This is a genomic window from Pseudomonas floridensis (genome assembly GCF_002087235.1).
GTDB classification, from domain to species: Bacteria; Pseudomonadota; Gammaproteobacteria; order Pseudomonadales; family Pseudomonadaceae; genus Aquipseudomonas; species Aquipseudomonas floridensis.
In genome coordinates, this window is sequence record NZ_MUIO01000021.1 from 111122 (window position 1) to 168792 (window position 57671).

The 57671-nt window shown below is 54.1% G+C and carries 54 protein-coding genes (1 of these 54 cut by a window edge); 42 read left to right on the top strand and 12 right to left on the bottom strand.

Annotated features, from left to right (window positions below):
* The 19 genes from BZK31_RS07800 to BZK31_RS07890 form a co-directional block, all read left to right on the top strand.
* Positions 1 to 7, top strand: partial view of a YqaJ viral recombinase family protein gene (locus BZK31_RS07800; RefSeq protein ID WP_244182648.1) — the final stretch only. Its footprint begins 1037 nt before the window's first position; the window shows 7 of its 1044 coding nt (coding positions 1038-1044); the start codon falls outside the window, past its left edge; it ends in the stop codon at positions 5 to 7.
* 100 nt (positions 8 to 107) lie between these two features.
* The gene (mobH, locus tag BZK31_RS07805) at positions 108 to 2657 is read left to right on the top strand and encodes a MobH family relaxase (RefSeq protein ID WP_083182165.1); all 2550 of its coding nucleotides are present in this window, start codon (positions 108 to 110) and stop codon (positions 2655 to 2657) included.
* Positions 2654 to 4483, top strand: coding sequence for a conjugative transfer system coupling protein TraD (gene traD / locus BZK31_RS07810; protein WP_083182166.1), 1830 nt, complete (start codon positions 2654 to 2656; stop codon positions 4481 to 4483). The genes mobH and traD overlap by 4 nt, the downstream gene beginning before the upstream one ends.
* Before the next feature lie 14 nt (positions 4484 to 4497).
* Positions 4498 to 4854, top strand: coding sequence for a hypothetical protein (locus tag BZK31_RS07815; protein ID WP_083182167.1), 357 nt, complete (start codon positions 4498 to 4500; stop codon positions 4852 to 4854).
* Positions 4847 to 5494, top strand: coding sequence for a DUF4400 domain-containing protein (locus BZK31_RS07820; protein WP_083182168.1), 648 nt, complete (start codon positions 4847 to 4849; stop codon positions 5492 to 5494). Before BZK31_RS07815 ends, BZK31_RS07820 begins: the two co-directional genes overlap by 8 nt.
* Positions 5495 to 5581: 87 nt before the next feature.
* Complete coding sequence (locus BZK31_RS07825) at positions 5582 to 6367, top strand: DsbA family protein (protein ID WP_083182169.1); 786 nt, start codon at positions 5582 to 5584, stop codon at positions 6365 to 6367.
* Positions 6364 to 6651, top strand: coding sequence for a type IV conjugative transfer system protein TraL (gene traL / locus BZK31_RS07830; RefSeq protein WP_083182170.1), 288 nt, complete (start codon positions 6364 to 6366; stop codon positions 6649 to 6651). The genes BZK31_RS07825 and traL overlap by 4 nt, the downstream gene beginning before the upstream one ends.
* Positions 6651 to 7289: a TraE/TraK family type IV conjugative transfer system protein gene (locus BZK31_RS07835; protein ID WP_083182171.1), complete on the top strand. Its 639-nt coding sequence runs from the start codon at positions 6651 to 6653 to the stop codon at positions 7287 to 7289. Before traL ends, BZK31_RS07835 begins: the two co-directional genes overlap by 1 nt.
* Before the next feature lie 183 nt (positions 7290 to 7472).
* Entirely contained in the window at positions 7473 to 8513 is a 1041-nt protein-coding gene (locus BZK31_RS07840; protein WP_083182172.1) for a type-F conjugative transfer system secretin TraK, read from the top strand.
* Positions 8514 to 8525: 12 nt separating this feature from the next.
* Positions 8526 to 9842, top strand: a complete 1317-nt coding sequence (locus BZK31_RS07845; protein WP_083182173.1) for a TraB/VirB10 family protein — start codon at positions 8526 to 8528, stop codon at positions 9840 to 9842.
* Positions 9843 to 9852: 10 nt separating this feature from the next.
* The gene (traV, locus tag BZK31_RS07850) at positions 9853 to 10350 is read left to right on the top strand and encodes a type IV conjugative transfer system lipoprotein TraV (protein WP_083182174.1); all 498 of its coding nucleotides are present in this window, start codon (positions 9853 to 9855) and stop codon (positions 10348 to 10350) included.
* 100 nt (positions 10351 to 10450) lie between these two features.
* Positions 10451 to 17782: an Ig-like domain-containing protein gene (locus BZK31_RS07855; RefSeq protein WP_208617185.1), complete on the top strand. Its 7332-nt coding sequence runs from the start codon at positions 10451 to 10453 to the stop codon at positions 17780 to 17782.
* Positions 17783 to 17921: 139 nt separating this feature from the next.
* Complete coding sequence (gene traA, locus BZK31_RS07860; RefSeq protein ID WP_083182175.1) at positions 17922 to 18266, top strand: TraA family conjugative transfer protein; 345 nt, start codon at positions 17922 to 17924, stop codon at positions 18264 to 18266.
* Between the two features lie 118 nt (positions 18267 to 18384).
* A complete protein-coding gene (locus BZK31_RS07865; protein ID WP_083182176.1) occupies positions 18385 to 19098 on the top strand; it encodes a DsbC family protein in 714 nt (237 codons plus the stop codon).
* 11 nt (positions 19099 to 19109) lie between these two features.
* Positions 19110 to 21575, top strand: coding sequence for a type IV secretion system protein TraC (gene traC, locus BZK31_RS07870; protein WP_083182177.1), 2466 nt, complete (start codon positions 19110 to 19112; stop codon positions 21573 to 21575).
* Complete coding sequence (locus tag BZK31_RS07875) at positions 21575 to 22147, top strand: S26 family signal peptidase (protein WP_083182178.1); 573 nt, start codon at positions 21575 to 21577, stop codon at positions 22145 to 22147. The genes traC and BZK31_RS07875 overlap by 1 nt, the downstream gene beginning before the upstream one ends.
* On the top strand, positions 22141 to 23382 hold the full coding sequence (locus BZK31_RS07880) for a TrbC family F-type conjugative pilus assembly protein (protein WP_083182179.1): 1242 nt from the start codon (positions 22141 to 22143) through the stop codon (positions 23380 to 23382). Before BZK31_RS07875 ends, BZK31_RS07880 begins: the two co-directional genes overlap by 7 nt.
* On the top strand, positions 23369 to 24421 hold the full coding sequence (locus tag BZK31_RS07885; RefSeq protein WP_083182180.1) for a TraU family protein: 1053 nt from the start codon (positions 23369 to 23371) through the stop codon (positions 24419 to 24421). The genes BZK31_RS07880 and BZK31_RS07885 overlap by 14 nt, the downstream gene beginning before the upstream one ends.
* 49 nt (positions 24422 to 24470) lie before the next feature.
* Positions 24471 to 25163, top strand: coding sequence for a nuclease-related domain-containing protein (locus BZK31_RS07890; protein WP_244182649.1), 693 nt, complete (start codon positions 24471 to 24473; stop codon positions 25161 to 25163).
* Positions 25164 to 25422: 259 nt separating this feature from the next.
* Here the strand turns inward: BZK31_RS07890 and BZK31_RS07900 are convergent, their stop codons facing one another.
* Positions 25423 to 26109, bottom strand: coding sequence for a DUF1845 domain-containing protein (locus tag BZK31_RS07900; protein ID WP_083182182.1), 687 nt, complete (start codon positions 26107 to 26109; stop codon positions 25423 to 25425).
* Between the two features lie 408 nt (positions 26110 to 26517).
* On the opposite strand from BZK31_RS07900, the gene BZK31_RS07905 reads away from it, so the two are divergent.
* From BZK31_RS07905 to BZK31_RS07930, 6 genes are all read left to right on the top strand, one after another.
* Entirely contained in the window at positions 26518 to 26826 is a 309-nt protein-coding gene (locus tag BZK31_RS07905; RefSeq protein ID WP_011078001.1) for a hypothetical protein, read from the top strand.
* On the top strand, positions 26823 to 27446 hold the full coding sequence (locus BZK31_RS07910) for a DNA primase (protein WP_083182183.1): 624 nt from the start codon (positions 26823 to 26825) through the stop codon (positions 27444 to 27446). Before BZK31_RS07905 ends, BZK31_RS07910 begins: the two co-directional genes overlap by 4 nt.
* Before the next feature lie 48 nt (positions 27447 to 27494).
* Positions 27495 to 28610, top strand: a complete 1116-nt coding sequence (locus tag BZK31_RS07915; protein WP_083182184.1) for a DUF7146 domain-containing protein — start codon at positions 27495 to 27497, stop codon at positions 28608 to 28610.
* Positions 28611 to 28730: 120 nt separating this feature from the next.
* Positions 28731 to 29756: a conjugal transfer protein TraF gene (gene traF, locus BZK31_RS07920; RefSeq protein ID WP_083182185.1), complete on the top strand. Its 1026-nt coding sequence runs from the start codon at positions 28731 to 28733 to the stop codon at positions 29754 to 29756.
* Complete coding sequence (locus BZK31_RS07925) at positions 29753 to 31153, top strand: conjugal transfer protein TraH (RefSeq protein WP_083182186.1); 1401 nt, start codon at positions 29753 to 29755, stop codon at positions 31151 to 31153. The genes traF and BZK31_RS07925 overlap by 4 nt, the downstream gene beginning before the upstream one ends.
* 11 nt (positions 31154 to 31164) lie before the next feature.
* Positions 31165 to 34380 carry a conjugal transfer protein TraG N-terminal domain-containing protein gene (locus BZK31_RS07930; protein WP_083182187.1) on the top strand — a complete coding sequence of 1072 codons (3216 nt, stop codon included), beginning with the start codon at positions 31165 to 31167 and terminating at the stop codon, positions 34378 to 34380.
* 64 nt (positions 34381 to 34444) lie between these two features.
* Here the strand turns inward: BZK31_RS07930 and BZK31_RS07935 are convergent, their stop codons facing one another.
* The 4 genes from BZK31_RS07935 to BZK31_RS07955 all read right to left on the bottom strand — a co-directional run bounded on the left by BZK31_RS07935 (position 34445) and on the right by BZK31_RS07955 (position 37819).
* Entirely contained in the window at positions 34445 to 34807 is a 363-nt protein-coding gene (locus BZK31_RS07935) for a hypothetical protein (RefSeq protein ID WP_208617186.1), read from the bottom strand.
* A gap of 115 nt (positions 34808 to 34922) precedes the next feature.
* A complete protein-coding gene (locus BZK31_RS07940) occupies positions 34923 to 35957 on the bottom strand; it encodes a hypothetical protein (RefSeq protein WP_083182189.1) in 1035 nt (344 codons plus the stop codon).
* 10 nt (positions 35958 to 35967) lie between these two features.
* Positions 35968 to 36537 carry a transglycosylase SLT domain-containing protein gene (locus BZK31_RS07945; RefSeq protein WP_083182190.1) on the bottom strand — a complete coding sequence of 190 codons (570 nt, stop codon included), beginning with the start codon at positions 36535 to 36537 and terminating at the stop codon, positions 35968 to 35970.
* Positions 36538 to 36838: 301 nt separating this feature from the next.
* Positions 36839 to 37819 carry a ParM/StbA family protein gene (locus tag BZK31_RS07955; protein ID WP_083182192.1) on the bottom strand — a complete coding sequence of 327 codons (981 nt, stop codon included), beginning with the start codon at positions 37817 to 37819 and terminating at the stop codon, positions 36839 to 36841.
* A 260-nt stretch (positions 37820 to 38079) separates the two neighbouring features.
* Between BZK31_RS07955 and mobI the strand changes: the two genes are divergently transcribed.
* The 15 genes from mobI to BZK31_RS08035 all read left to right on the top strand — a co-directional run bounded on the left by mobI (position 38080) and on the right by BZK31_RS08035 (position 49265).
* On the top strand, positions 38080 to 38574 hold the full coding sequence (mobI, locus tag BZK31_RS07960; protein ID WP_083182193.1) for a conjugative transfer protein MobI(A/C): 495 nt from the start codon (positions 38080 to 38082) through the stop codon (positions 38572 to 38574).
* Positions 38575 to 39157: 583 nt separating this feature from the next.
* Positions 39158 to 39436 (top strand): hypothetical protein, encoded by a 279-nt coding sequence (locus BZK31_RS29415; protein WP_157900715.1) that lies wholly within the window; start codon positions 39158 to 39160, stop codon positions 39434 to 39436.
* Positions 39437 to 39463: 27 nt separating this feature from the next.
* Positions 39464 to 39832, top strand: coding sequence for a hypothetical protein (locus tag BZK31_RS07970; protein WP_083182194.1), 369 nt, complete (start codon positions 39464 to 39466; stop codon positions 39830 to 39832).
* A 200-nt stretch (positions 39833 to 40032) separates the two neighbouring features.
* Positions 40033 to 40554, top strand: a complete 522-nt coding sequence (locus BZK31_RS07975; protein WP_208617187.1) for a hypothetical protein — start codon at positions 40033 to 40035, stop codon at positions 40552 to 40554.
* A gap of 29 nt (positions 40555 to 40583) precedes the next feature.
* Complete coding sequence (locus tag BZK31_RS07980; RefSeq protein WP_083182195.1) at positions 40584 to 41285, top strand: DUF2786 domain-containing protein; 702 nt, start codon at positions 40584 to 40586, stop codon at positions 41283 to 41285.
* A gap of 320 nt (positions 41286 to 41605) precedes the next feature.
* Positions 41606 to 42235 (top strand): hypothetical protein, encoded by a 630-nt coding sequence (locus BZK31_RS07985; RefSeq protein WP_083182196.1) that lies wholly within the window; start codon positions 41606 to 41608, stop codon positions 42233 to 42235.
* 73 nt (positions 42236 to 42308) lie between these two features.
* On the top strand, positions 42309 to 42521 hold the full coding sequence (locus BZK31_RS07990; RefSeq protein WP_083182197.1) for an exodeoxyribonuclease VII small subunit: 213 nt from the start codon (positions 42309 to 42311) through the stop codon (positions 42519 to 42521).
* Positions 42508 to 43902, top strand: coding sequence for an exodeoxyribonuclease VII large subunit (xseA, locus tag BZK31_RS07995; protein WP_083182198.1), 1395 nt, complete (start codon positions 42508 to 42510; stop codon positions 43900 to 43902). Before BZK31_RS07990 ends, xseA begins: the two co-directional genes overlap by 14 nt.
* Positions 43903 to 43998: 96 nt before the next feature.
* A complete protein-coding gene (locus BZK31_RS08000; protein ID WP_083182199.1) occupies positions 43999 to 44196 on the top strand; it encodes a hypothetical protein in 198 nt (65 codons plus the stop codon).
* Between the two features lie 20 nt (positions 44197 to 44216).
* A complete protein-coding gene (locus BZK31_RS08005; protein ID WP_083182200.1) occupies positions 44217 to 44627 on the top strand; it encodes a hypothetical protein in 411 nt (136 codons plus the stop codon).
* Between the two features lie 19 nt (positions 44628 to 44646).
* Positions 44647 to 44994, top strand: a complete 348-nt coding sequence (locus BZK31_RS08010; RefSeq protein ID WP_244182650.1) for a hypothetical protein — start codon at positions 44647 to 44649, stop codon at positions 44992 to 44994.
* A 13-nt stretch (positions 44995 to 45007) separates the two neighbouring features.
* On the top strand, positions 45008 to 45757 hold the full coding sequence (locus tag BZK31_RS08015) for a hypothetical protein (RefSeq protein ID WP_083182202.1): 750 nt from the start codon (positions 45008 to 45010) through the stop codon (positions 45755 to 45757).
* Between the two features lie 88 nt (positions 45758 to 45845).
* Positions 45846 to 46328 (top strand): ParB/RepB/Spo0J family partition protein, encoded by a 483-nt coding sequence (locus tag BZK31_RS08020; RefSeq protein WP_083182203.1) that lies wholly within the window; start codon positions 45846 to 45848, stop codon positions 46326 to 46328.
* Between the two features lie 25 nt (positions 46329 to 46353).
* A complete protein-coding gene (locus tag BZK31_RS08025) occupies positions 46354 to 46920 on the top strand; it encodes a hypothetical protein (protein ID WP_083182204.1) in 567 nt (188 codons plus the stop codon).
* Positions 46921 to 47324: 404 nt separating this feature from the next.
* Complete coding sequence (locus BZK31_RS08035; protein ID WP_083182206.1) at positions 47325 to 49265, top strand: DEAD/DEAH box helicase family protein; 1941 nt, start codon at positions 47325 to 47327, stop codon at positions 49263 to 49265.
* A gap of 97 nt (positions 49266 to 49362) precedes the next feature.
* On the opposite strand, the gene umuC is transcribed toward BZK31_RS08035, so the two are convergent.
* Both umuC and BZK31_RS08045 read right to left on the bottom strand, forming a co-directional pair.
* Positions 49363 to 50637, bottom strand: coding sequence for a translesion error-prone DNA polymerase V subunit UmuC (gene umuC / locus BZK31_RS08040; RefSeq protein ID WP_083182207.1), 1275 nt, complete (start codon positions 50635 to 50637; stop codon positions 49363 to 49365).
* Entirely contained in the window at positions 50630 to 51055 is a 426-nt protein-coding gene (locus BZK31_RS08045) for a LexA family protein (protein ID WP_083182247.1), read from the bottom strand. The genes umuC and BZK31_RS08045 overlap by 8 nt, the downstream gene beginning before the upstream one ends.
* A 122-nt stretch (positions 51056 to 51177) precedes the next feature.
* On the opposite strand from BZK31_RS08045, the gene BZK31_RS08050 reads away from it, so the two are divergent.
* Together BZK31_RS08050 and BZK31_RS30360 are read left to right on the top strand one after the other, a co-directional pair.
* Positions 51178 to 51822, top strand: coding sequence for an SOS response-associated peptidase (locus BZK31_RS08050; RefSeq protein ID WP_083182208.1), 645 nt, complete (start codon positions 51178 to 51180; stop codon positions 51820 to 51822).
* Positions 51823 to 51930: 108 nt separating this feature from the next.
* A complete protein-coding gene (locus BZK31_RS30360; protein WP_083182209.1) occupies positions 51931 to 52209 on the top strand; it encodes an Arc family DNA-binding protein in 279 nt (92 codons plus the stop codon).
* Between the two features lie 22 nt (positions 52210 to 52231).
* On the opposite strand, the gene BZK31_RS08060 is transcribed toward BZK31_RS30360, so the two are convergent.
* From BZK31_RS08060 to BZK31_RS08085, 5 genes are all read right to left on the bottom strand, one after another.
* Entirely contained in the window at positions 52232 to 54016 is a 1785-nt protein-coding gene (locus BZK31_RS08060; protein WP_083182210.1) for a phosphoadenosine phosphosulfate reductase domain-containing protein, read from the bottom strand.
* 124 nt (positions 54017 to 54140) lie between these two features.
* A complete protein-coding gene (locus BZK31_RS08065) occupies positions 54141 to 55259 on the bottom strand; it encodes a phosphoadenosine phosphosulfate reductase domain-containing protein (protein ID WP_083182211.1) in 1119 nt (372 codons plus the stop codon).
* A gap of 228 nt (positions 55260 to 55487) precedes the next feature.
* On the bottom strand, positions 55488 to 56021 hold the full coding sequence (locus BZK31_RS29025) for a hypothetical protein (protein WP_087881648.1): 534 nt from the start codon (positions 56019 to 56021) through the stop codon (positions 55488 to 55490).
* Positions 56022 to 56489: 468 nt separating this feature from the next.
* Positions 56490 to 57179: a hypothetical protein gene (locus BZK31_RS08080; RefSeq protein ID WP_083182213.1), complete on the bottom strand. Its 690-nt coding sequence runs from the start codon at positions 57177 to 57179 to the stop codon at positions 56490 to 56492.
* 82 nt (positions 57180 to 57261) lie between these two features.
* Positions 57262 to 57591: a hypothetical protein gene (locus BZK31_RS08085; protein WP_157900716.1), complete on the bottom strand. Its 330-nt coding sequence runs from the start codon at positions 57589 to 57591 to the stop codon at positions 57262 to 57264.
* Between the last annotated feature and the right edge of the window lie 80 nt (positions 57592 to 57671).

A 57671-nucleotide genomic window follows, 5' to 3' on the forward strand; every position in this document is an offset into this window, starting at 1 on the left:
GTTCTAACCCCTCAGCCCGGCACTTGCCGGGCTTTTTTTCGACCATAAAACCGCCTGAAAACGAAACTCAAGGCGGTATCCCTCACGCATCATTCTCAGCACACAATATGGCCGAGAAGCGTATGCCTGCATTTTCATTTCTGAAACGCCTGTGGCCTCGAAGCGAGCGTGCCCTTACGGACAGCTTCGCGCACCCGGCCGAACAGATGATTACTCCTGAGATCAAGCGTTACTTGGAGAACCATAACTGGCGAAACCTTCGGTACCCACCCTACCAAGAGGGCTATCCAGGCGGGGTTCCCGGCCAGTGGTTCATGCGTAACTATCAGCACGAACTGTACGACCGAATTATTCATTCAGTCGGTATGCCTGCCAGTGACCTCCAGCTCTACGTTGAGCCGATTCTGGTGAATTTCGCCGAGTTGGCGCACATGTTGCCGGCCTCGGAGAACCACCATCACTCAGGGCCAGGGGGGCTGCTCCGGCATAGCCTTGAGGTCGCCTCACTTACCCTGGATGGGTGCCTTACGACTGCTTTTGACACAAACGAGACGCCTGCACGGCGAAGTATGCGCCTGCGTCGGTGGTATGTAGCGGGCATCGCATCAGGACTGCTACACGATGCAGGGAAGCCTCTCACGGATATTCGCGCCACTGACTTTGAAGGCAACAACCAGTGGATCTATGCGCAAGAGACGCTTCATGAATGGTCTGTTCGAAACAAGCTGAACCGCTATTTCCTGCATTGGAATTCCAATAGGCATGGGAATCACGTTCAGGTCTCTGTAGCGCAAGCCACTCGAATCATCCCGCCAGCTGTACAGGCGTGGCTGATTGAAGGTGGCCACGACATCTACGAAGCGCTCCTCGATGCAATTTCCGGGGCCGGCAGCTCGCCTCTAACCGATTTGGTCAAGTGGGCCGACTCTGCATCCACCAAGCGCGATCTCAATCGAGGCTCGAATAATGGCGGCGGCAATGCAACAGGCGTCCCGGTACCGCGATTGGTGTCGGATGCGATGCTGCGTTTGCTGAGTGACGGAACCTGGAAAATAAACACTCCTGCCGGGCGCGTATGGGTTGCAACTGATGGTGTCTACATCGTTTGGAACCAGGGTGCGGAAGAGATTGTGAAGATGCTGGTTGGTGACGGGGTTGTGGCCATCCCGAGGTCACCTGACACGTTAATTGGTACCTTGGTAGAGCACGGAATAGCAGAGAGAGCGCCAAACGGAGAGCTGTACTGGCTGGTTACACCGCACCTTCTGCGTAAGAACGGAAAAGGTCCGGCGCTGCGCTGCATGAAGCTGGTTAATCCGGACATCCTTTTCCCAACGACACCGATCCCGCCGCCCGTATCCATCAGCCTTGGGAAGGAGGGAAAGCAGAAGGATGTCATTGCCCCTAACGATACGGCCGGCGCAGCCGCGAACGCGCTCAGTGAGCATCAGGAAGACCTGTTTGGGGCTGATCTGACCGGTGACTCGAACGGTGATACTGACGCCGATTCAGGGCAGGCATCTCACAAAGAATCCACGGCTTCGAAGCCAGCAAGAAAGAAAAAGGCTGCTCCAAGGCAAGCAGCGCCGGTACCAACGACTGCTTCTTCAGGGGTAACGCTCAATCAAGCGCGGATCACCGTCGAAGGCGATCCTGTTGCTGCGAAGTCAGAGCCGGAGGCTGACAACACCGTTGTAACCGTTCCCTCCCAACCAGAGGAAGTTATGGAGCCCGAGCCGGAGGAAGCAACTCAGGAGCCTCCTGCCAGTCTTGAGGAGATGCTGCTCTTTTTGAGCCCCCATTCGCCTGTGGCTGAGCCCCCTCAGGAAGAGGCTATCCCGGCCGCTGAGGCTGAAACGAGCACCGAGTCCTCTGACGCTGATACCCAAGCTGGATCAGGGCAAGGGGCACAGGAGCTGTTGCCTCGCCAGGAAAAGATCTCCCTCAACACCATCATGGGGCAAGGCAAACGCACGCGTAAGGCTACGCCGCCGATGGAAACGAAGAAACAAGAAGTCGGAGAGGCTGGCCCTGTGGCGGGTGAGACTTCAGCCGCTTCCAGCATCTTGCCCGCCGATGTTGCATCTAAGCTCACAGCGCACGAATGCTACCTACTGGAGCGACAACCCGATCTTACCCAAAAGCTCATTACGGCGACTCAAGACCCCGAGAATGCTGCATTAGCAAGAAATAAGGTATTCGTTCGGCTGGGAAAATCCTCGTTCCTTGCTGAGGACATCCACCCGCTCGTCCATGCGGGATGGTTGTGGCAGGACATTACTGTCGAAGGGCCGGCCCTGACCCGCACCCTACAGTCTCGTGAAGGCTTCATGCTCACCGCCGACTACAGCGTCATCTACTGCAAGTTAGCGGAGCTGGACTGGGCTATTCCTCACATATCTCGGCTTCGCGAGGCCGACATCCCAAGCCTCGAGCAAGCTGTGAAGACGCTTATCGAGAAGGCCGTACTTGAGGAAATAGGCGGCTCGCCTGTGCTCAGTCTCACAACTTTCATGCTCACGAATGTCGCTGAGCAGTTCGGTATCACATCAACATCTCTAGAGAACGCAGTGTTCTGCTTCCGCGATGCCGTCAAGGTCGCCAAGCGCAGAAAAATCTTCGTTCGCCCCCTTTACGAGGAGCTTCCCAAAAAATGAGTGAATGGGATTACACCAGTTACTGGCGGAAAAACTACGAGGCGCGGGAAGCTGCTGCGTGGGGTTCTTCAATGCTCGCCGGCACCGCCGTTCAATTGATGACGCAGATGCCGGTAACCCCATATCTGATCACGCTTGGAGTGCAGGCTGGATTCGCGTTAGCTGCTATCCCACGGGCGTTACGCGTTTACCAAGCAAAAGCTTGCCTGCTAGGAAAAGAGTTGTCGTTTATCACCTTGGAGGAGGTGATGGAGCTGGTAAAGCGTCATCCTCACGAATTCTATTTCGGCGAGGCGTTTTCTTGGAGGCAAATGCACGGGCAATACGCCTTTGAGCTTCAGGCAATGGATGTAGAGGCCATTCTAGGAAAGAGAGGTAGGCGCCAGGCCAATGTGAAGGGCACGCGGTGGATACACGGTATTGGTATGGCAGAAGAAGAGCCATGCTTTCGGCCACACGATCAACGTTCTATTCATCATTTGATAACTGGTACTACCGGTGCCGGAAAAAGTCGATGGTTTGATATCGCTATTGCTCAGTGCGTTGCCCGCGGAGAGGCGGTTATCGTAATTGACCCAAAAGGGGATAAAGGTCTTGCTGCTACATGTAAGCGCGCCTGTGCTGCGGTCGGTAAACCGAGCTTGTTCAAATATTTCCATCCGGCGCATCCAGACAAATCCGTTCGTTTATCTCTGACGAAAAACTTCGGCCGAGCTACTGAAATTGCGTCTAGGGTCGCGGTGTTAATGCAGAGCAAGGCAGGTGATCCGTTCCAGGCCTTTGCCCAAATGTCGTTGAACAGCGTTATTCAGGCCATGCTGATATGCAACATTCTTCCAACACTCGTTGGAATCAGGCGGACACTCGAAGGTGACGTTCCTGGGCTAACAATCAAAGTTGTGATGGCCTATGGAGCGAAAGTGTTTGGGGAGGCTGAATTTACACGCATGGCGGACTCAGCAGTTTTGTCCGCAAAAGTAAAAGACATTGAGCAAAAAGCTAAGGTATTGCGCCGCGTTTACTACAACGACATTGCGAAGGTCAAAGCGAATACTGACCTTGAAGGTTTGCTGACAATGCTCGAACACGAGCGGGCACACTTCAGCAAAATGATCGCCGGTCTATTGCCTATTCTCACAATGCTCACATCGGGCGAGATGGGCCCATTGCTATCTCCGCACACCGACGACGAAGATCCTCGACTAATAAGCGACCTCAACTCGGTAATCAACGCTGACCAAGTTCTGTACCTCGGCCTCGATTCACTTGCGGACCCAATGGTTGGTTCGACTATCGGTTCGCTTGCTCTGGCCGACTTGGCCTCTACAGCTGGTGAGATTTACAACCATAGGTTGCCTAAACCAGTAAACATATTTGTTGATGAGGCTGCTGAAGTTATCAACGACCAGCTCATTCAACTGCTTAACAAGGGGCGTGGCGCGGGAATCAATCTTTACATTGCGACGCAGACAATTGCCGATTTCGTAGCCCGTATGGGCGACGAGGCCAAGGCAATGCAGGTACTTGGTAACTGCAACAACATCATTTGTTTCCGCGTCTTGGACTCCGATACCCAAGAGTTTGTATCGAAGAAAATGACACCGACGCGGTTCAAATACGTGATGCGAACTCAGGGCAACTCAGCAGGTGAGGGTGGAGTGTTGCAGGGAGGTAATGTCGGCGAGCGTCTTATGCAGGAGGAGGGTGAGCGCTTCCCTGCCGCTCTTCTCGGAGAACTACCCGACTTGGAATTCCTTGCGATCTTCGCCGGCGGCGATATCCGCAAGGGGCGACTCCCTATTCTCACCGGCCCGACTGCCAACTGATTCCGGAGTAAAAAATGACTGTCTCGATTCCACTAGAAATTCAGCGGCTCACTGGCCTGGATGAGGCCTCAACAACTCGCCTGCGCACGTTTGATCTGGAATGGCGTTGTGGCACGCAATTCATCTTCAAGATGCTTGAGGCGGGTCATAAACCCGAGGTGATTGGCGCTGCCCTGATCGACGTGCTGGTGGCTTACCAGCGTATGTGTCGCGAAGGCATCAGCGACTTCATCCGGCTTCGGGTAGTGCTTGGCCACATCCTCCAGATCCTCACGAGCTACGGCAACGCCCCTGCACAGGATGATGTCGTCCGCTGGTGCGAGACAACCAATGTCCCGCAACCTATCCGGGAGTACCTGATCAATGGCTGACGTAATTGAAGAGAAGTGGCCAAAGGGTGTTATGGCCTCTATAGCGTTCTTCTTCGTACTGATCCTGATGCTAGCCACAGTTGCTCCGAACAAACTTGTGGATACGGTGATGCTGAAAGAGCGGAAGTGGGGCGTCGAGTTGCTTGGCAATTCGGACATGGACAAGGTGCTTGATAAGACCAATCGCTACTACTCGGCACTGGTCATCGACTCCGGGGCAAAAAAGATTGTCTCCGATATGCTGATGCCTCGAGGCGGTACAGTGGATGCCTTCGAAAAGAACGTGGATTGGTGGTTTCGGTATCTTGAATCCCGAGGCGAGGCGGTCCAGAAAATCATCTACCAGATGGTGTACCGGATCGTTTTGACGCTCTACTGGTTGCCACTGCTGATCGCTGTTCTGGTACCAGCTATTTATGCCGGCTGGATGCGTTGGAATGCCAAGCGACATGGATTCGACTACTCATCGCCCTTCCTGAATAACAACGCGGCGATCGTCCTGTCATGGGGCGGAATGCTCATCGTGCTCAGCGTCTTGATGCCTCTACCGTTACCGCCGCTCGTTATCTCAACCTTCATCGTCATCATGCTGCCTGTCGTGCTGTCTGTGCTGATTAGCAATCTGCCAAAGCGCATTTGAATTCTGACCACAAAACCGCCTGAAAACGAAACTTTCAGGCGGCTTTTATCCGCAGAATGCCCCTAACACAACGACAGGCTGACCCTTATGGCAACGAAAACGACATCCTCGAAAACGATCCCGTTTGCTATCGCTATCACAGCTCTAGCCACCGCTCTGGTAGTGGGCTCGTACTACCACGTCACCACCATGAGCGAGCTGCAAGGCCAGGTCAAAAGTCTCGAGGGTGAACTGGCTATAGCGAAAGCACAGGCAATTGACCCCTCCGCGATTCAGGAGATCGTTGACAACCTCAAACAGCACCCAGAAGAGGATATCCCCGCAGCTCCGGACAACTGGATCTATGGCGCTGCATCTGCTCGATACACGCTCATCGAGATGACGGACACGGAGTGCCCCTATTGCCGCGACCATTTCCCCCTCTTGAAAGCGCTCATCGAGTCGTCAGCGGGGCAAATTAATGCCGCAATTCTCCATGTTCCAGCTCTTGGTGAGGCTTCGCGCCGGCAAGCTCTGGCCATCGAATGTGCTGGTGAGCAAGGTGGTTCAGATGCTGCCTGGAAGTACACCCAGACGGTGTTCGATAAAACAGGTGGCAACGGCAAGGGGGTTTCAGAATCGCTCGTATCCCTTGCGACTCAGCTTGGCCTGGATGGGAAGCGCTTTGCGGCCTGCACAGATTCGAAGCAGGCCATCGAACGAGTAACCGGCGACCTTGATCAAGCAATAAAGCTGGGCATCCAACAGACTCCTTCGACCCTGCTCCTGGATAATCAGACAGGCATGTCGATGGTTCTTCAAGGTGCCAACGCCAGTCATGAAGGCATCCTTAAGGCGATCGCCAGCATCAGCAAAGCAGGGGGTGCAAAGTGAGTGAGCCCATCAAAATACCTGCATACATCGACCAGCCACCTCACGTGATGTTTTGGCGTTTGGATGAGGTGATGCCTATCGGAATTGGATTGGTTGCCGGCGTTCTCCTGGCACAGCTAATTCTCTGCACGGCGGCGGGTCTGTTGCTCGCTCGCTTCTATCGCCGCTTCTGCGACAACCGCCCTGATGGCTATCTGCTTCACGCCATTTACTGGCACTGGGGAGCTATCGGCCGGAAGAGAGTGCGATCCATGCCCAATTCCTACGAGAGAGAGTTCGTCTGATGCTTTTAAAGTCGCTTAGCAATTCGTTTGATGGCATGCGCGGAGAAAATCAGTTTCTGCGCATTGCCGTTGCTGGCCTTGTATTGAGCAATCTGCTGGTGTCCTGCTCTGCTCTCAACAAGGATGAAGTGGTAACCGTGGTACCACCCACTCTGACTGAGAAGGCCTGGGTCAGCAAAACACAAAGTTCCGGTGAGTATGCCGACGCATGGGCTCTGTACATCGCGATGATGCTGGGTAACGTCACCCCGCATAATGCCTCTGTAGTGAAGGATGCCCTGGGGCCTATCCTCGATAAGGCCATCTATCAAGACACGATGAAGGTTCTCGATACTCAAATTCATCAGATCCGCCAGGATCGTGTGACCCTGAGCTTCGAGCCGCAGAAGGTGCTCCGCGATAACATCAACGAGAACAAGTTCTACGTTACTGGCCGCTCCGTTAGTGAAGGGCCGGCTGGCGATAAAAAGCGTAGCAACCGAACCTACGAGTTTGAGATTGTGATCAAAGACTACAAGCCAGTACTGAGTTGGCTCAGCACGAACTCTGGTGATGCTCGAACTCAGGATGTAGTTGATCGCGAGAACAGTAAGGCCGAGAAACAAGCAGAGCGCGAGAAAAGAAAAAATAATCAGTAGCGCCAAGTTAAGGCACAAAAAGCCCATGCCGATGTTTTTGGCATGGGCTTTTTTTTGGTATCGCCGGTCAACGCCTATACAGAATTGCCCTCCGTTTTCAGACGCAAAAGTTGCTTGAAAACGCGACTCAAGCGGCGGAATGCCCTCCAGAATTGACGACAACTCAGAGCAGAGGTCGTCTCGATGTCACTTCCAGTTTCCCTCCATTTTTTCAAGCCAGCTGTGCTGGTACTGGCTATGGCGGCTGCACTGCCAGCTGTTGCCCAGGATCAGATTCAGATACCAGGCATGAACATGCCAGTTGCTGCCAGCGTGCAGCCTCATGTGGTTGCCAAGCCTGTCGCTACTCCAGAAAGCGTCTCGGAACGACAGGAGGAACCTCAGACGGAAAAGAAGCAACGTCTGGTCGCCGTCACTCCGGGCTCTGCTGAAAACCCCAGCGTGCCGGCCAGCGTTATGAAAAAGCCTGTGCCAACGCAGCCAATCGAGTCCCGCCAAGACGTGGTTGTTTCGAATGGCACCAATACCCTGATTCCCATCAGCCGTGGCCAAATGAACCGTATCGTCACGCCGTTCGATGTACCTAAAGTCCAGACAGTGAGCACGGCCGATATTTCGGTAAGCGGTAACGTTCTTTACGTCACAACTTCCGAAGATAAGCCGGTGACTATGTACGTCACACCGGACGACGATGAGACCGTAGCAATCTCCCTGACCTTATTGCCGCAGGGCGTTCCTCCCATCCAAGCAAACCTGATTCTGGCGAAAAATGTGCAAGGCCTTGCGAGCGGCTTGCCAGTCACTTCGTCTACGAACTACAGCGGCCAAGCCCGGAAGTGGGAACGCTCTCAGCCGTACATGGACACGCTTCGCTCCCTGATGCGAGAAATGGCGCTGGGCAAGCTCCCACGTGGATACAGCTTCGGTGCTCTTACAAACGGAAACAAGATCCCTGCCTGCGCGCAACCAAGCCTCAGCTTCGATTTTAGCAAGTCGCAGCTGATCGAAGGTCATGACTTCAAAGTCTTCGTGGCCACGGCAGAGAACGTGTCGGCCAAGACTGTCGAGTTCGATCACGCCTCTTGCACTCACCCTCAACGAGCGGCTGTAAGCGCATGGCCAGATGAGGTGCTTGAGCCTGGCCAGAAAACAGAGGTGTTTGTAATCACTCGGGTTCCGACCGAAGTGCCGCAAAGCTCCACCCGCCCAAGCCTGTTGCAGTAAGGGGAACCATCCGTGAAAGCGATTCAGCAATTCTTCGAAAAACTCACGCCGAGGGGCAAGCTGATGCTTGCCATCGGTGGGACGGTTTTGATCGTCGGCACTGTCGTAGGCGTGGCCATGAACGCAGCAACTCCCGAGCGTAAGTCACGCGCAGCGGCAAAGCCTCAGGTCGAGGCCATCCTGACTGACGAAGACCCTCGTGCGCTGGGCATGGACTCCCTTGCGAGTCAACAACGACAGCTTCAGACGCAGATGAACCGCCTTGAGCGAACGTTGGGGCAGAAAGAGAAAGACGTTCAACTCAAAAACACGCAAGAGAAGGTGAGCGGCTTGGAGCAAGAGATCCAGTTGCTTCAGAAAGAGTTGGCGCGGGTTGGACGCGATAAGAAAGGCACCGAAGAGAACGGGGATAACTCCTCCGACAGTTCCGCCGCCAACCAGACACGGTCCCCTATCCCCCCTCGCGAATCGGTATTCGTCAACAAGGCGACGAGCTCGCCGGCACAGCTGACAGACGTTTACTCGAACTTGCCTCCAGAGCCGCCGGAAGACCCAAAGTCGCGATCCACTGACAAAACGGAAGCTCCAAAGATCCGGGTGATCAAGGCCAAGGAAGACGAGGGTAAGAAGGATAAGCCAGAGGAGCTTTCTGTGTCGCTGCCCGCGGGTTCGATTTTGTCCGGCGTCTTGGTTACAGGCATGGATGCACCGACAGGGAAGCAGGCACAGCGTGACCCCTTTCCAAGTCTCATCCGCATCAAGAGCGAAGCAATTCTCCCCAACCGCTTCAGAGCGGATTTCCGTGAGTGTTTCATGATCGCGGGTGGGTGGGGGGATCTCAGTTCTGAACGAGCCTACATGCGTGCCGAACGTTTGTCGTGCGTTCGCAATGACGGCTCGGTGCTTGAAGCAAGCGTCGAGGCCTATGCCACAGGAGAAGACGGTAAAGCAGGCTTGCGCGGCCGACTGGTAAGCAAACAAGGGCAAATCATCGCTCGAAGCTTGGGAGCAGGTTTTCTCCAAGGTATAGCCGGTGCTTTTAATGTCCAAAAGGTACCAACAATCAACGTAACTCGAGCTAGTGATGACGGCAAGACAGTAGCTCCAGTTTACGAGCAGGCATTCGATAGCAACGCGCTTCAGTCAGCCGGGTTCAGCGGAGCTGGCTCAGCGCTTGAACGGATTGCTGACTTCTATTTGGAGATGGCGGAAAGCATCTTTCCTGTTATTGAAATCGACGCGATGCGTGAAGTTGACTTCATCGTTAATAAGGGCATGACCGTAAAGTTCAATGCAACCACTCTTAAAGTCAATGATGTTAATCAGTAAGGACAACGTGATGATCAAGCAATTTATCCTGGCGATTGCAGTAACGGCACTGACTGGTTGCAATAGCATCATGGGTTTGGGCTCAGATGAGTATGCATGTAAGGGAATGCCAAATGGGGTTACCTGCATGTCCGCAAAAGATGTGTATTCGGCCACTGAAGGTGATGATTACAAGACTCAGCTTAAAAAAGAACAGGAGGGCGGGGCGGCGAGCAGCGATAAACCATCAACTGGCAGTGCTACCCGCGTGCTGATAGCTGAAGGATCAGATAACGCACCGGTACCGATGAGAGCAAGGAATCCGCTTCCAATTCGTTCGCAAGCAGTGGTTATGCGAATTGCTATCGACCCATGGGAGGACGAGAAGGGTGATTTGTATGTGCCTGGTTTCATTTACACCGAAGTGGAGGCACGCCGCTGGGAAATTGGGGCTAGAAATCCACAGCCTACTCCAACTCTCCGCCCGTTGAGTGTGATTGGAAATAGTGAAGGCGCTAAGAAGAAGTAGTCACCGTCCCTACAAACACCTTGCCTCGGCAAGGTGTTTTGGTTTGTGCCAATAGATTCGTAGTGGTTAAAAGCAGCTGCTCATATTGATAGGTACCAGTATGATTTATACAAAGTTTAGTAGATTGGCTTTTACACATACACTGATAATCTTTTTCTTAACCTGCATGCTCGCTAGCATTGCTAGAGCAGAATTAGTACAGGTTGAATACCCTTCAGCCAACGGCCAAAAAACAGTTTCAGCATCGAAAGAGATGTTCATTAGTCCAAAAGGGGACATCGCCGTATATTTAAGCGCCGGAGTAGACAGAATCCTGAAAGCCCGACTGCTGACCTCAAATGGCTCTGTATTTGCTGAAGCCAAGAGTAGTCTGTTGGGGGCAAACGACAAAATTCTTGTTAACGGGGTTTCTTACTATGGAACTGTATTAAAACTGCCTGCTCCTACGTCAGGAGATTTCACTCTTGTTGCAGAGATTCTGAATTCCGATGGAAGTGTTGTTCTTCAAAGTGATCGCTATAACCTACAGGTCGACGTAACTTCTCCAGTTATCGGAGGGGAAATAGTACGTACTAATGGTGGGTACAACTATCCTGTTAGCGTCTTAGCTCCGTTAGCTTGGGGGGAGGACGCAGGTGGTACGGTAACAGTATCAGGGCTAGCTGATAAAAATTCAGGTATAGATAAGGTAGAATTCTTTGCAATAGACACGAATGGTGTGCGAAGAGCAGTTCAGAGCCTTCTTAATGTTGAAGCGGCCAGTGCAACTGTAAAGATCACTGACATCACAAGCACGAGCATTACGCCTTACGATCGTCAAACATATACAATGGGCTTTCGCGTATTCGATAAAGCAGGTAACTACACCGAAAAAACAATACCTATAGCTGTAGACCGAAAAACACCCGAATACGTTCGGGTAGAAGTTTTCGATTTGCAATCAAATAGCTGGATAGCATATGCCCCTAAAATGACGGTCTATGCGAACCCGGTGAAGATTAGGTATGTGCGCAAAAAGGTTGATCATACTAATTTCAATGGAACACTGTTTGGTTGGGGAGATAGTATCTACAACAGTCAGGACGCTGAATTTATATATTTCACCACCGACCTTGAGTACCCCAAAAATTCTATAAACTATTTTGTGTTTCAGAACAAAGCAGGGTTAGCATCAGTCCAGTATTATTCGAACTTCACATTCACCTTGGCCCCAGGGGTTGAAGGCGGTCCTGTTCCAATCGGTCTTACCTATCAGATCCAGGGAAGAGATTGGACAAATAGCGATACGATTCGAGAGTCAAAACCATTTGCAGTCTCGAGTGTTAAGATTTCAACTGAGCCCAGAGGTTATAACCAAATAGCAGGTGTAAATGGTGTTACTTGTGCTATTCCTGCCGGGCAAAAAGAATGCATACTTAACCCTAATATTAAGATTTCGTCCGACCGCGGTTATGTTCCTTATCCATACTTTGTCTCTAGAGATGATGGCACCTTTTCCGCCTATGGTGGATATTTATATACATATTGGGATTTTAATGCTCCTAAGGTAACGGGTATTCGGGTAGACTTTGCTGTACGTGAAGTTGTGGCGACTGTAGTCGATGACGATCGCATGCTCAATTGGCAGCATTATATGTGGGATACCCAAGAGTTTAGAATGATTCTTGAGGCTTCCGGGAAAAAGGCTATTACCTCTCCTTTCTCTGTTGTTGATCTTGACTACAAAACAAGAGAAGTTCGATTCAAACTAGGAAAGATCTCTAACGGGTTTTATCGAGTGGGTGTTGAGGCGGAGGATACATACGGAAATGTTGGCAATGCGTTCGTAACAGATAATACTTTCATTGATAGCAACGCACCTACCATCACCATTGCCGCCAAGGCCGCAATTGCAAGCCTCGATGAGATATTAATAACTATTAATGATGATGAAGATCCAACACCATCTATACAAAGAATAGCCCTCAAGGGTGGCCCGACCTCAACATCAGTAGACTTGGCCTGGCGCTCGGTTTCGTCCGGTAAGTATTTATTGGAGTACCCAATCATCTTTCCATCTGAGAATGAAAATGAGGTTTACTCTCTTGAGGTCACTGCTACAGACAAATATGGTAATGTCGCGATCCAAAGTAAGGCTTTCGCCTATAAGCCTCGTACTGTCGGGATTGTTAAACATCCCGATGGAGTAGTCCGTATCCCAGCTATCAACCATATTTTCAATCGGAATGATGGTACTGAAGTTATCGATAGTGCCCCGCTCACACTCAATGATGGATCGGTTGTTGCAGGCTCTTATGACTTGATCGCGTCTTTGCGTGGAGACGCTGTAGGTAGTTTAGTAGTTGCAGGAGTTTTGATTGAACCTGGCGCAACGATCGTTGTTGGGAAAATAAATTTTTCGAATACACAGGGCAGAATTAGCATACCCGTTAAATCTGGAGCGGAGGGTGTTATTGGGTCTAACAATCTAATTCTTTCTACTTCTGCACCCAATGCCCCCATAGTCTCCACAAATATCCGAACTTGGATGCCTGCGCCAATTGTTTCTTTAACAAGTGGACCGATTGTACAGGCGATGACTGATATTGCTGCTAAAATTGAACTTCCTGCGACTTCGGTTTGCAAGATAACATCTTCGGAAGTTGAAGCGAGAGAATCAGATGCTTTGCTTTCGCCTATGTGCTTACTTGAGTGGACAGAAGTTCCTAGCGGACTTGCAGTAACTGTTGACAGAACAGACGGTGTTACTAAATCATTTTTGAAGGGGCGTGCTTTGGAGTCGGGAGCACACAAGATTTCGTACTCGATTTCAATATTCAACAAAGGTAAAGAGAAGGTAGTTCTTCACCAAGGGGAAAAAGAGCTTTTAGTAGAACCAGCAACTGGATCATCTTCGTTCCAACAGTCCTTGAGTAAACGATCCGTTACACGCGCTCTCGACAATGTTTCGTTGACGATGACACAGCTCTCTGGCCCAACGTGTTCTATCACTGGTGATGAGGCGGCGGCAAAGAACGCAGGCATGAGCGGCGGTGCTTTAAAGTGCTTGATTGAGTTCTCGGTGATACCGAAAGACCTGGACATCAAAGCGCTTGATCCTCTTGAGTTGACCGGCGTTTTCACCCGTTCTGGGCAGCATCCGCTCCGCTGGACGGCTAGTGTCTACGACACCACCGGTAAAAAGATTACCCTCGAAGAGGGGCAATCGGTGATTCAGGTAATAGAACCGCCTGTAACAACTAAACTTACGGTCAGCGTCAACGAAAGCTCATCGGTGGAGGCAACTCCTGTAGAGGACTTCCCGGCGGCGTGGGAGAAGAAAACCTATTCAGTTCTGTCGAACCCATCACAGGGCTCTGTGGTGGCGACCCCTACTGGGTTCACCTACACCCCGAAGGCTGGATACGTTGGCTCCGATGAGTTCAGGTACCGCGTGCAAGACGTATCTGGGATGAGTGCTGAAGCTATCGCGGTGGTGAATGTCGCGAAGTTCAATTACGCCCCTACCTGGACGGGAGTAACCATTCAGGCCCGCGAAGGTCAGGTGAGTGACCAAGTTGATCCTGAGGTGCATGACATCAATCTCTGGGACAGCCATACGTTCAAGATCCTCACGAACCCGGCTCACGGGACTGTCCGTGTGTTCTACGGCCGTATGGAGTACACCCCTAATCCGGGTTTCTATGGGGAGGATTCGTTCACCTTCAGCGCCACGGATCAGGAAGGGCTCAGTGTTGAAGGGGAGGGAAAGGTCACAGTTACTCAGTTCAATTTTGCACCAACGGCTATCACCCCTTCGACGGTGAAGGTGTATGCAGGAATCGGTGGAACGGCCGATCTGAAAGTGATCGATCCGAACAACTGGGGCTCGCACACCTTACAAGTCGTCAAACAGCCAGCTCATGGCCACGTGACAGTTGAGGGAATGAGCATCACCTATAAAACCGATGGCCAGGCTGAAACCTCAGTTCAAATTCGTGCTATCGACCAAGATGGCCTCTATGTCGATCAAGATATTGTCCTGAAGCTTGTCCCGGCCTGGGAAATGTTCAAAGACCGCGAAGTTAAGCCTACCTCCGTAGCCCCGAGCATACCCGCCGTGAGGCACCAAATGACTACTCGTTTGGGTGCCTTTGCGCTCAGGATTCCCGACCAAGAAGTGATTCAGGCGCTCGGCGGCGAGATCATTGCTATCGTCACGCCTGACTCGAAAGTTGGGGTGACGCTGGAGCATCGTGAGCTTTCTCAAGGTATTGGTATGCGTCTGGTACCTGCCAAATTGAGTGCTGAACTGCTGGAGGCCCGTTTAGGCGGCTTGGATGTTGGGGTAGATGGGCAAGCCATCGTCTATCTAAGTCGCGCGGACATGACCGGCCCTGTGTATTCCGTGCCGGTGACCGTATGGTCTCCGGAGGGCACACTGACGGCTGATTCATGGGAGATTTTGCAAGCGTCTGGCCGTACTCAAATCAGCTTCAGCCCGAGCAATGGGGCATGCAGCATCATGACCAGCGAAGTTGTCGCGAAGACGAAAAATGCACTTCAGGATCGTGCTTGCTACGTCACCTGGACGAAAACCCCAGAAGAATGGCGTAACGCTAGTACCCTGGCCAACCTGTTGATGGATGCTGGTGGTAGTTCTTTGGGGAACCAAGCTATCGAGGCTAGCGCCTATGTGTTTGACACTAATGGCGTGAAATACAAGGTTGCTAGCTTCACTCGTGACCTGAAGATTCTTCCAGTCGCTGATCAGATACGCTTTGCCTTGAAGCCAGCACCAGTAGAGGCCTATCAGAAAGTCCAGGAGCTTTCCTTGTCGCTCCGTCACACGGATGGTCCTGTATGTGATGCAACAGCGAACGAAGGCGTAGCGAAAAAGACAGCACAGCAATGGTCGAGCCGCCCATCGTGCCTTATTCGTTGGATGCAGATGCCAGAAGGCATGGCCCAGCAGCGCAACACCGTCATGCCACTCGCGGAAGGAACAATGAGCCTGCTCGGGGCCAACAACATTTCCTGGAAGGCATCCATGTTTACTCCGAGTGGTCAGGAAATCGATATTGGCTACGGAGAGCACAGCGTAAACGTGGTCGAGCCACCCGCTGTCGAAATCGATATGCCGGCAAGCAACCTGGTAAAAGAGGGGCTTTATTCTGTCTCACAGCTCGGCGGCTATGTTGGTAGCGCGTCAGTGACCGCAATCGCGGCTTCCCTGGACGTGGCGATTAACCGGGCGGATGCACTGATTGAACGTTCTACGATTCCGAGCTACGGCCGTTCCCAGCGGTTTACGCGCTACATCGAAGGAGCCGAGGCCCCACTGTGGAGCGTAACGCCATACTCCATTGACGTTGGATACACCGCGCTCCCAAATATGAGGTCGACCAAGACCGCATCACTCCTGGCGGTCCCTCACGACAAAATTCTCCCTGTCATTCTCAATGACGAGAGAACCGTCCTGGATACGGTTAGCCTTCCAATCCGCGTGGCCATCAAAGACACCCGCTACATGGAGGATGCGTATCGGCTGAGCAGCATGGGCGACTGGGATATTCGCCTGCTTTCGACAACTGCCGGGGTCAACTACGAGCCGATGACAAACTGGGAACCAATCGACGAGAACGGGGAAGTTGAGTTCGAGGTCGATCTGCAATCGCTAACGAACAAAGCGGTTCGCATCATTGCTGAGGCGCGTGTTCGCTCTCCGGTGCCGGAATACGAGCTGATTCGGGAGTCGGGCTCGCCGATGGTGCTCTCCGTTCTCAACGGCGACTCCCTTGATGGTTCAATTCAGGCACTGCGCGTTATCGGCCCAGCTCCTCTTCGCAGCAGCTTCTACGCCGTCACCAATGATCGTTACCAGGCAGGAGACATTGGTGAGGTTCGCTGGGAAATGAGCAAAGACGGCGGTGTATCGTGGGAAGGCGTTGAGGCCAATGCGAAGCTGCCGCAACGGCTCAGCATGATCTTTCAGCGGGGTACATATCTGCTGAGGGCAGAGTTGACGAACCGCCATAGCGGCGCGAAATCCATGACGCCTACAGTCGAAGTTATTGCCTATGTCGTGCCTGTTGCCCGCCTCAAAGGCCCAGCAAACGTGTTTATTGGTGATAGCGGCACGTTCAAACTCACTGACCTCAAGGGTAATACGCTCGATACGACCGGAATGGTTGTGGAATGGTCGGAGGATCGCGGTAAAACTTGGGTCGCTGGGGACGGCTCCTACCGACTGGGCCGTAATTCTGCTGATCGTGTGTACCTGACGGCCAGGCTGAAGTACTCCGACTCCCCAGAGGACAAGCGCGTCTACAAAACCCTCCGCGCAGGTGTTGCGTTCCGGCCTGTCCGACCTCCTCGGGTACAGATAATCGGGCCGCGCCGTCCTGAGGTAGGAAAGGAAGCTACCTGGGTCGCCAACTTGATGATGCCGTACCCGAAAATGGATATGACAATGGATGGTGAGTTCATCTTGCCTGACGGCACGGTCGTCGACTCCACTGAAGTGAAGTACACCCCCACTCGGGAGGACATGGATAAAGAAGAGAGCTACATCAGCGTTCGGTCTTGGATCAATGGGTATGAGGATCGAGGCGGTTTGGGACTAACTCAGCACCGTCTCATTTTCTGGTCTTATGACTGGCCTGAGTGGAAGATCAACACGAAATACTCAGCGAAGTATGCGCCGGCAGACTTGACCATGACAGCTCGCTCTCTTGGCTTGTTCCGGGAATTCGAGGGCTTGACCATCGAGTGGGATATCCCACCCTACGCTGGCCTACAAATGATCAAGGACACCAACCAGACCAGTCGTATCGTGCGGCTGACTGAGCCGGGGATCTACACATTCGGCGCTCATATCTCCGACTCGCGGGGCAACTACAGCTATGCCGAAACAGAGATGGAGTTTTTGGAGCCTATTCCGTGGGATGTGAAATTGTCCTGGAGTGGGGATAACGACGCGAATCGTGCCCCGCTGGGCGTTCTGATCCGACCGTCAATCACCGGTGGGCACCCTAAGGATCAGATACTCAGCAAAACGTTCAGTCTCAACGGGGAGACGCTATCTAGCTCGGGGGACTATGGGCGAGCGACCCTTGAAAAAGAGGGTGTGTATACGGTGAAACTGGATGTCGCCAGCGCAATGGGCCACACCGCAGCAGGCGAGGTTGACATTCCGGTCGCAAGGAATAAGCCCCCGGTTTGCAAACTGGAGGTTGTGGTCGGTCGAACCTCCTGGCTGGCAAAAGCCGTTTGTACTGATGAAGATGGCCGGATGGCCAAAAACCTTTGGTTCATCAATGGTGAGCAGCAGGCTCTCAGCGCTAACAGCATCTCCGTACCAATGTGGCGTTATCCAAATGGCGAACCGGTAATTACCCTGGTAGGCATCGATAACTCTGGCGCGGAATCTCCTCCAGTCTCCAACAAGTAAAGGGAAGGGCCGCATAAAGCGGCCCTTTTTAATTTCCGTCGACAAATGCGCTTGAAAGCGAAACACAGGTTTGCGGAAAGCACGAAAAATGTCTCCGGAGCGCAGCCCCTGCGCATGTCAACCTCTAGGAGCAAGACCAATGCACGTCAACAAAGCAACCCTCCAAACGATGGCCATCGCAGCGGCAATGATGGTTGCCGGTACCGCGCTCGCGGGTACCGGCGGCGATACGTTCGATAGCGTGTGGATTACCTTGACTGAGTGGATGCAAGGTACCCTCGGCCGTATTCTCATCGGCCTGATGATCCTCACTGGCATCGGCGCAGGCGTTCTTCGCCAATCGCTCATGCCGTTCGTTACTGGCGTGGGCGGCGGTGTTGGCCTCTATGCTGCGCCGGATGTTATCGAGTCGGTAATGTCGGCAACTATCCCAGCAGCAGCTGTAGTCACCAACGCTCTCCAAGCCATGCCTGTAGGCTTCTGATCTCAGTCAGAACGACTCTCTGAAAGGCCTCTTTTTCCGACGCTAAAACGTCCTGAAAAAGAGGCCTTTTCTTTTCCGGGCCAAATACTCTGGGTGAATCGACTCAGGAGGTAAGCCCATGTTCAAACCCACCCAAACCATTCTTGCTATGACGCTGCTTGCAGTGGCTGGTACCGCAGTAGCTGCGAGCCCCGCGGACAAGAACGCAGACAAGGTAGTGATGCTTCCTGCGTCTGCAATGCTGGCGATCGAGAAGAACGGCAAGTTCGCCATCATCAGCGATACCGGGCGATTCATCATCCAGGGAACGGTCTATGACGTGTGGGCGAAGAAAGAGTTGAAAACCATCGAGGACGCTCGGATCGCCGCCAACTACATCCCAGTGGACAAGACCAACCTCGGTTTCAAGGATCTGGCCCCTCTCACTGTCGGCAACGGTGAGAAAGCGATCACCATGTTCTCCGACCCTGCTTGCGGGTTCTGCAAAGAGATCATTCAACAAGCCCGCACGTCTCTTCCAGAGGGGTATCGACTCGACGTGCTGATGTTGCCGCTGCTCAGCCAAGAGAGCGCTGTGCGTACCAAAGAACTCCTCTGCGCGAAAGACAAGGTTGCTGCTTGGAAAGCCGGAGCGGCCGGCGACATGAAAGCTCCTCTCGAACAGCTTCCGACAGCGCAGTGTGATCTGGACGTGATCTCGAAGCGCCGGATGACAGCTCAGTTTCTTGGCGCTCGAAATGTTCCTTTCCTAATTCGTGATGATGGTTTGACCCGAGAAGGCAAGCCTGAAGAAGGCTTGCGCGCCTGGATTGAATCGAATCGCACCCTCTAAGGAATTCAGAAATGCTCAAAGCGCTTATCCGCTCAACACCTCGGCTCTCGAAACTGATCAACGGTCTTGCCTACGAGCCGAATCTTTACTTGTTCCAGCTGGAAGGGAACCGCCTAGGATTCGCCTTCCTGTGTTCCCCTCTCTCAGGCTCAAACGGGGATGAAGGCGACCGCCTGAAGGCAGGTCTGACGGTCGACTGGCCCGAGAAGACAACGATCCAGTTCAGCCTCATTTGCACTGAAAATATCAATGAGATGAAGACGGGATTCCTTCGTCTGCGCCGGGCCTTCCGTGAGTCCGGCCGTACTGACCTTCCCGTAGAAACACAGGCGTTGCTGGAGAAAGTGACGAATGCGCGAGCCGATTATTTCAGCGACCGCACCATGCGCCCAGTTGATTCAATCTCAGGTGTACGAATTCGTGAGCAGAGTCTCGTCGTATCCGTAACTGTTCCGATTGCCAATGCTTTGCCTACCCAGACAGAAGCGAACGCGGCGAAGGAGCTTTTCGACGGACTGCGAACCTCGCTGGACAGCTGCAATCTTGCAGCCGTACCCCTCACCAACGATTCCTACCGAGAAATTTTCTCCTCCATCCTGAACCAGGGGCCGTCAGCGTCGTGGCGCGAAGATCCCGACATGAAGGCGGACACAGATAAGCCGTTGAACGAGCAGATCCTCGACTACAACCGCAGCCTCGACGTGAAGAAAGACCACCTTCAGATCGGAGAGGACTGCTTTGTAAAAACGCTCTCGGCCAAGCGCTTTCCTGATGTCATGTGGCAGGGCGATGCCTCGCAGTATCTCGCTGACATTCTGTCGCAGCGCGGCGGCATCAGGGGCAACTGCATTATCAACATGACCCTGTATTTCCCTCCCCAGCTGGAGACAAAGGACAAGCTGTCGAAACGCCGCCAATGGTCCATCAACCAGAGCTTCGGCCCGATGGTGCATTTCGTTCCCGTTTTAAGAAAGACGAAGGAAGCCTATGACACGCTGTTTGAAGACCTAGACAAAGGGCTCCCCAACGTACAGGCGACGATGACCCTCGTGGTGTTCGGCCGGAACCGGGAAGACCTTATTCAGGCGGCATCAAATGCTAAAAGCCACTTCGCTACGCAGGGCTTCAGTCTCATGGAGGACAAGTTCTGTGTGCTACCCGTGTTCGTGAACTCCCTGCCGATGTGCGCCGACCCGGATGCGATGAAGGAGCTGTTCCGATTCAAAACATTGAGCCTCACCCAGGCATTGCCATTGCTCCCTATCTATGGCGACTGGAAGGGCACTGGAACTCATGTGGCCCCGTTCATTTCCCGAAACGGTCAGCCGGTCAGCTTCCACCTCTTTGACTCCGATACCAATTACAACGCAATGATTGCCGCCCAGTCGGGCTCTGGTAAGTCGTTTGCGACTAACTATCTCATCACGTCGTATTTGAGTATCGGAGCGAAGGTTTGGGTCATCGATGTGGGCCTTTCCTACCTCAAGCTGTCTGAAGCGTACAAGGGCGACTTTGCACGCTTTGACCAAGAGTCGAACCTCTGCCTCAACCCCTTCGAGCTGATTGAAGACTACAGCGAGGAGGAGGATGTCCTGGTTGGGCTACTCTCTGCTATGGCTGCTCCGACCGTACCTCTGATCGACTTCCAAACCGCCGGTCTAAAAAGGCACCTCACACAATGCTGGGAAACGCTGGGCAAGAAGATGATTGTCGACAGCATCGCTGACTCTCTGCTTGCCGACCCAGACCCGCGTATTCAAGATATTGGCCACCAGCTCTTTGCATTCACCTCGAAGGGTCAGTACGGCCGCTTCTTTAACGGAAAGAACAATCTCAACTTCAAGAACCCCTTCACCGTACTCGAGCTTGAGGAACTGAAGGGGCGTCAACACCTTCAGCAAGTCGTACTCCTTCAGCTCATCTACCAGATCCAGCAGGACATGTACCTTGGTGAGCGGGACCGCCCAAAAATCGTGATCATTGACGAAGCCTGGTCGCTTCTCTCCCAGGGCAACGTTGGGGAGTTCATTGAGCACGGTTACCGGCGATTCCGGAAATATGGCGGTAGTGCCATCGTCATTACTCAGGGGGTCAACGATCTCTATCAGAATAAAGTCGGACAAGCCATCGCTGAAAACTCCGCGTTCACCCTACTGCTAGGGCAGAAGGCCGAAGCTATTGATGCTATCCAGGAAAACAAGCGGCTGCCGCTGGGTGAGGGCGGGTACCGAATCCTGAAGACTGTTAAGTCATACAAGGGGCACTACTCCGAGATATTCATGCTCACCCCCCGCGGTGCTGGGATCGTGCGGCTCACGGTGGACCCATATTCGATCCTCCTCTACTCGACCGCACCCGAAGATGTGCAAGCGATCCGAAATTACACGCTCACCGGTGTTCCGCAGGATGAGGCAATTCTGCGCGTGCTCCGTGATCGAGGTGTCGAGTACAACTCTGATCCGGCGGAAGTCGCGTAATGGTGTTGTCTAACCCCTTCAGCATTGAGGCCAAGGTGCGAAGGGCAATCGCAAAGGTTGATCGAGATCGAGCGCCAAAGCGACTCTCGGCAGTCTTCATCGGCAAAGGCCTACTCTTTTCAGCAGTGGTTGCCGGCAGCGTTGTGCTGCTGGCAACCCGTTACTCGATTGCTATCGCTAGTCAGGACTCCCTGTGCCTGCCCCCTTACAGGTTATGGATCATCGATAAAAAGGACGATGACCTGGTGCGCGGTGAAATCTACGCCTTTCACTCCAAAGGTCTGAGTCCGATTTTTGCTGATGGCACGATCATCGTGAAGGTACTTGAGGGAATGCCTGGCGATCGCGCCAAGGTCACGCTTGATGAAACAACCATCAATGGTGTTCCCGTAGGCAAGGGGCTTCAGGTCGCCAGCCAGCACGGGATTGATCCTCAGAAATATGTCCGCGAAGGGAAAATAGGCGAGGGCCGTTACTGGTTCTTCGGCCGCACGCCAGACTCTTTCGACTCGCGCTACTGGGGCTCAGCTTCGACAGACCAAATCATCGGAAAGGCGTATCCAATATGGTGAAAAAGCAACTAGCCCTGTGCATTGGGTTGGCCTTTGGTTGCACGATGGCCATCGCCGGCGATGACCTTGGCATTCGCAAGTACGACATCAATGAATTCAACCCTGTGCTCCTCGATCAGGTTAAAGAAATCAGTCGAAATGCGAGTGCCGCGCGCGCCGAAGCAAGCGGCCAAGATGACATGAGTTGGGTGAGTGAGATGGCCGAAAAGGCCATCGTTCAAGCCGGTGATGAAAATCCGCAGCAGAACGACTCAGCGCTGGCTAGCGCAGACGGCTCAGATCGCGAGAAAAAACATCCCCTTGGCGATGGAAATCGCACTCTGATTTTTGTGTCGTGGTCGATGGGCGCTACCGCCCTCAAAGACATACTTCTGTCGTTCGATGGACTGCCAGGTGTTGGCATTGTTTTTCGAGGAATACCTGATGGTATGTCGATGGGCGATGCTGTGACCAAAATGCACCTTCTCACGCAAGAGACGCAAAGCACAGTGAGCGTCCTGCTTGATCCTCTCGCATTCCAACGTCATATGGTGTCAGCAGTACCCACCGTGGCTCTCGAAGCACCGAATGATGCTCTGATCGCTAAAGCCGCTGGTTCGTCTTCTGTCAGCTACATCGAAGGAGCGGTCAAGGAAGGCAAGAGGGGAGATTTAGGCACTATTGGTTCCACAGAGGAAATCATCGAGCCTGACCTCATGGAGATTGCGAAACAGCGCATCGCAGATCTGGACACCAACGCCATGAAAAAGCGAGCAATCGCCCGGTTTTGGGATAACCACAAAGGGCATCCACTGCCGCCGGTAACTGAGAGTGCCACCCGCCTCGTCGACGCATCGGTCATTGTGCCCGATGACATTCTCGACAGCCAAGGCAGAGTCATTCAGAAGGCGGGAAGGATTAATCCACTCGACATGATGCCGTTTGACCAGAAACTGGTGGTAATCGATCCGACGCAGCCTTGGCAGGTTGCCCTGGCGAAGCGCGAATACGCAGACCACGGGAAAAATCTGACCGTCACGATAATGGCTACTCAGATTCCCACTGCTTCTGGTTGGGAACTGTTCAACAGCGTACAGGACAACCTGGATGCGCCTCTCTACCTATTGCCGCCTGACATGGCGGAGCGCTTCCAGATCCTTCGCGCCCCTTCTGTCGTAACAGCCGACACGGAAAACTTCATCGTCCGCGAGGTTGCTCAATCCGCCTTCGAGGAGGCCAATCATGAGCATCAATAAGGTAATAGCCACCGCACTTCTGGTGATTGCGGGTATGTTTTCCCTGCCAGGGATAGCGGCTGATGCGGCATCGTCCGGTGAGGTGATGTGTGAGGACTCTGGCCTTTTTGGTCCGAAGTTGTTCACCGACATCTGCTGGGCATGCCTATTCCCAATCCGTGTATCTGGTGTGCAAATAACCCCCGGCACAGCACCCGCCAAGGCTACAAAAATGGTCTTCTGTATTTGCCAGGAAGGCTCGTCCTCGATCTACAAGCCCGGAATCATTACTGCGATGTGGGAGCCGGCACGAATGGTTGAAACTGTCCGTAAGCCTGGTTGCTCGCCAACCCTAGGCGGTGTAACGCTCCCGTTTGGCAACAAGCGCAGCTATGGTCGGCTACGGCAGGACAACAGTACCCAGACAGGACAGGCCGCCGGTTCGTTCTACCACGCTCACCTGTATGCTTTCCCGCTGCTTCAAATCCTCGATCTCTACACGCCTACGAAATGCAATCCGGACGGTTATCTCGACCTCGATATCATCTCTTTCACTGAGATCGACCCTACCTGGAACAACGGAACGTTGGCTTTCTTCCAGCACCCCGAGTCCGCGGCCGTGGCAAACCCAATCGCTATTGCGGCATGTGCTGCCGAATCCGCGCTGGTTACCGCTCGAAAGGAGCCTCTTGAGTCGCTTTGGTGGTGTACCGGTACATGGGGGAGCATCTACCCATTTGCCGGCGTAACCGTGGCGCAAGATGCAAACCGGACGACAGCATTGCTGGCTGCGCGAGTGATCGCACAGCAACACCGCAGGGGCCTCGCTCGACGCACTATGGGTGATGAGAACGTGTGCAAGGCGGGGATCTACCCGACGATTCCGAAAAGTCAGTACAAAGTGACCCAGTTCTGGCCAAAGTCGCAGAACAGCAGAGCAATGTGGCTCGGAGAACCGCCCCAGACTTGGGAGGGCGGGCCTAGTCGGCATGTTCCAGGTACTGGGAACGATGCCATGTACATGTTCTGGCGATGGACCGATTGCTGCTCGAAGCTGTGACGAACCGTTCTAATGGAGAATCCGCCCGCAAGGGCGGATTTGCGATGGTATGAATGACTTTCTAATGCTGTATCTGCCCCCGGTTTTGATACTGGGGGTTCTAGCGGGCATCGCCCACGTCCGTTTACTTGAATTCCCTGCCTATCGAGGGTGGTGGGGGGAGTACAAGGTTAACTTCATGCTGCGCCTATGCCTCAGTGGCGATTACAAGGTGTTCGCCAACGCGATCTATCGTGGCAAGACAAGGGGAGAGTCGACGCAGGTTGACCACATCATCGTGTCGCGCTACGGAATCTTTGTCCTGGAAACGAAGTGTTTCAAGGGCAAGATCATTACCTACCCGGAAGCCCCTGATAGCTGGTTGCAGATCGTTGGTCGAAGGAAATATCGCGTGCAAAACCCGCTGATGCAGAACTACGCACACGTGAAGGCAGTTCAGAAGGTCACCGGAGTCCACTCTCAGAAAATCCACAGCTACGCAGTGATGGCAGGCCAGGCCAGTTTTACCCATGGAATGCCTGAGCGGGTCTACAGCATTTGGGGCGTGATTCGTAAAATCCAGTCCTACAAAGCCCCGGTTTTTACTCGGGGCCATGTGGTGTCAATTTGCCGGGCGCTGAGCGAGCGCAGAGTCAAGGGGGGGTATTGGGCTGCCAGACGACATGTCGAAAAGCTGAAGCGCCGAGGGGAGGATGGATCTACAGCGTGCCATGAAGATAGACCCCGAGAGGAACACCTATAGCCACTCCAATAAGAACAGCAGCAGTGACAGAGACGATCGCGACCTTATCCCAAAATACTGCCTCGGAGGGCGCTTCAAGTGATTCGTCGGTGGCCAGCTGTTCTTCCCACAGTGGGGTGGCTTCGCGTGAAGGAGGCTGATCCGTCGCTTTTCTGCGTCTTCGACTGCTTCTTGCCTGTGTTGACGTAAGATCATCAAGCATAATGACTCTCCTAAGCAAAACGCCCCGCAATGCGGGGCGTTTTCATTACTGGCGCGATCAAGCAACTGCTTCTTCAGGAAGCGAATCGAGAGGGTCGGCATTGCCATCAGGCTCAATGTGACCAGCCGCCTCGCGCTCCTCCTTGTCAGCGGTCACTTTGGCTTCAGCCTTCTCGATATCTTCTTGGAGCTCTGCGACCTTGCTCGCGTATGCCTTTGCACGCGCGCTCTGACCGAGCCCAACGAGCGAGCGGATCAGCCGTGCCATTTGGTTGCTCTTGCTTGCACGAAACTCCTCAGCCTCCGAGCTATCGATCTTCTCATGCAGCCAGGCTGTATCAACCTGGATAATCAGATGGTCAAATGCCTGAAGCAGGCTGCTCATCCGCTTGATTTCTGGGCTTGTGATTTCGAATTCACGAGTCAGTGGTGAGCTGTACCCTGCAAGCTCTTTGATTCCCAGGCTCTTCAAAAGCGTGTCCATCCGCTCAGCCTCGTCACGCACGGCTACTTCCATGCGCTCGATTTTCTTCGAGACCGCATCGACCACAGCTTTGTGATCAAAAGTCTTGAGGTTTTTGGCCAGCTTGCGGGACGTAACGTCGATGATAAAAAGGGCCGTCATGAGGCTATCGAAACGGTTGCCGGCAAAGAACTTCGCCTGCTCAGTGTTCAGTACCATCTTCCCTTTGAGGGATGGCTTGGAATATTGGTACTTCGTCGGTTGTGGTTGAGTGGTCGCCATTAGCGGTTTCTCCGGATGTTGGTGGCCGGACTATTGCACCAGCTTGCGGAGCCTCTGGATTTCGATTTCGCGCACGATTTGCGTCGGAATTTGAAGTGATTTTTTCTGGTTGACGACAGACTGAAATGGCGGCGAGAATTACATCACTCATCGGCTAAGGTCGATTAAGAATTTGCCTCCTGGAGGCCATTGACCCTAAGTGACAGCATGCTGCTGCCACTGGTACCCAAGACGTGTATGCGTCTGGGAGCAAGCCAAGCTGAGCTTATCAGCTTAAAAACCAAGCCTACGTTCGCGTAGCGCCGATCAAAAAAGGAAGCCATTGGCTTCCTTTTTTTGTGTCACAAAAACCCTGACGGGGAACTCCCGTTAGGGCGTTCTCCGTTTTAAAAAAATGGAGAACTGAAAATGGCATCTACAACCCTCAAAGTTAAAGTGCTGACCGCGTTTGGCTTCCTCGTTGCTACGTTGGGAGCTGTATACGCACCGCAGTTTGCAAAGCATGTTTTGCCTTTGACACTCTGCGTGTTTCTCGCCGTGGTAATCCTGAATGCTGAGCAGATCCTGCGTGGTGTTCTGAGCTACCTACGCGGTTGTCTGAAGGCTTCGGCTCCTCAAGCAACCAAGACCTTACCCAACGCCCGTTGGTGTAGCAGCGTCGATTATGACAACTACTACATTCCCTCCTACCTGCGTCGCCAGGGAGAAGAGAAATGATCCGTATTGACTTCGATGTTCCAAGCTATCTCCGACTGCCGCAAGGCCTATGCATCGTTTCAGAGCGCCTGGCTCATAAGCTTCCCGAGCCAGAAAGCAATGAAGCGCGGCACCAAGCGCTTGAACCGGTGGTGATCAACACACTGTACCGGCCGGAAGGCCGCAACCAAGTTGTATCGATCGAGAACCAAGAGCAGGGCGAGATCAAAGGGGAGTTCATCCCTCGCGAATCCCAGCCCGCGCATCAAGAGACAGCTCAAGAGATACAAGTCGCCCAAGGTGATGTGGATCAAGTTGAGCGCGCACCAGAACTCAATTTCCAAGGCGTTGCTGGCAGGTCTGTCACCGGCGAATACCGCGGTTCAGGTTTCGCCCATTATCGATTTCTCAAGAAGAACGGAAAGTCGTTCTTCTTGCGTATCGGTGAACACCTGGTTTGGGGAATCGAGCTTAACGCTCAGCTACGCAAATCTGGAGCGCAACAAGGTGACAAGATCTCCCTGACGTACCTTGGCAAAACCGCCGTGAGTGTGCTCAAAGAGGTCGTTGTCGACGGTAAGAAAGAACAGGAGTGGGTTGATACCTACCGTAATTCCTGGGAAATCAAAATCGTGAAATAGCCAGCAGATGCGCCCGTCCGGGCGCATCTCAACCAACCGGAGGTACCCATGTCCAAAGACTCAGAAGGCAATTACGCCCCAGAGAAGCAAGATGTGCTGGTAGCCGCTGATGGCCGCTGGCATGACATATACGCAAGCCTCGCATCTTCTTTGGTGCCGGCACACAAAAAAGCAGGACGTGGAGTCCCATGTCCGGTGCATGGTGGGGAAGACGGGTTCAAGATTTTCCGTAAGACGGCTGGATCGTCGAGCGGTGGGATCTGCCGTACCTGCGGAGTAAAGGCTGATGGCATAGCCTTACTGATGTGGGTCAACCGTTGGAGCTTTCACCACGCCCTACAGGAGGTTGGGGCATTGCTACGGATCAAAGACCCGCATGGGCGCACCGCTGATGGCTTTGTCCCAAGCGTTGTAATCCGTAAGGAGCGAGCTCCGAGCAAGCCAGAGGCTTCCGACGATTGGCTGCGTGAGGCAATGCGCAACCTGTGGAAGGGGACAGTTCCTCTCACAGATCCATCAGCGGAGCCAGCAAGGCTCTATCTTCGCTCCCGAGGCATTCTTGCTTGGGATCGACCAGAGCTGAGCCGCTACGTTCGCTTCCATCCGGAATTGACCTACAAGGACAAATCCGGCAAGCGTTCCAAGCATCCGGGCATAGTGTGTACGCTCATCGATCCTGAAGGCCAGGCTGTGACCATCAACCGTCACTACCTGACAATGAAAGGTGAGAAAGCGGATCTCGCTGAGCCGAAAAAAATGTTCCCAATCCCCAGCAACCGAAAGCTTCCCGGCTGTGCGGTTCCAACATCTCATCCAGGAGAAGTCTTGGATGTATGTGAAGGATTGGAAACAGCTCTATCGGTGGAAACAGCTATGGGTATACCAGTATGGCCCTTAGTGAATTCCTACCTGTTGGAGAGCTTCGTACCACCAGCCTGCACCAAAGCAGTCCGAATCTGGGCTGATAAGGACCGCAAGGAAGGAGGCCAAAAAGCGGCATTCGCTTTGAAAAAACGTCTGTGGGAAATGGGGATCAAGGCGCAAATAATGCTGCCGGACATGCCCATCCCTGACGGCTCCAAAGGTGTCGATTGGAATGACGTTCTTCGTGAACGTGGTTCTCTCGGCTTCCTCGGTCACGAGGTCTATCGCGCACAGCGATAGGCCTCTGGCCTTCTCAACTTCACCCCTCTTTTTCCGACCGTAAAAGCGCCTGAAAACGCGCCCCCTCATGCTGGCCAACGCTCACAATTCGAGCATCCCCCATCTTGGCCAGACGGACTCATGACACCCCTAAAATTCCCTATCTTGTTGCTGGCTGCCGCTATAAGCAGCGGTTCCCTTGCGGGAGAGCCCAAACCCGCTGAGTCAAAAGCGCCCCCGGTTGCTGGTTCATCGTTCTACCAGGACAAAGAACGCGGCTGGTTCTGGTACGAAGATCCCCCACCTGAACAGGAACCCGAAAAACCGAAGCCCGCGCCGGAGCTGCCGACCCCACCTCCAGCCGAGAAGAAAGCCTCGGAACCTGCCGCGCCCGAGTTGCCACCGACTGGCAGCGTGGCGTGGATTCGCGAAGTGCTTCCGAAACTGCGTGATGCAGCTATGGATAACCCCACCAAGGAGAATGTGAGCGCGTACTACTGGGCTCAGCGAATCATGCTCGATAAGGCCGAGCGATTCTCACGTCACTCCGTCGAGGTAATCCGTAACGATCCATTCCTCGATGAGGATATGCGTTATCCCGCCTCGAACGCCGCCTCCGACGCGCTGGCAACGGCGGCCGGCAAGCAAAAAGAAACTCTGTTGAAGATGATCGCCGGCAGCTCTGCGCTGATGTTTTTCTACAACGGTAACGACTGCATTCTTTGTGAACAGGCTCTGGCCGCGGTCTCAGCTCTCGAGTTCAGGTACGGATTTACTGTCATGCCCGTATCGATGGACGGGGCTCCTCTTCCTGGAGGCAAGTATCCAAATACACAGTACGACACTGGCCTCGCAGAGCAGCTTGGCATCATCGCCTCGCCGGCGTTGGCCCTAGTCATCCCGCCGAATGACGTGAAGATCGTCAGCTTCAGCACCGTTTCAATGGAAACGGCAACCACTCGGATTCTAATGGCGGCGAATGAAGCTGGCCTGATTTCCGATCAGGAATACAACTCCACATCACGCCTAAACACCATGGGTTTGATCGACGCTACCAAATTGGCTGACGCCCCGCCCGACGCAACAAAGAACCCTAGCGAATTCGTGAATCGCATGCGTGATGAAGCTCGTCGCGCCTTTCAAAAAGACAACGGAGGTGCCCAGTGAAAATCAAACCGATCGCCCTTGCTGTAGCGCTGATGGTGCCCTTCGGGGCTCACGCGAACATTCAACAGCAGGTCAATGAAATGTTCAGCGGCATGATAAATGTCACCAGCCCAGGGGCGTATAAAACAGCCACGCGCGGGGTAATAACCGGCGGCTCCGTTGTCCTTCGGAATCGGATATCCACTGCCAACCTCATCAGCATTACCCCTCCAAGCGCAAAGGGTGGCTGCGGAGGTATCAATCTTTACAGTGGCTCGTTCTCTTTCATCAACGGTGAAGAGTTCGTCGCGCTCATGAGGAATGTGGCCTCGAACGCTGCTGGCATTGTTTCGGGCTTCGCCTTCGAGCTGGCCCTCGATGCGATGGATGCACAGACAGGTGGCGTTATCCGCAACCTGGCCAACAAAATCCAGGCGCTCAACCAAATGTTTTCCAACAGCTGCCAGTTGGCGAGTGGGTTGGTTACAAACGCCAAAAAGGCATACGAAGAAAGCACAGATTTCAAATCCGCGATGACGGCCTTCGGGTCGAACGTCGCATCTGACTTCTTTACCGCGAAATCTACCAAAGAAGACTCCCCTGCAAACCGGATTGCGGCCTCAGGCAAGGCCGTTCAGTGCGAGAACACTGGTAACGTTCTGTGGTGCGCCATGATGAAGTCTGGCCTCCAGTCACAGATTCTGTTCGGCAGCGATGAAAACGCAGAATTCATCATGTCGATGGTCGGTAGCTACAACGTGTCGCTCACCAACGATGCCAGCGGGGGGAAAAACTTCGCTGCGCATCCCATGCCGAAGCTCATCACTGGCGAAGGTCTCAAAATTCTGGTTGAGGGTTCTACGAACCTCGATGTCAAGGTCTACCAGTGCGACCAGGATGACGCTGACTGCTCTGACCCGAAAATCCGCACTCTCACCAGCTTCAAGGGCCTCGAAACCCGAATTCTTGAGGATCTTCAAAACAATGGAATCCTTGAGCGTTTCGCCAATGGCACTGCAACGGCTGCTGACGGGAACCGGATTGGATACCTCGCATCCAGCCGCGTAGGGGTGAATCTGATGAAAATCACCCAAAAGGCAGGTGCTCAATCCGGTTATGACTATCTGAATCAGTTTGCCAAGAAAATTGCTGCGGATGCATCAATGAGCCTGATCTATCAACTGCTTGGGCACACAGAGAAGGGCCTCACCAGCCTGAACATGCCGGATGCAGGGAAGGTGATCGAGGACCTGCGGGCTACTAAGGGAGAGCTCATGGACGAATACCGTTCGTACATTGAGGACGCGATGCAGGGCAAAGATGCCGATGGCCAAGCAGAAAAAATGCTTCAGATGGCCCCAGTGTTTGATAGCGGAACCCTGCCGCAGGGAACCATCAACGATAACGCCGGCGCGTAACGGAGACATCCATGGACTTCACTATCTACACAACAGGCAGCGCCGAGTTTCTTGAGATCATGCTCAATGCCTGCGCGATGATCACAGGGAGCGGAGATGCAGAAGATCTTGCTCGTATTGGCGCGCTAATAGGCCTCTTTCTGTTGGCGTTCCAAGCAGTTTTCAATAACCAGGCCATTACCTTTGGTAAGGCAGGCCTTGTGCTCGTCCTTTACATGATGTTTTACGGCCCTACAGCCACCACAGTGATCGAGGATACGGTGTCGTCGCAGGTGCGGGTGGTGGACAACGTGCCTCTTGGCCCTGCATTTGTCGGCTCAGTCATCTCAACGGTTGCCTACGGCATCACCAAAACCACGGAGCAAGCGTTCTCTACTCCAAGCATGACCGACTATGGGCTGTTCTCGAGTCTGAGTACGTTGTCGAAGGTGCGCGATGCTCTTCGGAACCCGATGGCGCTGGACGGTTTTCAAAACTACCGAAAGTCTGACGGGTGGGATCTGCCCCGATCGGTAAACGAGTACATGACATTCTGTTCGCTAAACCCCGTCGCGCTGAGAACGGATAAGACCCTGACTGACTTGTACCGTTCTCCCGGCTGGGCTCAGGTGCTGTCAAATCAGACATCATCGATGTTCATCTATGTCTACGACGGTAACGCCGGCACCATGAAGAGCTGCGCAGAGGCCAGGTCGTTTCTCAACGCACACTTGCAAAACGTCTACACAGACGTGTTGGAGGACATTCTTCAGAAAGGATTCAGCGAAGAAGTCAAAACCAATCGAATGACCACCGGTATTCAGGTTCAAGCCGCTACAGACCAGGCAATTCAAAGTCTGGCACTCAGTAGCAAGTCGGCTCAGGACTACGTTTTGACTTCGCTAATAGCCCCGATTTTTAACGACTCTCGTGTCGACGCCATGAACCATTGGCAAGAACAAAGGGCTGCAATGGCTCTCCGTGAATCGCTCAACCAGCAAGAAATTCAATGGGCGGGGAAGGGCGACAGCTTCAAGCACTACATGAGGCCGATGATCGCTTTCTTCGAGGGCATGCTCTATGCGATGACGCCGTTCTTGGCCTTTGCTCTACTCCTGGGTGGGCCTGGCCTTTCTATCCTCGGCAAGTATCTCGTCTTGCCGTTGGCGGTTGGGTTGTGGATGCCGCTGTTAAGTATCGTCAATGCTTTTACCCTCTGGTATGCCGGTTCCCAGATGGAAGCCGTATTCAATGGATACGATCCGACTGGATCTGGTTTTGCAATGCTTCAACTCATGGACATTGATAAGGCGATCGGCAAGGCTCTCGGTATCGGCGGCTTGCTCGCTGCTTCTGTGCCGCCTTTGGCTCTTTTCATCGTTTCTGGCTCAGCCATGGTTGCGAATAGCATCATGAGCCAAATGACAGCTGGCGAAAAATTCAAGTCCGAAGACGTGAATCCTCGATCTCAGGAGAGCGCACCTGTTCTAAGTACCAATGCTTCGTTCACTTCTGACCAGGTAGGGGCCGGCGTTGCTAAAACAGGTAGCCCGCAACTGGCAGAAACCATCAGCAGCGAACAAGCAGCAAGCGCTGTGGTGCAGAGCGCGAGCATGGCATCTCAAACGGCAACCTCTCAGTACCAAGAAAGCCTCAAGGCAGCTGGTCAACAACTCAACTCATCGGCCACAGGGCGGCAAGCACTTGCGCAGATAGGCGAAAACCTTTCGGCAGGTTCGGTCCTCAGTTCGAATGCATCTTACAACGAGGCAAAAGAGTCCCTTCGGAGCCTCGGCCTATCCGAGTCTTCGCTGAATCAGGCCACGTCCAACGCCGCAATGGGTATTTCTACGCCGCTTGGCGGCATGAAGCGGTCGGATAACACCTCGGCCGACACCATGACTCAGGAAAGCAAAGCCAAGGCGGAGAAAGCACTCGCCCAACTTACGCAGTCTGTCCAGGCAACCGATTCGAGCACGTTGACCTTCGCGACGGGCGATGCCTTCTCAAGTAGCGCGTTGGCACAGCAGAGCGCATCGAACACAGACGAGATCGGGAAAACCCGTTCGAGCGCCCTCCAGGCGCAACAGACCTATAGCCAGGCATCTGCACAACAAGATTCGATCAAGGCCGGTCAATCACTCAACCTTAGAGACGCCGGCGTCAAAGCGCTCACTCGCGGTCTCGGCCGCAATGAAACCGCGCTGGCGCTCGAGAAAATGGCAGGACAAACAGAGTCAGGTAAAGATCTGTACAAACAAGCCTTCGGTAGCCAGAGCATCCAGGATATGTCGAAAGACACGAGCGAGCGTCGAGCGATGGCAGCGATTCGTGCGATCAATCAGGACGGACGCCTTGGTGATCTGTTGATGAGTCAATACAACCCGTTCGATTTTAACGTCAATCAAGGGGATGCAAACTCGAACGCTGGTCTCGCAAGCAGTGCCGCCAAGGCCACTGCCGGCACCGACGCCATCGCCGGCAAGCTTGATGCAAAATGGAATTCAAATGCTGGGGCCTATGCAAACTCAAATGACATGAATGCCAGTGGCTATCAAGCTACGAAGGAGGATGGCGCTACGGTTATTGGGCAGCGAAATTCTGAGAACATGCAGCCAGTGATTGATGCTAATTCGCAGAATCAGGATCACGTGGATAACCGTTCCTCCCAAGCTGCATATGACACCCTGGCAGCAAGGGGGCAAGCTGCAAGCCAAGGTACGAATTTGGGCAACGTTGTAGCTAATGGCGCGAATGCGGCCTTTACAGGGATCAATACGATTGCCGAAGCCTTCCGCAGCGGCTCCGATAGTGAAAAGCTCGAAAACTATTACGACATCGGTATCAAACAAGGGTTGAAGCCCGAGGAAGCACAGTACTTTGCCGCCAAGGCTACTGGTGAGTTTGGATCGGCCGAGGGTGATGCCTATCGAGAGCTGAATGGTTACTATCGTAGCCAAGGCATCCGGGATGATAACTACATCGCAGGAGCTATTACTGCGATCGATGATGCTGCCAAGGCCCCTGAAAGCGGTTCCTATCCCACCCTGACGGCGCTGGCGGATTCAAGGGATGCGGTGCAGTACCAGGCGTACCAGGGCCCTTCGAATGAGGATGTTCCTCAAGTTCCAACACAGGCCACAGCCCCACAACCAGCTAGATCCGCTCCACCACCTGCACCGTCGCCATCCTCGGCGGGAGCCACAAACCACAAACCTCAGCGACCGACAGGGATCAACGCTGACTAGATGAGGTTAAGCTGAAACGACAAGGCCGGGTTTCCCCGGCCTTTTTCTTACCCACCTGCATAGTTTACCCCTTGAAGATTTCAGTCAGCCGATCCTTCACCGCCTTTGCGATTTGCGCCCGGAACAGGAACAACAAAACAGACAGGCCAACGCTTACACCGACCGCCTCTGCCCCCCAGCGGGTGAACACAACGATGTTGATCATCATCAACACGATGATGCCGTAAAATTCAGTATTCGCCTTTGCACCAGTAAGAACCTGTTCTTCAGTCAGCATCCACTTAGGAGATAGGCAAAACGGGCAAACCGAGGCCTCCGGGTCACGGCCACCAACAGGGACGCCGCTGATGTAGAAAGGGGCGCTGGTGATAACCTTCGGCACCATCAGTTTCTTGCAGCACTGGCACTCAACTTTGTCGTTTTGCATGTCGCTCACCATTCAATTCATCTCACCAACATAATCTCACTACCACGCAGAATCCCAAACGGAAAGCTCCAACCAGGGGGAACAGGGCCTGCGAATAGCTTCACGTGGATGGGATTCAGTGGTTGCACCAGATGCATCGGCCGGGCTTGAGTGCGTAACGAGCGTTGATTTCCTTGCACTTGCTGCATGGAGTGAGCGTGATATCTCCGGTCTTCATCGCGTTGCTGAGCTGGTAACCGTTGGAAGGGGAGATCATATCGCTGGCCTCAATGCCGACAGCTCTGCACAGCTCTACATACTCGCGATGAGCCGCAACCACCGCCCGAGCATTCGTCCGCCGAAGAGGATTGTCGGCGAGCAGCCTGTATACAGTCAGATAGAGCAAACTGTGAAGAGGGCTTTCGGCCAGTGTCTTATTCGGTGCCTGTATTCGTCCACTCTGGGACTGAACCAGGGGGGTATCCCGTAGCAAGGAGCGCTTCATCCTGACTACTTCGTCCGCATTCAATCCAGTCCATTGCGCGACCAACTTGGGCTGTAGCTTCTGCTGAAGCAACTCGGTCGCTACCACATGGAGGGGCATCGTCGAGGGATAGTCCTTGATCCGACCTATGCCACTCACGCCAGGCTTCAGAAAGTACCGAAGATCACCAAGCAATACTGTAGTCACGTCCCTGAGTTGATCGTCTGGCGAAGATAGGTTCATCCTCAGCTTTCTGAGGTTGCACCTGGTGCCAACCGAGAACCCGCCGCGGCTAACCAGCATCATCCGAGAGTCGAAAGAGCCTGCCTCGAACACCCGATACCCAACATCGTCTAGGCCTACAGCCAGAATAGGGCTTGTCTGGTTGACGCGGGAGAAGTGGCAAAACTCCATGAACATAACCATTTTGTTACCGATCTCCCTAAACTCTTCATCGTCTAGGTAGCCCCTGCCGACCTTTAGGGTGTTGTAGTGGACCCGGTAGAGGGAGACCGGGAGAGCGTCGACAGCGTTCAACTGACGTTGGTTGGTGCTCAACGAAGAAAGCCAAACCATATCGCTCTGAGTCAAGCGCTGCTCAGCGAGAATGACATTGAAATCTCGCAAGCCAGATGTCAGCCAGCGCAGACCCATTTGTATCATCGATGCGTTGATCTTAACTCGCATGTCCCTGCCCTTACTTTAAACGCTGTAGTGAACGCCAAATTCTGAGCACATTACTCGCATACTCACGTGCGTCAAGTTCACGTTTTGGGTTTCGTGTATGGTAGCCACCGATGGCTAGTTGCATATCGACAGGGTATTGCGCAATCGACTCGCAAAGTATCTGGGCACCGATCCGAATATTTACTTCAGGGTCAAGAAGAAGCTCTGGGCGTGCTACTCGATTGCCATTCCAGCGATAATTTATTTGCATAATCCCTATATCGGTAAGAATGTCTTCGGCAATATATTTGCCGAGTACAACCTTGGCAGCCATATAGGTTTTAGGGTACAGCGCACCACTAGGAGCGTTCCGAAGCGCAAATGGGTGTGGTGCAACCATTCCTTGTCCGGCAGAAGTTTTAGATTCATTCAGGGCCAGTGAATATAGAAGCAATGGGTCCGGTTTGCATGCGGTGGCCATTGAGGCTCGCTCCCACATTGTCCCTTTTAATGAAAATCCGTTAGCGTTTGCGCTTGCTGAATTAAATATCGCAATGCATGCATAGACGGTAATAAAGGAGCTGGCGCGGATATTAAACATTAGCCCCCCTTATCCAGCTAGCAACTGGGCGAGACGTAGGCTCATTACTAATTGGCTCTTTTTCGCCCTTAGATAGAGTATTATGCTGCTGACTATCAGCCTGCTTATTTTTATTCTCTTCGGTCGCGCTAATCATGCTTAGATACAGTGCAGCCATTGCAACAAGCCTTTTACCCCGATAATCGGGGTCAATAGTTTCGAGATGCGCGTGCAATTCTTGTGTCGCTGGCGTGACTCGACATTGTAGTCTCATCGTTTTATCCACATTCCCTCCTCAGCGCTTCCCTGCGCACCCGTTTAATTAAGAGCGTGCTATATGCCAGAAACCTTCGGCATTGCTTTTTACGCTATTCACGGGCTTGACTACCAAAGCGTCGGGAAATTCTTTTCGAGCGAATGGCTCATACAATGAGGCTCCCCCACCGCCAAGAATTACACAGTCGATAGCACGCCCCTTCAGGAATCGAAGTCCTTGTTTGATCTCAGTAAAGACGGATGGGATAACACGCTCGGCAGCACGCTCGAGATATTCAGCAAGCTCAACTTTGCGGCCATAGATCAGGATGTAAGACTTACCCGACTGGAGCGCATGTTCGATCTTCTCTACACCAGGAATACCGCCATGATCCTTCGCAATTTCTTCGTTGCACGCTTCAAGTACAACAGACATAGCTTTGAGGCTGCTGCTGCTGGAGTTGACTACCAGTTCGCGATGGTCAAATACCACCCAATCAACACTGAAAAAACCCGGATCAATAATGATTGAAACTGACTCCTCAATAACCTCCGAAGCATCTGAGTTGCAGTAAATCTCCGTCAGAGTCCCGATAGGCTGAGCAACAACCTCTACTCGCTTAACCGTAACCTCTCGCTTGGGCGTAATCCGATGCGTCCCGGTCATACGCTTTACCAGGGCTTCTACATAGGGCTTATCGCGGGCTTGCGAGACAGGAAGGCCAGTGACTAAGCAGTCAATTACGTCTTTATCACCGGCCGCATGCAGTAGAGAACCTTTAAATAGGGCCTCATAGGCGAGCGAGGAAGTGTAATCCTCGTGCAGCTCTCGTCCATCCTGAACTCGGCCGGGCGCGGCAAATGCCACCCAGGGCGCGCCATCAACTTCAACGATTACTTCACCAGGGCGTAACCCAGAATCTCCAGGCAGAACGCTCAAGGGAGCGGCCTGCGAGGGACGAATGATCGACTCCGGTTGCCCATCAGCACCGCCGAAAACGCCAATGACGTTGCTGTAACCAATATCCAGACCTAAGGCGTTACCCATTCGTATGCCGCTCCCAGCAAAAAAAGACAAAAGAAGTGCGTCAAATGACGACGCAGATGACCCAGCAACACATGAAACCCCATACCTACAGAATCCCAAGCGCTACAGCTGCGTCACCCGGTCAACAGATGACGACGAGCCGTCATAATCTGCCTTCACGAAAGCCCTGTGCTTCGTTTTCAGGTCGTTTTAGCGTCTGAAATCGATCCACACCCTCTGTGTTGAGCCGCAAAATGCTCCCGTCCACAAAGGAGCAACATATGAACCCACCTTCTGAAGCCCCCAAGCATCCAGCAGTAGCGGAGCTCGATCGCGTCTATTCCAGCCTTGTCGACCGAGCCGAAGAGCTGCGCGACTCTTTCTTCCAGACAGCCCTTTCTCTGCACGCAGGCAAGCCTGGGCATATACCGATAGTGATCCGGATACGGCAATCGAGCCCGAATGCAGTCACCATCGAATGGGCGAAAGTGATTTTGCCGAGGCTCAAGGAAGGCGAAGCCAAAAAACCGCGGGTCATCCGCACCATCAACAAGGGTCAAGGAAGCAAGTACTTGGTCTCGTCGTTCTCGTTCGTGAAGGAGCCCTTGAAGAACATCGTTCGGGCCTACGAAACCCAGCTCGCCGAAATCCGGGAAACGTGCTCAGTCATTCAGCGAGTCCGCCGTCAGCTTGTCCCTGCGGTAAAGAAAGCCGGCGTTGTTGACGCCTCTATTGCGGCGTTCATCACTCACGATTACCCCGCAGCGTCCGACTGAGCGCTTCGCCCTGGTACGGTGCTGAAAAGTGGTGGAGCCCAACAAAATCGAGGGCTCCGACCGCGACACCCCTTCACGACACATCTTCACGACACCCCTTCAACTATGACGACACCTCTTAACCGAACCGTTTGCTGCGAATTGATCCGGCTGAATAGGCGCGGGGCCTCTGATTGCGGGCGTTACAGGGCAGCAACACCCCTTCACGACACCCCTTCACGACACCCCTTCGACGATAACTACACCCCTTCAAGGCAGCCATTTGAAGCGGATATCGCTACACACCCCGTAGTTCCTGCGTTTCAGAGCAGCGCGCATCAAAACACTTACGGCGCGACTTCCTCTCTATGTGAGGTGAACCCTCAGACTCCCATAAGCAAGCGAGGTGGTGCGAGGGCAGTTTTCTTGAACCTGTTTCGCGAAGCGGGTGAATGCGGTGAATCGACAGAGCCTCGGTTGATAGGCCAACCATTGGGATCAGGGCGCGCAAAATCCTTGGGAATGGATGTGATGGTGGGAGGATTGGCGCAGCGCAAATTTGCGGGTGTGAGTAAGCAGCCTGGATTGAGGTGGAGTAAATCTGATGCTAGGAAACGGACAACTGGAGCAACTGCTTGGGTCGATCGGCGCATTGAATGCCAGGGTAGCAATAGCCTGGATGACTTACTGCGGGTTGATGTATGTGCTCAGCGATTTGAAAACCGACTACGCAAAACTGCCATACCTCGAAGCATGGACATCTGCAATCCTCGGGATGATCTTCACTGGCACGTGCATTACCGGGCTCGCTTGCTGCGTCAGCCTGGCGATCAAGTCAGCGTTGTTTGTCACCAGGGTGATATCGAAAATGAAAAGCCGGTGAATCACGGCAATGAACAGGCGGTGACATTTGGAGTTCAGGAAAAGAGACGGCGGCAGGTTATTCCCGCCGGTGCTACCAAACGGCGATTTCATAGGCGTGGCCCATGGGAGCCACCTCAGACAGGTTCTCTTTTCAGTGCGGGACGAAGGCCTGTACGGGGAAGGTGTGTTCCTTCTATGGCACGAGATAACCGGGGTATCCATAACCGACGAGAAAGGATTCCAAATTCGGAGCGGAAAATATGCCAGCGGCGGGATTGGATTCTATGCAGGAGCATCTGCTCTGCTCGATTTGACAGGGGAAATCGTAACCAGGATAGATGGATACACAATTGACTACTGCCTGATGAACCGCATCAGCTACGAGTCAAAACGACAGGTGCAGCCCATTTATTAGCAGTGTTTAACCTATCGGGACTTTGGCAAACCCGCGGAGGCCCAGTGCTAGATGCTTCATATGGTGCAGAGGTTATTAGCAGTGAAACTAGAGTTAGGCTATTCGATCAGGGTAGAAATGCTATTAGTAGTGAAGTGCTTCACTTTCATAAAATAAACATTGGTAGGTGTGGGATGTGCCCCGTTTCGCGAAGCGGATGAATGCAGGCCGATACGGTGACCTACAAATTTACGGAGAAGATCTTTATGTATGGAATTAATGAGTTGATCGGGGCCAGCGGGGGCTTTCCTCTCGATGGATACAGCCTTCCGGGGAATAAAGAGTGGGCTGAGGAAATATTAGAGGTTCTGCATACAGACATTCCAGGCAGCCACGATCTCCTAATTGCAATCGTGCTGACTCAAGAGTGTGCAGAGTTGCGCGAGCGAAGTTCTTTGGCAATTGGCGCAGTGCTTGGTGAATACGAGTCTACGCTTGGGCAGGTCGATGCTCTGCGAGCAAGAACGTTTTTTGTCGCAGCTATCACAGAATTGAAGATGGTTCTTGATGAGCTTAAAGTTCAGCCCCAGGCAGAACAGAAAAAAGTGTTGTCGCGTCTGGGTGATTATTTCGGGGTAGGCGTCCAAAAGTTCGACACTTCGTTTGAGGGGATGGAGCAAGTATATTTGCTGAGCAACCCGAATACGGGGCGCTATTGGATGTCGCTGAAGCGTCAGGCTTAACAACGTGTCGCGAAGCGGAGGATTGGCTGGTGACTGAGTTCGCAATTGAAGACGTGGATAAGCGCGCTCGTGCACTAGGCAGAATCAAGAAATGTTTTGCGCTCGCAAAATCCAGCAACCCGCATGAGGCCGAAGCAGCAATGCGGCAAGCCCGCAAACTTATGGATAAGTTCAAGCTGGAAGTAGGCGACGTGCGTGCTTCCCAGGCGGAGGAATTCTCCCTGCGGATCAGTAAGGCCAAAAGCGTTCCGCCACAATGGATTCGCATGTTGTCGATGACTGTCTCAAAGGCGTTTGGCTGTGTGAGTTTCTACAGCTATGGCCCTAACGGGCAGTCGCTGATTTTTATTGGAGAAATCGGTAGCGCTGAAATGTCGGCCTATGCGTATGAGGTACTTTTCCGGCAACTGAAAGACTCCAAGAGAACATACCTATCAGGGGTCAGTGTTCAGGGCGCATTGCAAAGGCGCAGAGCGGGAGTGATGTATGCAGAAGCGTGGATCATCGGCGTGCACAAACGTGTAGTGGAATTTGCCGGCGTTACGGAAGAAGGGGAGCGGGCAATCCACGCTTATACCCAGAGACATTATCCTGGTGTTCCGATCACAAAGATGAAACGCCGCAAACTGGATATGGATGCTTACCGAGCGTATATCCAGGGCAAAAGGGATGGTGAAAGCGTCTCTCTGCACAAGCCTATGGGCCGTGAAGAGCACGCGCTGTTGGAATGAGGTGGTACCCAATAACAAGTCCCGCTCGAGCGGGATTTTTTTCGTCCGATTTTTGTCCCCTGAAAGTGGGGGTAAGCCTGTGGATAAAGTCCCGGCGTGGCGGTCTGGGACGCTCCCCCGTCGATGCTCAAATTTTAACCAGTAGGGCGAAATTCGACATTACTCTTGACGTTCGCAATCGAGACAGAGATATTCCCCTCGGCACACGGGTAGGTGCCTGCCGTCCACATTGGCAAAGCGAAAGCACTACCGACAAACCAACGGAACCCTTATGGGTGCTCCGAAGTGGATACTGAGCATCAGCCTTTGGAGGCTGCCGTATGCAAAACCCAATCACGCTCCGCGATATCGAAAACCTCAAAAAACTCGCCAAGCAGGCAAAGGCCCTTCACCCAGGACTGAGCCATGCGCAGCGCCTCAACCTGATGGCGCAGCATCACCTTCAGGCACGCAGCTATCACGAAGTTCGCAAGTGGATCGCTCGCTCGTTGGAGCAGCAGTACGAGCGGAAGGACAGTGGCGTGGTCTACTGCAAGCTCTGCCGTTTTTCTTTCGTCCCCGGTTTAGACGAGGACTCGACAACTCACGAGAAGCGTCACCTCAATTTTGAGGACGCTCTTTTCTCCCTCGGAGCGTTACCAGCTGCACATGCCACTCGAGAGCAAAGGAAACGCGAGGCGCATAACCTGATCCATTCCGCACCGTCCGCCGGCGAAGAATTGGCGGGAGTCGAGCAACTGGTCAATGCCTGGTATGACCGTTCGCTGGAATCCGCGATCGGCAATGGCGACTGGAAGAAACACCCGAGCCTTGCCGAGTATGCCGCGATGATCGTTCCTACCGTTGAGGCCTGGTTGCGGCAGAGCAGGGTGTTATACCTGTCCAAATACGGCTGCAATCGGGGCGTGATCCCAGAGGGTCAGACTACGTGGGTTCAGCCTGAAGGCTGATAGGGTTGGGTCTTTTGGGGAAGCTGCGACAATTGGCACGTAGATTGATCTCTTCTTCCCCAGGACTTCCCACATGAGCCGAGACACTTACGAAGCCAACATCGCCTTCATCGACCAGACGGTAAAGCGCCTGGAGCGCAATGAGGTGAGCATCGACGAGCTGGAGACCCTTGCTCGCGAATTTGCGGATGCACGTAAGTTCTGCGCCGACCGGCTTACCCGAATCGAGAGCGTTGTTCAGGCAACCTTGGGCGCTGAAGAGGATCAGTCCGGTGAACGCACCTGATCCGGTTGAGCAGCACCTCACTCTCAGCGCATACCTTGCCCAGATCCAAAAGGCTGTCCGTGCTGCGGTACCAGACAGCAGCTGGGTTGTTGCGGAACTCAGCGATTTCAAGCGCCGCCCGAACGGCCACTGCTACATGGACATCTTGGAGTCGCGTGAGGGAGCCGAGGTCGCGAAAGCACGGTGCACCATGTTTGCGAACGTCGCCGGCAAGGTACTTGGTGAGTGGCAGCAGGCAACCGGAGGCCTGCCTCAAGCAGGAATGAACGTCCTGCTGAAAGTGAGGGCGGATTTTTCCCCTCAATTTGGCTTCTCCCTGATGGTCACCGGCATCGACCCGAGCTACACGCTGGGTGACATGCAGGCCAAGATGCAGAAGATCATTGCCTCCCTGAAGGAGCGGCAGTGGTTCGACCTACAGCGGGGGCTTCCCTGTCCAGGGGGGTTCTGGCGTGTTGCGGTTGTGGCTCCGCACGAGGCTGCTGGCCTGGCCGATTTTCGGCGTGATGCTGAGCAGTTGGCTGCGGCCAAGGTGTGCGGCTTCGAGTATTTCTCAGCGACGTTCCAGGGGCGTGATGCATCAGACAGCATCCGCTCTGCGTTGCGGACGGTTCATGAGCAACATCAACAGCAGCCTTTCGACGCCGTATGCATCATCCGCGGGGGAGGGGCGAAAAGCGATCTGGCCTGGCTCAACGACGCGAACCTTGCGGCTTGGGTCTGCCGGTTGCCTGTTCCGGTATTCACCGGCATTGGGCACGAGATCGACGAATGCGTGCTTGACCTCGTGGCACACCGCCGGTTCGACACACCATCGAAGGTCATAGGGTTCATCAAAACAGCGCTCATGTCTGAGGCCTCAACTGCTCGGGCTCAGGTCGAGCGGGCCAACGGCATGATCTTGCGCCTGGTGTCTGGGCAAGCACCGCATCTGGATCGCGCCTGGAGCACCTTCAGCCGGCGGGTGACGGAAACGCTCCATAGGGAGCAGCGGCAACTGTTGCAACAGCAAAGCAGTCTCGACAAAGGCCGGAACCGCCTCCTCAGTCAGCAGCACATGGCCCTCCAGCTCGCGCAGGATCGATTTTCAAGGCTCGGGGCTGGCCTGTGTGTAGCTGAGCGCCAAAGGGCGGTTTTTGCGGCCTCTCGGGTGGCTTCCCTGAGTATGGCGCTGATCACCAAGGAAACTGCGCGCCTGGAGCTTGCATCCACGGTCTACGACAAGACAAACCCGCTTGCACTGCTCGGGCGAGGCTTTGCCTTAATCCGTGGCCCTGGTGGGGTGATCATCAGCAGCGCCGAGCAGGCTCGCGATGCAGGTAAGCTGGATCTGGCGTTCGCCGATGGCCATGTCATTGCGGATGTGGCGACACCGCATTGATGCGGTCACATCTTCGAGAGGTATGGGAAACTCGTCTCATTGAGTTGGGGTTGTGCGAATTGCCGTTATCCTGGCCACCTGCACTGGAAAAGACACATGACGACCGTAGCTAGCTTGTTCCGAAATTTGGTCGCGATCACCGCGTTGGTTTACGCCTATTTCGCATTTGACGTTCATCCAGATCCGCGCCGCTGGCATTGGGGAGCTTGGCTCGTTCTTGCATTTTGGTATGTGGTCCTGGTCAGTGTTTACTTGGGGAAAAGTTCAAAGGCTCAATCTGATGGCCAGAACTGAGCACTAAGTAGGAGAGTTCCGTGACCGCGACCGTTACCCCTATCAAGCACGTCATCACGAATTGCTCGCGGTGCAATGCCTGGATTACTGACGGGCAATCGACGGTAACCATTACGGTGGCAACCGAGACATGGCGTGGTCTTCGAGGTGAAATAGCGGAGGTCGAAGTCGAGAATGCGAAGGTGGCCTTGCTGTTCTGCCGCCGCTGCGCCAATAAGTACGACTTTTCAAGGATCGCCGTTGGCCGGAGTCGCACCGAAGAAGATGAGTTGCTGATCGAGTTGGCCGAAGAGGCAGAGATTGAAGCAAGCCGCGAGGCTGCATCCAAAGATTTGCAGGTTTCACCTGGCAGGTTGTCTGCTGAGCAGATTCGAGGTTGGATTCTTGAGCAGCAGTACAAAGAGCTGGAGGCCGAGGGCTTCTTCAACTGATTACTACGGAAGGGACCGAGTGAACACACAAAACAACAATCTTAAAAGCGATGGATCTGGTAGCTGGGATATGCCTCTCAGGGCTGCTTCTCTGCTTTCGATCATGTTGGGGGCCTTGATCTTTGGCGCTGGTGCAAACCCCCTTGCAATGGCCAACATCCCGCTTTCAGTAGCGGCTGGCGCGGCTGTGTTTATCAGTTTTGTCGGCGTCTATCGAGGCGGTATCGGCGGGATGCTGATTTTTGCTCTCGGGCACGCCCTGCTAGGATCGGCGCTGTTCGGCGGTGCGATTTCTCCCTGGCTTTATGCGCTGGCTGTCCCAATAGCTGTTCCTGGCATCGCCTATCGCATCCTTAGTCCAGCATAGATGGAAAATAATCATGGCAAATCAACGTGATGAGCTGACCAAGGCGACGGGCATTACCGCGGACGTGGTGATGGAAGTTGGCACGTACTTCAGCGCCAAGGAAATGCGCAGTGTGCAGACGGGCCTTACCACCGCCGCCCGCGAGCTGCGTGCGTTTACGCAGAACAATTCACTGCTTGGACGCCTTGGCGGGAAACTTTCTCACGAGCAACGGGAGTTGCTGACCAACGCCGCAGCGCTTTTGGATTCGGTCAAGTACAACGTCGAGCATGCCAAGGAACGCAAAGACCGCGCTGAGAAAGCCAGGGCCAAAAAACGCCAGCAGTGGACGCGGGAAGCCGGGCAACTGGTTAAAGCTCGCTTCTCCTTACCCAGCGATACAGTGGCCGAGCAGTTGCGGATACTGGAACTGCACCTTGTTGTTCAGGTGGTGTTGGGGGATGCCGTCTATTTGCCGAGCCACCTGACGTTGCGCAGATCAATGCAAGAGGAGGCGCCGCGTTGGGCCAACCACACGACCGCGCAATGGCATCGCAGTCGGGTGTCCAGCTTGTTATCTGATATCCACTCGGCCCTGCAGGACTACCTGAGCTTGGACCTAGATGTGTCACCAGCGCAGAAGCTGGAGGAGTTGCAGCGCAGCCTGGACACTCAGCGCGCCGAGATTCTGGCCAGGCCTGAATCCGTCGAAACCCTTCGCATCTGGACCGATGTGCTGAAGGGCGCGGCTTTCATCACCAGCGTTATGCCCTCGAAGAATTAGTCGACAGGAAATTTCCGCTAGAAAAATCGCGGTATCGCCAAGCCCCCGACGAACTGGGCCGCGGTTTTCAGAGCTGAAGGGAAAATTGATGAACACTCCAACCGTAATCCAAACCAGCAAAATCACGCCTACAAGCGACCCGGTGAGGCAACCCGACCAAAGCCAGGTGGATGCCATGGCTACCAGTATCAAAGAGATGGGTATTCTAGAGCCCATCCTCATTCGGAAGGTGGGCAAACGCTATGAAATAGTTCCTGGAGGAGGTTTGGTTCGGTGGCTTGCGGCTAAGAAGTTGGGGATAGATATCATCCCGATTCGGGTGCTGCAACTCGACGACGAGGCCTTCACATTATCTTCACTCATCGCCAACACCAGTCGCGAGTCCATCGCCCCCAAAGAGACGGTTGGGAACCTGGAGAGGCTGATCGAGGAGTTTGGAGAGAATGCAGCTGAACTGGTCATGGAGCAAATGCCCTCACTGCGTGAGGCAGCGGCAGCGGACCCTGAGCTACAAGCCCGTATCAATGCTCTTCTCGCGCGTTGCAAAATCGACAGCGAACATGCTCCCTAGAGCGCTCTCAAGGACTGACAAAATCATGAAAGATGAAGCGCAATCAGGGTACAAGCCTGTACAGGACGATGTGCTGAAGACACTGGGCCTTGCGGTGATCGCGGGGCAGGGTGTTGAGCACCTGTTGAGCACTTGCCTAACGTTTCCTTTGCATGGCGAGCCACTGCAAACTATCGAACAGCTTCACATCCTTCTTGAGCGACACTCAAAAGCAACACTGGGACAGATGCTCAAGGCGCTGCGGAAGCGGGTTGATCTGCACCCCACCTTCGACGACAAGTTGGATCGATACCTCCAGAACCGCAACGTGATTGCGCATCGGCTACATGATGTGCCCGGAGGTTATGACCTGCATTCTGATGAGGGGCGGAATAGGCTGAAGGCTTTTCTGCTCCAGTATATGGAGGATGGTCATACCGTCAGCATGGTGCTGCTGGGCGTTTTGCGGGAATGGGCGAGTCAAGAGGGCATTGATATTCCCAACCAGCACCATCTAAGCCAGCGAATGAAAGATCACCTAGACGTCAATGTTGTGCCCAATTTGGAAACCTTGATTAGGTCAAAAGAACCTGGCTCGAATTCAACGGGCTAAAACTGGGGCCGAAAATTCGCTCGCTGCACCCATGCCCTGATCATCTTTGAAATCTGAGGAAAAAGGATATGGCCAGCCGCCGCCAGCCCTTCACCCCGTGCAAGCTCTACATCGATGGCGCAGACGGCTTGTGCGCTGGCGACTACATACTCACCTCCGGTGGGTCGGCCTACCTGGTGCAGGTCACCCGGCCCAGTCCGAGTAGGACTGAGCGTTTGTATCTTGACTGCCTGCGGTGGCCACCTGACGAGATTCCTGAGAATGCCAGGTGTTACCAGCTCAACTGGTACCGGCGGTGAGACAGTGTGACGTTCGGCCGGCCTGGCATACACTGGGTAGCTGAACCCCGCTACCGGCGCTAACGCCGGTGGTGGTCGACGAGGCGTATTCCATCGAGAAAAAGCGTGACAGACCCAGTTCTTTACATCCCACTGCTGGTTTCACAGGCCGATACATTGGTTGATCCGAGTGGTTCTGCCCGTGTCCTGCTGGGGCAATGGGACGTGGCCCAAGTGGCGTCGGTGGCTGTCATCCAGAATTTACCGGCCCTGGACGGAAAGCCGAAAAGCGAAATGCTTGTCGAGAAGGCCTTGGCCGAGTTGATCTCAGTCGGAACAGAACTGAGCCAAACGCATCCACCTGGTACGTTTTCTAGCCTGATTGCCGGTCGTTTTAAGCGCGAGTTGTTTGAGCGAGGGCTGGCGCTTATGCCTCGGCTGGGGCTGCGCTTCCTGGATGAAGAGGCGCTGGATGCGAAGCAATTCCTGACTGGTGGCCACTGGGACTTCAATTTCTGCGCGGCGCACGCCCACAAGCTCAACCCGCTCAAGCATTCGTTCGACACCCCATCGGGGAAAACAATTTCTCTGTCGAATCAGCAGAGCCGGACGTTTCGCGTTATTCACGCCGAACCTGATGAGAGCATCCATATCCAGGGCCTGGCTGGTACCGGCAAAACCCACATGATCGAACGCTTGGTGGGCTCGCTTTCATCATGTCGACCACTCGTGCTGGCGTTCACCGCGGTGCAGCTCCAGGCCTTGATGCAGCGAATCGGGGCCGCGAACGTAAGAGGAATGACGTTCGGAGATCTTGCCAACCATGTCCTTGAGCGAAGTGTCGGTTACTACAGGCCAGGCAAGCGCGCATCCGCTCGGCACCAGGTTACCCCGGAAGACATCGCTTCCCGGTTAGGCTTCGGATCGATCAGCAGGCTTAGCCCAGCCCAAGTAGCCACGGCCTGCGCGAGAATGGTTGCCTCTTTTTGCAACAGCACTGACCTTGCTTTAGCAGAGCAGCACATCCCAAAGGGGCTTGCCCTCGAGGTTGTAGATCGCTTGGTGCTGGTGGGGTATGCGCAAAGGCTGTGGGATCAGACCATCGAACCAACCGATGCGCGCCATCAGCTCCCGCTTCGCGGGTATCACCGAATTAAGCACATGACCCTTCTTCATGAGGCAGTCATAGGCCTGGAGTTCACCCACATCATTGTCGACGAAGCGCACGACCTGAGCTGGCCACTCTCGGTATTTCTCGACCGCTGTAGTCAACCCGTGATTACCCTGGGGGACGCGTGCCAGCGCCTGGATGGGAGCTATTACCAACGGGCTAGCACACTCCGCAAGCACGAGATTACCCACTCAATTCGCGCCGGCCGGCAGATCGAGGGAGTCATAAACCCCCTCATCGACAAACACCCGATACTGAAATTGGCTTCGATCGAGGGCAACAACGGCATCGAGACAAAGGTTATCTACTACGACAAGCCAGAGGTTCCCACTGGGGCCGTGACGATACTGGTTGATTCAGAGTGGGGATTATTCGAGTGGTTTCAGCGCCTGGGGAGCGCTGGCGCGAGCTTCAGCTTGCTACCTGGAGCAGTCAACACATTCCGCCGATTCATTCTAGATTGCATTGGCCTGTTCCATGATCAGAAACGGCCAACCCACAGCGCGCTCTTCAGGTACACCAACTGGGATGATCTTCGGGCTGATATGGGCAGCAAAAATAGTAGCTTTCAGCGCATCGACCGGATGCTCAGCAAGGGCTATAGCTCATCAGAGTTTGAGGCATCGTTGCTCAACCTCGATACATCTGGGACAGCCGCGCTCCAGCTCGGACGGGTCATGGACGCTCGCAATTCCGAGATAGACGCCGTGATGCTTGCGCCAGACTTGCTCAGTCAAGTAGGGCCAGGTGACCGAATCGCAGCGAGTAGGGCTTTTGCAGCCCTCTACACGGGTGGGTCGAGAGCGCGTCACAAGCTCATCGTTCCTGGTTATCTCCGGGACTGGGCGTCTGATATATCCACGGTAGCGAAAGCTCGGCCGGCACTTTCACCATGAGGTGAGCCCACCCGAAGGAAACTTATCCTAATTAGCGCTCTGACTTAGGTCGGGGCGGTTTATTTTTGCCGAAACGTACTCATAGCGCACGAACCGGCTATCGGCAATGGATTTGCCAAAGCTGATCGATTCGAGTGGTGTAGCTCTGGCTCATCAGTTCTCGGCGCATGGCCCATTCGGGCGTTGTAGGCACGCTGGCTACGCGCAAGGTCCCTCGCCCCCATCGCTCGTTAATCGCATCGAGCACTGACATTACCTTGGTCGCTTCGCCTGGCTGGGAGAGGGCGAATAGGTCCTCGGTAAATTCCCCAGGCTGGCACAAGTTCAGTAGCATCACCTCTGCCTTGCTGTACTTGAAGCCTGGCCGGAATATTCGATCGAGCGCGTCGACGGCGGCTTTGGTGAGTAGGCGAACGTCATCCGTTGGATACGGCATATCCACCACCACCCCGTTGGCATACTTCGCCTCCTCCGGGTTGAACATGCCGGTGCGGATGCACACACGTACTTTCTTGCAGAGCGAGCTTTGGGCGCGGAGCTTTTCCGATGCGCGCATCATGTAGGAAGCCACGGCTTCTTTGATCGGGGCCAACTCCGTCAGTCGCTTACCAAACATCCGGCTACAGCAGATCTCCTGTTTGGGCGGGTCAGGCTCGTCCAGCTCAAGGCACGGCGTGCCAGCCAGCTCGCGGGCGGTTTTCTCGATCACTACGCTGAATTTCTTGCGTAGCGTCCACGGGTCGGCCTTCGCGAGGTCCATCGCGGTCTTGATACCCATAGCGTCCAAATGCAGTTTCATCTTGCGACCGATCCCCCAGACTTCGGACACGTCGGTGTTCCGCAGTACCCAGTTACGCTTGAACGGATCGCATATATCAACCACACCGCCGGTTTGCGCCTGGAGCCGCTTTGCAGTGTGATTTGCGAGCTTAGCCAACGTTTTGGTCCGGGCAATACCGACCCCTACGGGTATACCTGTGCAGCGGAGTATCTGGTTGCGAATGACACGTCCCAAAGCATCAGGCTCGCGGATACCACCGAGATCTGCAAAGGCCTCATCAATGGAGTACACCTCCACGGCCGGCACCAAAGATTCGATGATTGCCATGACGCGCTGACTCATGTCGCCATAGAGGGCGTAGTTGGACGAAAACGCTACGATGCCATGTTGCTCGAGCTTGCGCTTGATCTGAAAGAACGGCTCGCCCATTTTCACAAAAGGTTTGGCGTCATAGCTGCGAGCAATCACACAGCCGTCGTTGTTGGACAGCACAACTACTGGCACCTTGGCGAGGTCAGGACGAAAAACTCGCTCGCAGCTTGCATAAAAGCTGTTGCAGTCGATCAGCGCGAATACTGAAGAGTCAGGCATGGCTACGCACGCTACTGGTTAAGACGCCCCAGATAGCAAGCTCGTCGCCCTCCAAGACATAGCGAGGCGGGTACTTGGGATTTTCCGAGAGTAAAATCACCTGGCTTCCCCGCACACAAAGACGCTTGCATACCGGTTCGTTGTTGAGCAGGGCCACGACAATTTGGCCGTGTGCGGGCTCGATCGATCGATCAACCACGGCCAGGTCTCCGTCGAAGATGCCAGCGCCTTGCATGCTGTCTCCACTGATCGAGGCCAGATATACGTGTGGAGCCCGTATGTTCAGTATCTCATCAAGCGAGATTTGTTTCTCGATGTGATCAGCCGCCGGTGAAGGAAACCCTGCTGGAATTTTGAAGAGACAATAGGGCAACTGTACCCCGCCTTGGGCCAATGCTCCCTTGATTGAAAAGCTCATGATGATGACCTCCAATAGCTGTACGGACATACAGTTAACTTTGGTCCGAGCTTGCGGTCAATTTTATGTGGAGTTCAGCAGACCAGCGGATGACACCAGCCAGGCCACCTAGGAGTTTAAGAATGTGCAGTCATTACGAGCCGCCGTCACCAGAGCAGGTGTCGCAAGCCTTCGGGGTTGAGCTATACGAGCAGGGCAAGATAGAGCTTTGGCCTGGTTACATTGGCCCGTTTCTCCGGCAGCCGGCCCATGCAGACCCACAGGACGAGGCGAGCCCCGTCGTAGAAGTGCTGACAGGCTCGTTCGGTTTGATTCCTGGCTGGGCCAAAGAAATCAAGACAATCGTCCGTAAAACCTACAACGCGAGATCTGAGACTGTGGCCGAAAAGCCCTCCTTTAGGAATGCATGGAGGAGGGCTCAGCACTGCATCATTCCTGCGGCTGCGATCTATGAACCTGACTGGCGTTCAGGCAAATCAATTCCCACGCGGATTGGCCGAGTTGATGACGAACTGATGGGTATAGCGGGTTTATGGGAGCAATGGCTGGAGCCGGGCACTGGGAGGATTCTGCACAGCTACACCATGCTAACTGTGAACGCGGATAACCATGCATTTATGCGCAATTATCACAAGCCTGATGATGAGAAACGCATGGTAGTGATTTTGCCCAGTGGGCTTTATGGTGACTGGTTGACTGCTTCGGCCGGGGAAAGCATGGAGTTCATGAGGCAGTACCCAGCGGAGCGGATGAAGGTGATGAGTTAAGTTTGGTTCTTGCTCATTAACCCGTTTTTTCGGACGTTAAAACGTCTTGAAAACGCGTCTAGATATGTTCTTCCTGTGGAAAAATAATCCAAAAACCAGGAGGAACACATGCAAACAGATACTCAGAAAACGACCAAAATCTATGATTCCAGGACCGCTGACAAATTCGTGCTGCGCCTACCCGAGGGGCTTAGGGCTAGGATCGCCCAAGTAGCGGAACAAAATCACCGTAGCATGAACGGCGAAATGATCGCTCGTATTGATGATTCGCTTGATCTTGAGGCGAAATACGAAGAGATGCGGATACTCAATCGTTACCTGCTCAATCGCGTTGAAATGCTTGAGACTGGCTCAATACCCAAAGTCATAGCACTTCCCGGAAGCTGAGGTGAGCTTTATTTGAGAAGGACTAGGCATTTGTGAATAATTCGAGCTGTCCGCTTAATTTCCCGCCAAGCCGTGTGATCAGCTTATCGCGGTCGCTCAAGATTGGTTGAAGATTGCTTCTGAAAATTTGATTGGACATCCGCATCATCCGATCCCAGTCGCCATGGTCGCCCTTGTAGATCGCGATGGTTCCCAACCCCATCAGGTAATGCAGCCCCGCAGTCGGAGCCTGGTCGAAGGTCACGCGGGACAGGGCGTTATCCAGCTCGAAGTTTACGAACAGCTCTGCACCTTCGCGATCGATCTCGAATCCGCTGCTGGTCACCACGTCCATGACCACCATGCCACTGCGTGTTGTGGTCAGGAACTCAGCGTCGGCAGCAGCATGGGAAATACTGCGCAGGCCGTTGAACATTCCCTGGTACTGATCATCACAGAACGGGACCTCGACCTCGGGGTATCGTAGATCTGCCTCCGTGTACTTTGGCAGCGCCGCGATATCTGGGATTTCGTAGCGAACACCTTGCTCGTAGACCTCCAGGAACACTCTCATTGCGGTAAACGGCTTTTGGTATCCATACCGACCCCAAAGCGCTTCGATCGCCAGCAGTTGCTCGATATCCAGTAGCGTGAAGCGCGGTTTGATACCGACTTGCTGGGCGGCGTCAAATTCGTCGAGCTGGATCGTGAGCATGATTCCCAACAGCTCTTTGGTGAATGCCGGGGAGTATGAATTCGGAGCGATTTTTATCGTTCCCGTTTCATTATCAATCGTACGCGCCAGCCAGCATCGAGCGCTCGGATCGAAGTGGCGGGCCTTGATGTAGTTCCGCAAGTCGTTCAGGGGCTTGAGCCAGTCGTACTCGCCGCCTTCCTTTGCAATCATGCTCTCGGCCGACGAGTCTCGAGAGACGCGGGTACATGACCAGCAGCCTGTACGATGGCCGCACGCGGGGCGCTCGGATTGTCTCCCTGCCAGGTAGACGTTCACCATGCAGTCCCCGCCATTCATGTCGCGGTAAATCTCAACCAGCTGGTTGAAGCGGTCGTAGCACTCAATCCGGCCGGCGATCACCTGGCCGATGTAGCTAAACACGTCCATGGTGGTCATTTCAGCGATAGGGCTGAGTACCCAGTCGTGCCCGCCGGCGTCGGCGGCGAGATTTACCGCCTCAAAGGCGCTCTCGCCGCGCGCTGACATTTTCCGCTCGCGCTGCACCGATTCATCAAACCGGGTACCGATCAGCGAAACGATATCGTCGTCAGTACACTTGCGGCCGAGGCGAGCCGAGACATCCCGGAGAATTGCCTTCTTCACTCGTTTAAGCGGATCTGCTTTGGTCATTTGCTGGCATTTAGCGTTGGAGCCAACGCTGGCGATAATGCGCCCGCCGACCAAGCTCACCAGGTAGTCATTGCTCAGGCCCGGCTTTGCTACCCACACCTTCATCTCGATGCCGGCAGCCTTCGCGTAGGCCTGCATTTGCTGCATCTGGCTCTGGTTGTAGCAATGGATCACCGGGTTTTCCATGCGGGTGTCGGAGTGCATGACGTTCAAGGTCGGCACCGGGAAACCTTCGGTGGCCAACTCGCGAATTGCAGTGAACGCGATGTTCAGAGTGACGCTCGAATCCTTCCCGCCACTCCAGGCCACAACTGGCTGTTTGCCGGCGCGCACGACGCGCTTCACGGCCTTGACAGCCCCGGCAATCTTCTCGGCCAGGGTCTTCTCAGGCCCCCGAACAACATTGGCAGGCATCTCTTGGACGCCAGCGGAAGAGAACAGATCTACATCGAACAGCTGCATGACAAGCTCCGTGCTTGAATCCGGCTCCTCACTGGAGCAGATGAATTCAAGGTACGGCAGGCTGCTGAAATCCCAAGGAGCTGCGGAGAGCCCTTGTTTCAGGAGAAAACCAGGGAGGAATTATCTACACCGAGCCACAGCCTTCGGTCACGAATGCTCCTGCTGGTAACTGCCAGGCTTTGCCCTCTGGCGTGAAGATCGGCAGCACGTACTCGCGCTGGCGCGCTTGGGCAAGTGCGTCCAGATCAGTGATATCAAACGCTTCCGCTGTGGCCGACAGATCCACCACGTTGATTTTCTGCCGGCTGATAGTGCAGCCGAACTCGTCCTCGTAACCGGCTATCGGGGTGACCCGCTCAGGGAAGTATTTGCGGATGGTGGCCCATATCTTCGGTGAGTTGTAGATACACGTCATGCAACTGAAACGCCCCCACCCCAAGCGGTAGGGCACAGGTGCCTCCACTCGGTGGCGAGCAAGCAGCTCCCACACCTGTTCTTCGCTGTAATGCAGCACCGGACGCCAAGCATCTACGTGCCGGCCGAGGCGACCCTTCCGCCGGTCGACGGCGTGAGGTTCCAACTGGTTGTACTTGCTGCGGTTGCTCGACTCAGCACGGCGCTCGCCAGTGACGAACAAGGTCTTGGTACCGAGAAAGCGCTCTTGATTGGTGATGGCCCGGCGGCCCACGTCGATCTTGGCCGCGGAACTACACCAGCGCGTTGCCAGGTTGGCGCTTTGCTGAGGGAACCGGCGGCGGGTCGCTGGTGAAGTCCGGCTGGTATCACGATCCAAGCAGATAATTCCGCCTGGAGTTTCGACCATGTGCGGCTTGGAGTAGGCGTCCATCTTGAGCATTTCGCCCTCGATCCCACCCTGCAACCAGGAAAAATAGACAGGCAAATTGAACGCTGCTGCGAACTTCTCGATGAAACTGTCATTGAATGTCCAGTCCATGAGTGTGCTCCCCTCGGCACCATCAACGCGGTGGTGCCAGAGTTCGACGCGACGCAGATCCACACCCTGCTCTATCAGCGCCAGCAGGCAAGCGATGCTGTCCTTACCAGACACACAGACCACAACGTGGTCGTAGCTGTCCAGATCCACTGTCGGCGCATCAAAATAGGTTCCCTCTGCCAGAACAGCAGGTTCTGGCTCGAACCCGAGCAGGGTGAGCTGCTGGCCCAGTACTGGGATAACTACCTGGTCGTCGAACTGGTGTGCGCGGGAGATTAACGGGTGCATTTGCTGTCCTCTGAGCACCTACCTGGTGCCTACAGACTCAGCCTACGGCGGCAACGGAGAATCCCAAGTGATGGGTGGTAGAGGTGGCTCCCCCTGCGACAGGAGGAAACCGAGGAGAAATTTCTACAGGAAACACAGAACGATCGTCTGCCGCTCGGCAACGCTTCTCCTGGATGGGATAACTACCGGGTGAGGTGAATACGAGCCTTCACCATGCTGGACCTCCTGTCAGTTATCGCCAGTAATGATCGTGTGACGGGCCTGGGACACGTCCAGCGTGTCAGCTCGACCGTTCGCAAAGCAAAGAGCCATGGTCGTTTCTGGTATGCCGGCAGCGTGCGCGGAGGCGCGCAACTCTTCATCGCTACGATGGGCCAGCAGCTCGAAGAGGAGTTCTGCGTCATTGGCGGCGTCAACGCTATCTCGCGCCAATGCTTCGTTGAGGCTCTGTTTGAGCCAGTTCGAGGTTGAAGGGTCCGCCAGGACGGCGGAGATGCTGTCGGCGAACTGCGTGGTGCTCGAAGAGGCGCGGTCATCGCTGATCGCCTGGGCGGCTTCGCGGTCGATAGCGCGTAACTGGTCGCGGGCCGGTTGGTCCAAGCCACTATGGAACTCGGCAAGCTGTGCTAGGCCGGTGAGTTGCCACCAGGCCGAGGAAAAGCTTTCGGAGCGCTCTGGGCCATTGGGTAGGGTGAGCGCGCCTTTCAACTGGGAGAGATGCAATCGGGCACAATCAATGATGGCTTGTTCTAATTCGGTCATATCATCTCAACTCTTGGTGGTGGGGCCTGCTATTTAGCGCTGGGCTTATCACTAGGTAGACTCCCACTCGATTACGTCCCAGTCATAGCTCACTTCGCAAAGGTCGCCGGCAGTTCGCCAGGAACAATCGTCCTCTGCTACGTGGACTAAAAGATGCTGCTGGATATTGCCACTACTGCAATGCCTGAGTTTGCATTGCACTTGCATCCCTGGAGTGGGCATGAGGTCTTTAGTCTTGATCCAGGCCAATGTTTTCGTCTCCGTATATTCGTCACACAGATTATTAGCAGTCATCACACAGAAATAATCGCTCAGCGCGGGTGCGCGGATCGTTCTTGTGCGGGCCACAATTCATGTTGCAAATCTTCGACGCCGGGTCAAAGTTGGCCAGCTCTCCTGGGTCAGCCCGTGGCCACTCAATGGGAATCGCCGCCGGCGGCACTGGCTTTGACTTGCGAGTTTTCGTACTCATTGGTGAGCGGGCTTCTCTGGAAATTCATCCGGCACTTTCGCTTCGCTTTTGAACTTCAAGATCACATCTGCGAGCTGCTGACTGGAACCGCTATCGTTGTGCGGCCATGGCCCGAAAGGTTGTGATGACAGCCGATTAAAAACGATCAACCCTGGGCAGCGGTACTCAAAGGGGCCGGAAGATTGGAACCGAACAAAGGCAACCGGGCTGGTGCAGCCAGGCATATCAGTTATTTCTCCGATTTCCTTCATGAGCGCAATATCCGCCCATCCTGCCTGATCAGTGTTGAAAAACGTCAGATGGTCGTATGCAGATTTACCCCCTACAAAGCACGCGAAAGCGACCAGTGTGAGCTGGCCCATGGGCCAAAATCCTCTGGATTTAGCAGCTATTTTCCACAGTAAGGGGATGTAGAAGAGGAGGGCCACAGAGGCGGCGAAAAGCAGGTAGACAGTTAGCCGCGCATTATCGACGCCGAGAGTTTTTCCCGGAGCGCCATCTGGGCCAAAGAATAGGTAAAGCAATGGTGCGCAGTAGGCCATGCCCACCGCGTAGGACACGAGCACCAGCACCATTTGCTGTAGGCGTTGCCCAGGGCTGGGGGAGACCAAAGCCAGCGTAGCGCGAGCAACGGTACCAATGACCACGATCAGAAGAACAACGGAGCATAGGAGGATATAGAGCATGATGATTGACGCCTTAGCGGTTTTTGGGGGATCTACCATCTTGTGGGTAGAGATCAAGATTCAGCGGCGGGTGCCTGCTCGGTCACCTATTGCCTTCTCTTTTGCCGCTGTTACCTGAAAAAAGCAGCGCGAGCGGGCCCACCAATAGCCCGGCCCCCATGAAGAGCATTATGAACATGCCGAGACCGTCGCCTGGCTGTAGGCCTGTCCCAGCAGCCGCTACGATTGCTCGAAAGTGATCAGCTTGCCCTCCAACTACATGCACAAGACCGATCGTCACAGGACACACAACCAGAGCTTGCCAACCTTTGCGGATGTCCAGGTGATCCACGAACATCCACAGCCAGGCGAGGCCTGCGAAGATGGCCAGTAGAATCAACAGCCAATAAAAAAGGCCGTAGACATCGGCCATAAATGCAGCTCCCAACATATACCGCGCTCCCTTAATTTGCTTTCGGCCAAGATAGCGTGCAGCGCAGATATCCCAACTCA

Bases quoted from the DNA above. Each gene is read 5' to 3' on its own strand.
- mobH (WP_083182165.1), top strand. From the start codon at position 108: ATGGCCGAGAAGCGTATGCCTGCATTTTCATTTCTGAAACGCCTGTGG.
- traD (WP_083182166.1), top strand. From the start codon at position 2,654: ATGAGTGAATGGGATTACACCAGTTACTGGCGGAAAAACTACGAGGCG.
- BZK31_RS07815 (WP_083182167.1), top strand. From the start codon at position 4,498: ATGACTGTCTCGATTCCACTAGAAATTCAGCGGCTCACTGGCCTGGAT.
- BZK31_RS07820 (WP_083182168.1), top strand. From the start codon at position 4,847: ATGGCTGACGTAATTGAAGAGAAGTGGCCAAAGGGTGTTATGGCCTCT.
- BZK31_RS07825 (WP_083182169.1), top strand. From the start codon at position 5,582: ATGGCAACGAAAACGACATCCTCGAAAACGATCCCGTTTGCTATCGCT.
- BZK31_RS07835 (WP_083182171.1), top strand. From the start codon at position 6,651: ATGCTTTTAAAGTCGCTTAGCAATTCGTTTGATGGCATGCGCGGAGAA.
- BZK31_RS07840 (WP_083182172.1), top strand. From the start codon at position 7,473: ATGTCACTTCCAGTTTCCCTCCATTTTTTCAAGCCAGCTGTGCTGGTA.
- traV (WP_083182174.1), top strand. From the start codon at position 9,853: ATGATCAAGCAATTTATCCTGGCGATTGCAGTAACGGCACTGACTGGT.
- BZK31_RS07855 (WP_208617185.1), top strand. From the start codon at position 10,451: ATGATTTATACAAAGTTTAGTAGATTGGCTTTTACACATACACTGATA.
- traA (WP_083182175.1), top strand. From the start codon at position 17,922: ATGCACGTCAACAAAGCAACCCTCCAAACGATGGCCATCGCAGCGGCA.
- BZK31_RS07865 (WP_083182176.1), top strand. From the start codon at position 18,385: ATGTTCAAACCCACCCAAACCATTCTTGCTATGACGCTGCTTGCAGTG.
- traC (WP_083182177.1), top strand. From the start codon at position 19,110: ATGCTCAAAGCGCTTATCCGCTCAACACCTCGGCTCTCGAAACTGATC.
- BZK31_RS07875 (WP_083182178.1), top strand. From the start codon at position 21,575: ATGGTGTTGTCTAACCCCTTCAGCATTGAGGCCAAGGTGCGAAGGGCA.
- BZK31_RS07880 (WP_083182179.1), top strand. From the start codon at position 22,141: ATGGTGAAAAAGCAACTAGCCCTGTGCATTGGGTTGGCCTTTGGTTGC.
- BZK31_RS07885 (WP_083182180.1), top strand. From the start codon at position 23,369: ATGAGCATCAATAAGGTAATAGCCACCGCACTTCTGGTGATTGCGGGT.
- BZK31_RS07890 (WP_244182649.1), top strand. From the start codon at position 24,471: ATGAATGACTTTCTAATGCTGTATCTGCCCCCGGTTTTGATACTGGGG.
- BZK31_RS07900 (WP_083182182.1), bottom strand. From the start codon at position 26,109: ATGGCGACCACTCAACCACAACCGACGAAGTACCAATATTCCAAGCCA.
- BZK31_RS07905 (WP_011078001.1), top strand. From the start codon at position 26,518: ATGGCATCTACAACCCTCAAAGTTAAAGTGCTGACCGCGTTTGGCTTC.
- BZK31_RS07910 (WP_083182183.1), top strand. From the start codon at position 26,823: ATGATCCGTATTGACTTCGATGTTCCAAGCTATCTCCGACTGCCGCAA.
- BZK31_RS07915 (WP_083182184.1), top strand. From the start codon at position 27,495: ATGTCCAAAGACTCAGAAGGCAATTACGCCCCAGAGAAGCAAGATGTG.
- traF (WP_083182185.1), top strand. From the start codon at position 28,731: ATGACACCCCTAAAATTCCCTATCTTGTTGCTGGCTGCCGCTATAAGC.
- BZK31_RS07930 (WP_083182187.1), top strand. From the start codon at position 31,165: ATGGACTTCACTATCTACACAACAGGCAGCGCCGAGTTTCTTGAGATC.
- BZK31_RS07935 (WP_208617186.1), bottom strand. From the start codon at position 34,807: ATGCAAAACGACAAAGTTGAGTGCCAGTGCTGCAAGAAACTGATGGTG.
- BZK31_RS07940 (WP_083182189.1), bottom strand. From the start codon at position 35,957: ATGCGAGTTAAGATCAACGCATCGATGATACAAATGGGTCTGCGCTGG.
- BZK31_RS07945 (WP_083182190.1), bottom strand. From the start codon at position 36,537: ATGTTTAATATCCGCGCCAGCTCCTTTATTACCGTCTATGCATGCATT.
- BZK31_RS07955 (WP_083182192.1), bottom strand. From the start codon at position 37,819: ATGGGTAACGCCTTAGGTCTGGATATTGGTTACAGCAACGTCATTGGC.
- mobI (WP_083182193.1), top strand. From the start codon at position 38,080: ATGAACCCACCTTCTGAAGCCCCCAAGCATCCAGCAGTAGCGGAGCTC.
- BZK31_RS29415 (WP_157900715.1), top strand. From the start codon at position 39,158: ATGCTAGGAAACGGACAACTGGAGCAACTGCTTGGGTCGATCGGCGCA.
- BZK31_RS07975 (WP_208617187.1), top strand. From the start codon at position 40,033: ATGCAGGCCGATACGGTGACCTACAAATTTACGGAGAAGATCTTTATG.
- BZK31_RS07985 (WP_083182196.1), top strand. From the start codon at position 41,606: ATGCAAAACCCAATCACGCTCCGCGATATCGAAAACCTCAAAAAACTC.
- BZK31_RS07990 (WP_083182197.1), top strand. From the start codon at position 42,309: ATGAGCCGAGACACTTACGAAGCCAACATCGCCTTCATCGACCAGACG.
- BZK31_RS08000 (WP_083182199.1), top strand. From the start codon at position 43,999: ATGACGACCGTAGCTAGCTTGTTCCGAAATTTGGTCGCGATCACCGCG.
- BZK31_RS08015 (WP_083182202.1), top strand. From the start codon at position 45,008: ATGGCAAATCAACGTGATGAGCTGACCAAGGCGACGGGCATTACCGCG.
- BZK31_RS08020 (WP_083182203.1), top strand. From the start codon at position 45,846: ATGAACACTCCAACCGTAATCCAAACCAGCAAAATCACGCCTACAAGC.
- BZK31_RS08025 (WP_083182204.1), top strand. From the start codon at position 46,354: ATGAAAGATGAAGCGCAATCAGGGTACAAGCCTGTACAGGACGATGTG.
- umuC (WP_083182207.1), bottom strand. From the start codon at position 50,637: ATGCCTGACTCTTCAGTATTCGCGCTGATCGACTGCAACAGCTTTTAT.
- BZK31_RS08045 (WP_083182247.1), bottom strand. From the start codon at position 51,055: ATGAGCTTTTCAATCAAGGGAGCATTGGCCCAAGGCGGGGTACAGTTG.
- BZK31_RS08050 (WP_083182208.1), top strand. From the start codon at position 51,178: ATGTGCAGTCATTACGAGCCGCCGTCACCAGAGCAGGTGTCGCAAGCC.
- BZK31_RS30360 (WP_083182209.1), top strand. From the start codon at position 51,931: ATGCAAACAGATACTCAGAAAACGACCAAAATCTATGATTCCAGGACC.
- BZK31_RS08060 (WP_083182210.1), bottom strand. From the start codon at position 54,016: ATGCAGCTGTTCGATGTAGATCTGTTCTCTTCCGCTGGCGTCCAAGAG.
- BZK31_RS08065 (WP_083182211.1), bottom strand. From the start codon at position 55,259: ATGCACCCGTTAATCTCCCGCGCACACCAGTTCGACGACCAGGTAGTT.
- BZK31_RS29025 (WP_087881648.1), bottom strand. From the start codon at position 56,021: ATGACCGAATTAGAACAAGCCATCATTGATTGTGCCCGATTGCATCTC.
- BZK31_RS08080 (WP_083182213.1), bottom strand. From the start codon at position 57,179: ATGCTCTATATCCTCCTATGCTCCGTTGTTCTTCTGATCGTGGTCATT.
- BZK31_RS08085 (WP_157900716.1), bottom strand. From the start codon at position 57,591: ATGGCCGATGTCTACGGCCTTTTTTATTGGCTGTTGATTCTACTGGCC.